The organism is Parasutterella secunda (assembly GCF_023336895.1).
GTDB classification, from domain to species: Bacteria; Pseudomonadota; Gammaproteobacteria; order Burkholderiales; family Burkholderiaceae_F; genus Aphodousia; species Aphodousia faecalis.
Genome location: NZ_JAMBLT010000001.1, coordinates 346,030 through 403,700, shown reverse-complemented (window position 1 = coordinate 403,700; position 57,671 = coordinate 346,030). Strand labels below are relative to the sequence as shown.

General features: G+C 43.5%; 53 protein-coding genes and 1 pseudogene (1 of these 54 running past the window's edge). 28 read left to right on the top strand and 26 right to left on the bottom strand.

The window, feature by feature from the left end; all coding sequences use genetic code 11:
• Positions 1 to 105: 105 nt before the first annotated feature.
• The 3 genes from rsmG to mnmE all read right to left on the bottom strand — a co-directional run bounded on the left by rsmG (position 106) and on the right by mnmE (position 4,104).
• A complete protein-coding gene (gene rsmG, locus M3080_RS01870; protein WP_249091660.1) occupies positions 106 to 768 on the bottom strand; it encodes a 16S rRNA (guanine(527)-N(7))-methyltransferase RsmG in 663 nt (220 codons plus the stop codon).
• The gene (mnmG, locus tag M3080_RS01865) at positions 756 to 2,657 is read right to left on the bottom strand and encodes a tRNA uridine-5-carboxymethylaminomethyl(34) synthesis enzyme MnmG (protein WP_249091659.1); all 1,902 of its coding nucleotides are present in this window, start codon (positions 2,655 to 2,657) and stop codon (positions 756 to 758) included. The genes rsmG and mnmG overlap by 13 nt, the downstream gene beginning before the upstream one ends.
• Before the next feature lie 61 nt (positions 2,658 to 2,718).
• The gene (mnmE, locus tag M3080_RS01860) at positions 2,719 to 4,104 is read right to left on the bottom strand and encodes a tRNA uridine-5-carboxymethylaminomethyl(34) synthesis GTPase MnmE (RefSeq protein WP_249091658.1); all 1,386 of its coding nucleotides are present in this window, start codon (positions 4,102 to 4,104) and stop codon (positions 2,719 to 2,721) included.
• A gap of 108 nt (positions 4,105 to 4,212) precedes the next feature.
• Between mnmE and M3080_RS01855 the strand changes: the two genes are divergently transcribed.
• Complete coding sequence (locus M3080_RS01855) at positions 4,213 to 4,512, top strand: hypothetical protein (protein ID WP_022472449.1); 300 nt, start codon at positions 4,213 to 4,215, stop codon at positions 4,510 to 4,512.
• A gap of 48 nt (positions 4,513 to 4,560) precedes the next feature.
• Here M3080_RS01855 and yidC read toward each other — a convergent pair whose 3' ends face one another.
• From yidC to rpmH, 4 genes are read right to left on the bottom strand one after another with little or no spacing between them, the layout of a single operon-like run.
• On the bottom strand, positions 4,561 to 6,270 hold the full coding sequence (yidC, locus tag M3080_RS01850) for a membrane protein insertase YidC (RefSeq protein WP_022472448.1): 1,710 nt from the start codon (positions 6,268 to 6,270) through the stop codon (positions 4,561 to 4,563).
• 36 nt (positions 6,271 to 6,306) lie between these two features.
• Positions 6,307 to 6,561, bottom strand: coding sequence for a membrane protein insertion efficiency factor YidD (yidD, locus tag M3080_RS01845; RefSeq protein WP_249091657.1), 255 nt, complete (start codon positions 6,559 to 6,561; stop codon positions 6,307 to 6,309).
• Positions 6,558 to 7,013 (bottom strand): ribonuclease P protein component, encoded by a 456-nt coding sequence (locus M3080_RS09385; RefSeq protein ID WP_428982287.1) that lies wholly within the window; start codon positions 7,011 to 7,013, stop codon positions 6,558 to 6,560. Before M3080_RS09385 ends, yidD begins: the two co-directional genes overlap by 4 nt.
• Before the next feature lie 29 nt (positions 7,014 to 7,042).
• A complete protein-coding gene (gene rpmH / locus M3080_RS01840) occupies positions 7,043 to 7,183 on the bottom strand; it encodes a 50S ribosomal protein L34 (protein ID WP_205049323.1) in 141 nt (46 codons plus the stop codon).
• A gap of 655 nt (positions 7,184 to 7,838) precedes the next feature.
• On the opposite strand from rpmH, the gene dnaA reads away from it, so the two are divergent.
• From dnaA to M3080_RS01800, 8 genes are all read left to right on the top strand, one after another.
• A complete protein-coding gene (gene dnaA / locus M3080_RS01835; protein ID WP_022472445.1) occupies positions 7,839 to 9,182 on the top strand; it encodes a chromosomal replication initiator protein DnaA in 1,344 nt (447 codons plus the stop codon).
• A 116-nt stretch (positions 9,183 to 9,298) separates the two neighbouring features.
• Positions 9,299 to 10,417, top strand: coding sequence for a DNA polymerase III subunit beta (dnaN, locus tag M3080_RS01830; protein ID WP_249091656.1), 1,119 nt, complete (start codon positions 9,299 to 9,301; stop codon positions 10,415 to 10,417).
• 122 nt (positions 10,418 to 10,539) lie between these two features.
• Entirely contained in the window at positions 10,540 to 13,029 is a 2,490-nt protein-coding gene (gene gyrB / locus M3080_RS01825) for a DNA topoisomerase (ATP-hydrolyzing) subunit B (protein ID WP_249091655.1), read from the top strand.
• A 49-nt stretch (positions 13,030 to 13,078) separates the two neighbouring features.
• Positions 13,079 to 14,044, top strand: a complete 966-nt coding sequence (locus M3080_RS01820; protein WP_249091653.1) for a 5'-nucleotidase — start codon at positions 13,079 to 13,081, stop codon at positions 14,042 to 14,044.
• 623 nt (positions 14,045 to 14,667) lie between these two features.
• Positions 14,668 to 15,369, top strand: coding sequence for a BON domain-containing protein (locus M3080_RS01815; protein WP_249091651.1), 702 nt, complete (start codon positions 14,668 to 14,670; stop codon positions 15,367 to 15,369).
• A gap of 27 nt (positions 15,370 to 15,396) precedes the next feature.
• Entirely contained in the window at positions 15,397 to 16,143 is a 747-nt protein-coding gene (locus M3080_RS01810; protein WP_249091649.1) for an ABC transporter permease, read from the top strand.
• Between the two features lie 11 nt (positions 16,144 to 16,154).
• Positions 16,155 to 16,850, top strand: coding sequence for an ABC transporter ATP-binding protein (locus M3080_RS01805; RefSeq protein WP_249091648.1), 696 nt, complete (start codon positions 16,155 to 16,157; stop codon positions 16,848 to 16,850).
• 11 nt (positions 16,851 to 16,861) lie between these two features.
• Positions 16,862 to 17,806, top strand: coding sequence for an ABC transporter substrate-binding protein (locus M3080_RS01800; protein ID WP_022472291.1), 945 nt, complete (start codon positions 16,862 to 16,864; stop codon positions 17,804 to 17,806).
• A 43-nt stretch (positions 17,807 to 17,849) separates the two neighbouring features.
• Here M3080_RS01800 and menA read toward each other — a convergent pair whose 3' ends face one another.
• Genes menA through M3080_RS01785 form a run of 3 tightly spaced genes read right to left on the bottom strand, consistent with a single transcriptional unit; the run spans position 17,850 to position 20,225 of the window.
• Positions 17,850 to 18,776, bottom strand: a complete 927-nt coding sequence (gene menA / locus M3080_RS01795) for a 1,4-dihydroxy-2-naphthoate octaprenyltransferase (RefSeq protein ID WP_022472290.1) — start codon at positions 18,774 to 18,776, stop codon at positions 17,850 to 17,852.
• A complete protein-coding gene (locus M3080_RS01790; RefSeq protein ID WP_022472289.1) occupies positions 18,776 to 19,042 on the bottom strand; it encodes a YbeD family protein in 267 nt (88 codons plus the stop codon). Before M3080_RS01790 ends, menA begins: the two co-directional genes overlap by 1 nt.
• 7 nt (positions 19,043 to 19,049) lie before the next feature.
• Positions 19,050 to 20,225: a D-alanyl-D-alanine carboxypeptidase family protein gene (locus tag M3080_RS01785; protein ID WP_249091647.1), complete on the bottom strand. Its 1,176-nt coding sequence runs from the start codon at positions 20,223 to 20,225 to the stop codon at positions 19,050 to 19,052.
• A gap of 138 nt (positions 20,226 to 20,363) precedes the next feature.
• On the opposite strand from M3080_RS01785, the gene M3080_RS01780 reads away from it, so the two are divergent.
• From M3080_RS01780 to M3080_RS01770, 3 genes are read left to right on the top strand one after another with little or no spacing between them, the layout of a single operon-like run.
• Positions 20,364 to 21,116 carry a biotin--[acetyl-CoA-carboxylase] ligase gene (locus tag M3080_RS01780; RefSeq protein WP_249091646.1) on the top strand — a complete coding sequence of 251 codons (753 nt, stop codon included), beginning with the start codon at positions 20,364 to 20,366 and terminating at the stop codon, positions 21,114 to 21,116.
• A complete protein-coding gene (locus tag M3080_RS01775) occupies positions 21,113 to 21,877 on the top strand; it encodes a type III pantothenate kinase (protein WP_022472286.1) in 765 nt (254 codons plus the stop codon). The genes M3080_RS01780 and M3080_RS01775 overlap by 4 nt, the downstream gene beginning before the upstream one ends.
• Positions 21,874 to 22,692, top strand: a complete 819-nt coding sequence (locus M3080_RS01770) for an SPOR domain-containing protein (protein WP_249091645.1) — start codon at positions 21,874 to 21,876, stop codon at positions 22,690 to 22,692. The genes M3080_RS01775 and M3080_RS01770 overlap by 4 nt, the downstream gene beginning before the upstream one ends.
• Here M3080_RS01770 and M3080_RS01765 read toward each other — a convergent pair.
• From M3080_RS01765 to M3080_RS09265, 4 genes are read right to left on the bottom strand one after another with little or no spacing between them, the layout of a single operon-like run.
• Positions 22,689 to 23,114 (bottom strand): HIT family protein, encoded by a 426-nt coding sequence (locus M3080_RS01765; protein WP_022472284.1) that lies wholly within the window; start codon positions 23,112 to 23,114, stop codon positions 22,689 to 22,691. The two genes, M3080_RS01770 and M3080_RS01765, sit on opposite strands and share 4 nt — an antisense overlap.
• A 13-nt stretch (positions 23,115 to 23,127) precedes the next feature.
• On the bottom strand, positions 23,128 to 23,382 hold the full coding sequence (locus M3080_RS01760) for a hypothetical protein (RefSeq protein ID WP_022472283.1): 255 nt from the start codon (positions 23,380 to 23,382) through the stop codon (positions 23,128 to 23,130).
• A gap of 11 nt (positions 23,383 to 23,393) precedes the next feature.
• The gene (locus M3080_RS01755) at positions 23,394 to 24,791 is read right to left on the bottom strand and encodes a M20/M25/M40 family metallo-hydrolase (RefSeq protein WP_249091644.1); all 1,398 of its coding nucleotides are present in this window, start codon (positions 24,789 to 24,791) and stop codon (positions 23,394 to 23,396) included.
• A 9-nt stretch (positions 24,792 to 24,800) separates the two neighbouring features.
• Entirely contained in the window at positions 24,801 to 25,913 is a 1,113-nt protein-coding gene (locus tag M3080_RS09265) for a septal ring lytic transglycosylase RlpA family protein (RefSeq protein WP_283162500.1), read from the bottom strand.
• 227 nt (positions 25,914 to 26,140) lie between these two features.
• Here M3080_RS09265 and gatC point away from each other — a divergent pair, with 227 nt between their 5' ends.
• Genes gatC through gatB form a run of 3 tightly spaced genes read left to right on the top strand, consistent with a single transcriptional unit; the run spans position 26,141 to position 29,348 of the window.
• Entirely contained in the window at positions 26,141 to 26,428 is a 288-nt protein-coding gene (gene gatC / locus M3080_RS01740) for an Asp-tRNA(Asn)/Glu-tRNA(Gln) amidotransferase subunit GatC (RefSeq protein WP_022472280.1), read from the top strand.
• Complete coding sequence (gatA, locus tag M3080_RS01735; protein ID WP_022472279.1) at positions 26,428 to 27,888, top strand: Asp-tRNA(Asn)/Glu-tRNA(Gln) amidotransferase subunit GatA; 1,461 nt, start codon at positions 26,428 to 26,430, stop codon at positions 27,886 to 27,888. Before gatC ends, gatA begins: the two co-directional genes overlap by 1 nt.
• A 14-nt stretch (positions 27,889 to 27,902) precedes the next feature.
• Positions 27,903 to 29,348, top strand: a complete 1,446-nt coding sequence (gatB, locus tag M3080_RS01730) for an Asp-tRNA(Asn)/Glu-tRNA(Gln) amidotransferase subunit GatB (protein ID WP_022472278.1) — start codon at positions 27,903 to 27,905, stop codon at positions 29,346 to 29,348.
• Between the two features lie 52 nt (positions 29,349 to 29,400).
• Here the strand turns inward: gatB and pyrE are convergent, their stop codons facing one another.
• Positions 29,401 to 30,078 (bottom strand): orotate phosphoribosyltransferase, encoded by a 678-nt coding sequence (gene pyrE, locus M3080_RS01725; protein ID WP_249091779.1) that lies wholly within the window; start codon positions 30,076 to 30,078, stop codon positions 29,401 to 29,403.
• A gap of 69 nt (positions 30,079 to 30,147) precedes the next feature.
• Here pyrE and M3080_RS01720 point away from each other — a divergent pair, with 69 nt between their 5' ends.
• Genes M3080_RS01720 through M3080_RS01710 form a run of 3 tightly spaced genes read left to right on the top strand, consistent with a single transcriptional unit; the run spans position 30,148 to position 32,992 of the window.
• On the top strand, positions 30,148 to 30,915 hold the full coding sequence (locus M3080_RS01720) for an exodeoxyribonuclease III (protein ID WP_249091643.1): 768 nt from the start codon (positions 30,148 to 30,150) through the stop codon (positions 30,913 to 30,915).
• Positions 30,916 to 30,917: 2 nt separating this feature from the next.
• Positions 30,918 to 31,607 (top strand): pseudouridine synthase, encoded by a 690-nt coding sequence (locus M3080_RS01715; protein WP_249091642.1) that lies wholly within the window; start codon positions 30,918 to 30,920, stop codon positions 31,605 to 31,607.
• 2 nt (positions 31,608 to 31,609) lie between these two features.
• Positions 31,610 to 32,992, top strand: a complete 1,383-nt coding sequence (locus M3080_RS01710; protein ID WP_249091641.1) for an AmpG family muropeptide MFS transporter — start codon at positions 31,610 to 31,612, stop codon at positions 32,990 to 32,992.
• 4 nt (positions 32,993 to 32,996) lie between these two features.
• Here M3080_RS01710 and M3080_RS01705 read toward each other — a convergent pair whose 3' ends face one another.
• Positions 32,997 to 33,668 carry a YecA/YgfB family protein gene (locus M3080_RS01705; RefSeq protein WP_249091639.1) on the bottom strand — a complete coding sequence of 224 codons (672 nt, stop codon included), beginning with the start codon at positions 33,666 to 33,668 and terminating at the stop codon, positions 32,997 to 32,999.
• Positions 33,669 to 33,734: 66 nt separating this feature from the next.
• Here M3080_RS01705 and M3080_RS01700 point away from each other — a divergent pair, with 66 nt between their 5' ends.
• The gene (locus tag M3080_RS01700; protein WP_022472272.1) at positions 33,735 to 34,061 is read left to right on the top strand and encodes a DUF1840 family protein; all 327 of its coding nucleotides are present in this window, start codon (positions 33,735 to 33,737) and stop codon (positions 34,059 to 34,061) included.
• Here M3080_RS01700 and M3080_RS01695 read toward each other — a convergent pair.
• From M3080_RS01695 to fmt, 7 genes are read right to left on the bottom strand one after another with little or no spacing between them, the layout of a single operon-like run.
• Positions 34,058 to 35,530: a TrkH family potassium uptake protein gene (locus M3080_RS01695; protein WP_249091638.1), complete on the bottom strand. Its 1,473-nt coding sequence runs from the start codon at positions 35,528 to 35,530 to the stop codon at positions 34,058 to 34,060. The two genes, M3080_RS01700 and M3080_RS01695, sit on opposite strands and share 4 nt — an antisense overlap.
• 11 nt (positions 35,531 to 35,541) lie before the next feature.
• On the bottom strand, positions 35,542 to 36,939 hold the full coding sequence (gene trkA, locus M3080_RS01690; protein ID WP_022472270.1) for a Trk system potassium transporter TrkA: 1,398 nt from the start codon (positions 36,937 to 36,939) through the stop codon (positions 35,542 to 35,544).
• Between the two features lie 41 nt (positions 36,940 to 36,980).
• Positions 36,981 to 37,628 (bottom strand): response regulator, encoded by a 648-nt coding sequence (locus tag M3080_RS01685; protein ID WP_022472269.1) that lies wholly within the window; start codon positions 37,626 to 37,628, stop codon positions 36,981 to 36,983.
• A 29-nt stretch (positions 37,629 to 37,657) separates the two neighbouring features.
• The gene (locus M3080_RS01680) at positions 37,658 to 39,811 is read right to left on the bottom strand and encodes a sensor histidine kinase (protein WP_249091637.1); all 2,154 of its coding nucleotides are present in this window, start codon (positions 39,809 to 39,811) and stop codon (positions 37,658 to 37,660) included.
• On the bottom strand, positions 39,808 to 40,401 hold the full coding sequence (locus M3080_RS01675; protein ID WP_249091636.1) for a DUF4390 domain-containing protein: 594 nt from the start codon (positions 40,399 to 40,401) through the stop codon (positions 39,808 to 39,810). Before M3080_RS01675 ends, M3080_RS01680 begins: the two co-directional genes overlap by 4 nt.
• A gap of 14 nt (positions 40,402 to 40,415) precedes the next feature.
• Complete coding sequence (rsmB, locus tag M3080_RS01670) at positions 40,416 to 41,723, bottom strand: 16S rRNA (cytosine(967)-C(5))-methyltransferase RsmB (RefSeq protein WP_249091635.1); 1,308 nt, start codon at positions 41,721 to 41,723, stop codon at positions 40,416 to 40,418.
• Positions 41,720 to 42,682 carry a methionyl-tRNA formyltransferase gene (gene fmt / locus M3080_RS01665; RefSeq protein ID WP_249091634.1) on the bottom strand — a complete coding sequence of 321 codons (963 nt, stop codon included), beginning with the start codon at positions 42,680 to 42,682 and terminating at the stop codon, positions 41,720 to 41,722. The genes rsmB and fmt overlap by 4 nt, the downstream gene beginning before the upstream one ends.
• Before the next feature lie 114 nt (positions 42,683 to 42,796).
• On the opposite strand from fmt, the gene M3080_RS01660 reads away from it, so the two are divergent.
• Complete coding sequence (locus M3080_RS01660; protein WP_022473454.1) at positions 42,797 to 43,693, top strand: alpha/beta fold hydrolase; 897 nt, start codon at positions 42,797 to 42,799, stop codon at positions 43,691 to 43,693.
• Here the strand turns inward: M3080_RS01660 and def are convergent.
• Positions 43,690 to 44,211 carry a peptide deformylase gene (gene def, locus M3080_RS01655; RefSeq protein WP_249091633.1) on the bottom strand — a complete coding sequence of 174 codons (522 nt, stop codon included), beginning with the start codon at positions 44,209 to 44,211 and terminating at the stop codon, positions 43,690 to 43,692. The two genes, M3080_RS01660 and def, sit on opposite strands and share 4 nt — an antisense overlap.
• A gap of 77 nt (positions 44,212 to 44,288) precedes the next feature.
• Between def and M3080_RS01650 the strand changes: the two genes are divergently transcribed.
• Positions 44,289 to 45,152, top strand: a complete 864-nt coding sequence (locus M3080_RS01650; RefSeq protein ID WP_249091632.1) for a DNA-processing protein DprA — start codon at positions 44,289 to 44,291, stop codon at positions 45,150 to 45,152.
• A 110-nt stretch (positions 45,153 to 45,262) separates the two neighbouring features.
• Positions 45,263 to 47,734: pseudogene (locus M3080_RS01645) on the top strand (DNA topoisomerase III); the annotation flags it as partial.
• Between the two features lie 40 nt (positions 47,735 to 47,774).
• Here the strand turns inward: M3080_RS01645 and paeA are convergent.
• On the bottom strand, positions 47,775 to 49,118 hold the full coding sequence (paeA, locus tag M3080_RS01640; RefSeq protein WP_283162499.1) for a polyamine export protein PaeA: 1,344 nt from the start codon (positions 49,116 to 49,118) through the stop codon (positions 47,775 to 47,777).
• A 227-nt stretch (positions 49,119 to 49,345) separates the two neighbouring features.
• Between paeA and M3080_RS01635 the strand changes: the two genes are divergently transcribed.
• From M3080_RS01635 to M3080_RS01610, 6 genes are all read left to right on the top strand, one after another.
• Entirely contained in the window at positions 49,346 to 50,371 is a 1,026-nt protein-coding gene (locus tag M3080_RS01635) for an amino acid ABC transporter substrate-binding protein (RefSeq protein WP_022473459.1), read from the top strand.
• Between the two features lie 54 nt (positions 50,372 to 50,425).
• Positions 50,426 to 51,610, top strand: a complete 1,185-nt coding sequence (locus M3080_RS01630) for an amino acid ABC transporter permease (RefSeq protein ID WP_249091624.1) — start codon at positions 50,426 to 50,428, stop codon at positions 51,608 to 51,610.
• Between the two features lie 9 nt (positions 51,611 to 51,619).
• The gene (locus M3080_RS01625; protein ID WP_249091623.1) at positions 51,620 to 52,696 is read left to right on the top strand and encodes an amino acid ABC transporter permease; all 1,077 of its coding nucleotides are present in this window, start codon (positions 51,620 to 51,622) and stop codon (positions 52,694 to 52,696) included.
• Entirely contained in the window at positions 52,689 to 53,174 is a 486-nt protein-coding gene (locus M3080_RS01620) for an AtaL-like protein (protein ID WP_249091622.1), read from the top strand. The genes M3080_RS01625 and M3080_RS01620 overlap by 8 nt, the downstream gene beginning before the upstream one ends.
• A gap of 46 nt (positions 53,175 to 53,220) precedes the next feature.
• Positions 53,221 to 55,497: a Tex family protein gene (locus M3080_RS01615; protein WP_428982289.1), complete on the top strand. Its 2,277-nt coding sequence runs from the start codon at positions 53,221 to 53,223 to the stop codon at positions 55,495 to 55,497.
• Between the two features lie 108 nt (positions 55,498 to 55,605).
• A complete protein-coding gene (locus M3080_RS01610; RefSeq protein WP_022473463.1) occupies positions 55,606 to 56,889 on the top strand; it encodes a M20/M25/M40 family metallo-hydrolase in 1,284 nt (427 codons plus the stop codon).
• Positions 56,890 to 56,966: 77 nt separating this feature from the next.
• On the opposite strand, the gene M3080_RS01605 is transcribed toward M3080_RS01610, so the two are convergent.
• On the bottom strand, positions 56,967 to 57,671 hold the 3' portion of the coding sequence (locus M3080_RS01605; protein ID WP_249091620.1) for a solute carrier family 23 protein. It continues 600 nt past the right edge of the window; only the last 705 of its 1,305 coding nucleotides appear in the window; its start codon lies beyond the right edge, outside the window; the stop codon is at positions 56,967 to 56,969.

Genomic DNA, 57,671 nt, shown 5'->3' with positions numbered 1-57,671 from the left:
GTTCACTTTTGTTACTTATACATCTATTTGATAATTATAATATTTTTTATAATTTGCTTATTTCTTGTGCAATATATATTTATATAAAACACAAGTAAAGCGTAATTATTCATTTCTTACAATAACAATATTGCGATTTTCATTTAGGAAAGGAACTTTAACTTCCTGTACTACGATTGAAACAACATTTTTAATCTCTTTTAATTCAGCATCAGGCTTCTGACCTTTTAACGCTAACCAATATCCATCTTCTTTTAATAAATGTTTTGAGAGGTCAATGAAATTTTTAAGAGAGGAAAAAGCTCTAGAAGAAATTACATCGAAAGGCGGATGGTTTAAATTTTCGACTCTTTCATGAAAAACTTGTACATTAGTTAGTTTTAAATTTAAAGTCACTTGTCTCAAAAAAGCAGCTTTTTTCCCCACTGTTTCAACCATTGAGACTTTACAATTCGGCAACATAATAGCAATGGGAATAGCTGGTAAACCTCCGCCAGAGCCCACATCAAGCATAGAGCCGTTTGGAGCTAAATAGTTTTTAAATACATTTACGACGGATAAAGAATCGAGAATATGATGCGTTAGCACATCATCTTTATCCGTAATCGCTGTTAGGTTGTAAGTTTTATTCCACTTGAATAAAAGCTCAGAATACTTATCCAACATCTGGAGTTGCTTATCAGATGCAGATAAATTTAATTCCTTAATCCCCTCTTTTAATCTTTTTTGATCTAAAAAAAACATCATTACACCAACTATTCCATCCATTTACGAGATTTAATAAAAATGAGAAGCAAACTTATGGCGGCCGGTGTTACTCCACTAATCCGACCGGCCTGACCTATTGTTTCTGGCCGATGAGCTTTCAATTTTTGCCGAACTTCAAAGGACAAACCTTTGACTTTATCGTAATCAAAATTAGAGGGAATCTTTGTTGTTTCATGTTCCAGAAGTTTAGATACCTCTTCTTTTTGTCTGTTAATGTATCCAGAATATTTTGCTGTAATTTCAATCTGCTCGACTTCAGACTGACTCAGATTTATATCATCGGAGACCAATTCACCATCATTTTTTCTTAAAGTTTTAAGTGTTTCATGTGAAACATTCGGACGAGATAACAAATTGAATAACGAATACTCTCGTTCTAACTTAGTACCTAATACTCGTACAGACTCTTCCTCATTAATCAAAGAGGGATACACCCAGGTACTTCTCAAACGTTGCAATTCTTTTTCAATGGCTTCTTTTTTTCTATTAAAAAACTCCCATCTCACATCATCAACAAGACCCAAATTTCTGCCGATTTGAGTTAATCTTTCATCCGCATTATCTTCTCTTAAACTCAATCTATATTCTGCTCTTGAAGTGAACATACGATACGGCTCAGTGACCCCTTTTGTAATAAGATCATCAACCATAACACCAAGATAAGCTTGATCTCTTCTAGGAACCCACGAATCTTTGTCTTTAACTTGCAAGGCAGCATTCAAACCCGCCAAAAGACCTTGAGCAGCTGCTTCTTCATAGCCCGTTGTGCCATTAATTTGTCCAGCAAAAAACAGACCATCGATACTTTTTGTTTCTAAACTCGTTTTTAGTTCTCTAGGATCATAGTAATCGTATTCAATTGCATAAGCGGGACGAATAAAATGTGCGTTTTCCAAACCTGGAATTGTGTGCATAAAAGCAATTTGAACATCAAACGGTAGACTCGAAGAAATTCCATTCGGATAATACACATGAGTATTCAAACCTTCCGGCTCTAAGAACACATGATGTGAATCTTTACTTGCAAAACGCACGACCTTATCTTCAATAGACGGACAATAACGCGGACCAATCCCCTCAATTATTCCTGAGAACATGGGTGAGCGATCAAGATTCGCGCGAATAATTTCATGCGTTTTAACATTAGTATTAGTGATCCAACACGGAACTTGCTCAGGATGAGTTTTTTGAGGTTCCAACAAAGAGAAACTAGGAATAGGATCAAAATCCCCCAACTGTTTTTCACAACGAGAAAAATCAATTGTTCGCCCATCTATTCGAGCTGGCGTACCTGTCTTTAATCGTCCTTTAGGAAGACCTAAATCAATTAATCGCTGAGCTAATTTAATACTGGCCGGATCACCAACTCTACCAGCCGGATAATGTTCAAGACCAATATGAATTAACCCATGCAAAAATGTTCCAGCCGTTATGACCACAGCTTTCGAATAAAAACGAACATTCGTTTGAGTAACGACTCCTACAGCCCTACCATTTTCAACAATTAAATCATCTACACCCTGTTGATAGACCCATAAATTTTCCTGCTTCTCAATGGTCTTTCTCATTGCAACCCGATATAACTCTCGGTCAATTTGCGCTCTAGTAGCTCTAACGGCAGGACCTTTTGAACTATTTAAAACTCGAAATTGAATCCCCGATTCATCTGTCACCTGAGCCATGGCTCCACCCATAGCATCTACTTCTTTTACCAAGTGACTTTTTCCAATCCCACCAATTGATGGATTACAAGACAGTTGCCCAATCGTCTCTACATTATGGGTCAACAACAAGGTTTTGCAACCCATTCTTGCTGATGCGAGACATGCCTCAGCTCCCGCATGACCACATCCAACAACAATTACATCAAATCGAACCGGATAATCCATTTTTTCCTCGTTTCACGTGAAACAGATTATTATTGATCTATAATTTATTTAGTAAAATCAATTACTTACCAATACAAAATCTACTAAAAATCATTCCCAATAAATCGTCAGGGGTAGTTTCACCAAGAATAAATCCTAACGATTCATTACAAAGACGTAATTCCTCCGCCAATAAATCTAATGGGGGATTTTCAAGATTGACAAATTGATTGGCTAATTTTAAGTGTTCATAAGCATCTTTAAGCGCTTCTAAATGGCGTTCTCTCGCTAAAAATGTCGATTCAGGTTTATTTTCCCAACCCACAAGAGTAAGTAATTTTTGTTTTAATTCAGGAATGCCTTCACCCGTTTTAGCAGAAATACCGATCCACTCCCCTCTCCAATTAATTTTGGCATTTAAATCACACTTATTGAAAACCTGCAGAACCGGAACACCAGCTGAAACCCTCTGCATCACTTGTTTTAGTATTTTTTGCCCTTCTTCATCGGAATTTTCATTTGTCGCATCAATTAAATGCAACACAATATCAGCGCCTTCTACGGCTTGCAGGGTTCTCTCAATACCGATTGATTCAACCTTATCGGTCGTTTCACGCACGCCAGCCGTATCAACCAGTCTTAAAGCCACCCCTTCAATAGAAATCTGATTCTCAATTTTGTCCCTAGTGGTACCCGCTACATCGGTCACAATAGCCACATCCGAACCACTCAACTGATTCATAAGGCTCGATTTCCCTACATTGGGACTACCCACCAAAACTACCGTTACCCCCTCTCGCAGGATGGAGCCTTGCTGTGACTGGTGCATTAGCTCCTCAAACTCTTTTGTAATACTCAAAAGACGTTCACGAGCCTGTGTACTTTGGATAAAGTCAATTTCTTCCTCTGGAAAATCTAAAATAGCCTCAATTAAGGCCCTAAGTTCAATGACTTTATCCCCCACCTTATGAATACAAGACGAAAAAGCTCCGCTTAATGAACGAGACGCTGCCCGAGCTGCCCCCTCTGTTGTGGCATCAATCAAATCAGCAACGGCTTCGGCCTGTGATAAATCAATTCTCCCGTTTAAAAATGCTCTCTTGGTAAATTCGCCAGGCTCTGCTAAACGTAATCCTTTGCTTTTACCGACACGTAAAATCTCTTGAAGAAGTAACTTCAAAATGACAGGGCCACCATGAGCTTGTAGCTCTAATACGGACTCTCCAGTGTAAGACTTAGGCGCGGGAAAATATAAGGCCAATCCTTCATCAATCTGGTTTCCATTGCGATCTTTAAACGGACGATAATGAGCATATCTAGCTTTAAAATGTTCAGATGGACCAAAAAAATCTTTGATAAAACCCTCAATAAAGCTATCATCTGCCGATAGTCTCACAATGCCAACACCACCCCTTCCGGAAGCGGTAGCGATTGCAACAATAGGATCTTTGTCAGAATAAATGGGCATATAAACCTCTGAAAATAAGGCTAATTATCGCACCGTACTGTTCGTCTTTATCAACTCAATGATAAATTTTGCTAAATTTTTACCATGAACAATTAATTTCCAATACCTATGTCACTTAAAGATAATGAATCCCCTTTTTTTGGCAACGCCCTGATTGGGGCCTGTTGCGCTATTGCTGCATCTGTACCCGTTTCTGCTTACGTCGCTTCTTTTATTGGTGATAGCTATGAAGTACGTGTCATGGTGTATGGGGCCATTTTGCTTTGGGTTATTTCAGGCGCTATTACTATCTTCTTCAAGACATATAAATCCGAGAAAAAACGACTTTCTTTAAGGTTCATATTATTGTGGTTCGCCTCTGTCTGGCTGTGGCCTCTACTGGTGTTTTTTGGTCAATCAAGGCAATAAAAAAGAGGCCCGTCCAGAGCCTCTTTTCATCATCAAAAGACCTTATCTTTAAGAGATTGTTCTCTTGATTCTTTCCTTCTCAATTTGCTTGTTGACGTACCATTGTTGCCAGATGGACAAGACGTTATTCGTCAACCAGTACAGAACCAAACCAGAAGCAAAGAAGAAGAACATCACACCAAAGACAACAGGCATAATCATCATAACTTTAGCCTGAGTCGGGTCAGTCGGACGCGGACTGATCTTCATCTGAATGATCATTGTAGCGACCATCAACAGCGGAAGAATCAAATACGGATCCGGGCTGGCCAAATCATTGACCCAAAGCAGCCAGCTGGCTCCACGCAATTCCACTGTGGCCAACAGCACCCAATACAAGGCCAAGAAAACGGGAATTTGAAGCAAGATCGGGAAACAACCGCCGGCAGGATTAATCTTTTCACGACGATACAATTCCATCATTGCTTGATTAAGCGCTTGCTTATCATTGCCATATTTCTCTTGAATAGCCTTCATACGCGGAGCTACATCACGCATACGAGCCATGGACTTGTAGCCAGCAGCTGAAATCGGATAGAGAATTGCCTTAACCAACACGGTCAGTAAAACAATAGCCCAACCCCAGTTACCGACCAGTCCTTGAAGGAAAGCCAACAACCAATAAATCGGCTTAGCCAAGAAAGTCAACCAACCGTAATCGACCACCAAATCAAGGTTCGGAGCAATGTACTCTAAACGGCGTTGATCTTGAGGACCGACATAAAGCGTGCTGTCAACTACTTTTTCAGCTCCAGGAGCAACTTCTCCCACCGCAACGATAGAACCGATGGCATAAAGATGCTTATCAAGCTGACGAGTATAAAGTTCACGGTTAATGTCTTGCTGAGGGACCCATGCTGTTAAGAAATAATGCTGCAACATGGCAATCCAACCTTCATTCGACTGAGAAGGAAGATCGGTGTCATTATCCGCGATGGAATCAAAATCAATCTTTTGGAACTTTTCAGCTTCTGTATAAGCAGCGGGACCCGTAAACGTATTGTAGAAAGCGCTATCGCTAGCCACTTTACCGTCGTCACGTGTCAACTGCATATAAACAGACGGAGAAATAGCCACATTGCCCTTGTTACGCACTTCGTGCTTAACGTCGATACCATAATGTCCACGATGGAACACATACGTTTTAATCAATTCAACGTTGCCTTGAGAAGCAGCGAAACTCACGTTAAGAGTATCCTGTCCTTCTTTCATATCCAACGTGTCAGTGATTAAGCGGAAAGCTGTGCGATGGTTTGGGAAGTTGCCACCAACAAGACCGGTCTCAGCCTTATAAACATGCTGCGCAGAGGTATCAAACAAAACCACATTACCAGCGTCTTGTTGTTCTTCCTCACCCAAAATTAAGCCAGGTAAGCCTCGAGTTTTCCAATCCGGCGTTTGACGTTCCTTTAATAACTCTGCACGAGCTACTGAAGCGCCATTAGCATCAAAAGTGATTTTGAAAAGATCTGTGGTCACAACTACCGGTTTGGTAATCGTTACATTGACTTCAGATGCAACCGCTTTGCTGTCAGCAGGAACCTTTACATCCCCTGCTGCTGCCGTGGTATTTGTATTTTCAACCACTTGTTCCTGAACGGCTTCAGGAGTTCCAAAGAAGGATGGATTACCGTTGCGCACCTGCCATGCATCCCAAAGCATGAAAAGTGCCAACAAGAAAATCATCCACAAAAAAGCACGTTGTAATTCGCGTCCCATATGGACTCTCTTATCTATCGTTGAAATAATGAAAAATCAGTTATGGTGTCTCCAAGGAAACCATTGAAAAGACGCCGGCACCGGGTCGTAACCATGGCCCCCAAAAGGATTGCAACGAACAATCCTCGCCACCATTAACCAACTTCCTTTTAAAACTCCAAAACGTTCAATGGCCTCTATTGAGTACTGTGAACAGGTCGGATGAAACCGACACTCCCTCCCAATCCAAGGTGATAGCACGAGTTGGTAAAACCGAATACATGCAATCAGTACGGATCTCGGGGCATTCACTTTGATTCCCTCGATGAGACAGACACTTTGGATAAAAAATACCCAAAGAGTTTTTCAATGTCGTTTCGAATTAAAATTTTTCTTGCCTTCTTACTTAAGTCTTTTTGACTGCAATCTGGCAATCTACACTTCAATCGGCAATTAATATCTAAACCATATTGTCGATCTGAAAGCGCTTGAATAAGTGTTTGACGACTCGTTCGGGCTTTTTCCCGCAACAACCGTTTCACTAATGCCCTTTCGACTGATAAATGAGCATTTTGTTTACCAACGGTAAACCCAAAGCGGACCAATCCGATTTGATCAGTCTTTAAGGCACTAATTGTGAAAAAATCCGAATAGCTTCGGATTAATTTCGTTTTGTTTGCAGACAAAACCGCCCCGAACTCCGCCGATTTTATCAAACGGATACTTCGAGGCAGCCCATTCGGTTTTTTAACCGTAGCATTCACGGCCAACTTCCGCCGTGAGATTCTCTCAATTAGAGAGCGAGAACGTGACGTCCCTTGGCGCGGCGAGCAGCCAAGACACGACGACCGCCCTTGGTACGACTGCGAACCAAGAAGCCATGCGTACGAGCACGCTTGACCTTAGACGGTTGATAAGTACGTTTGGTAGCCATGACGACAATCCTTAAAAAATATTGGATAGTAAAAATCTTACAGAGATCACTGTAGGGATCCCGAACACAGACCCCTCCCCGGCCTTTCACTTCGGCCTTGGTTGTTTCAGATCCGTGAAAAACATGGTATTACACATCAAAAACCTATGTTTTGTCAAGTTTTTTAATATCTTAGGGAATCTTTTCACTAGAACAAGTGAATCTGAATTTGTTAGTAGGAAAAACACTAGGTTTAGGTAAAAAAATTTTTTATCCAATATCTAGTGTTTTTATTGGCAGTGGTAAAAATATTTTGAGTTATCCACAGTTGACTGCCTATTATTTAAGCAACCTCAACAAAACAGAGCCTTTTTTTTATCAGTACAATGACTCAAAGCTTCCTACATCCGGGAGGCTTTTTCGTCTGAAAGTTATCTTTTTTTTATATAAAAACAATTAATAATTATTTGTTTTTATTGGAATTTGTCAATTTGACAAATTAAAAGACTATTTTTCTAGTCGCTGAATCTTTAAATCATTAGCTTCGACGGCTATTGGTGTGGCGCTCTTACTTTCTCTAGCGTCTACGAATATGTGAGGGGATACGGATGTAGTTTTCCCCGTTGTTATTCTTACTTTGTTTATAAAAAATATAAAAGTTGCTCGGAGTGTCTTTATGAATTTCTGGGAACAATGTTTAATCCAGCTGGCCAATATTATTGACCAACAAGATTTTGAGCGCTGGATTAAGACTCTCGTCTGCATTAATTGGGACGAAAAAAATCGTACCCTCATTTTAGGGCATAGAACTTTGCAAGCTATTGATACGATTGAGACTCACTTCAGTACAAGGATCTCTTCGGTTGCATCAGCTATTGCCCACGATGCCGTAACCGTTCAGTACCACCAAACAGAAGGAATGGTGGAAGCGGCGCAGGCACAATTGGATTTAGTCCCGGCAGAAAATACTCAGGAAACGCTTTCTGAGCAAGCTTACGCTTGTGGTTTGCGTTCACAACAAACATTTGAGAACTTTGTTGCCGGTTCATCTAATCAACTAGCCTACGTTGCCGCGAAAAGTGTAGGGGATAATCCTGGAAAAAATTACAACCCGCTCTTTATATATGGGGGAGTGGGGTTAGGAAAAACGCACCTTATGCACGCGGTAGGGAACCAAATGTTGAAAAACAATCCCGAGGCCCGTGTGCTTTGCGTGGGTACACAGACATTTATTAATGATTTCACCACTGCTGTTAGGGAAAATAACTACGCTCCGTTTGATCATAAATATCAAAATTTGGACGCTCTGTTTATCGATGATATTCAGTACCTTGGTGGTAAACGACAAATTCAACAAAAACTTTTTGAAGTTTTTGAAAAATTGGTCCCCCACGGCAAACAAATCATTTTTACGAGCGACACTTACGCTAGAAGCCTAAAGGATATGGACGAACGGCTAATTTCTCGTTTTACTTCCGGCTTATCGGTCGAGGTGGAACCCCCGGAATTAGAAACCAGAGTCGCAATTTTGCAGAAAAAATCCTTTGCTCAACGCTTCGACTTGCCCGATGATGTTGCCTACTTTATTGCCCGGCATCTCAAAAGTAACGTCAGAGAGTTGGAGGGGGCTCTCAACATTGTCATCGCCTTTGCTAAGTTCAACAATGAAGGACGAGTTACTGTTGATAAAGCAAGAGAAGCCTTACAAGGAATGCTCGTTGCCTCAACAGCCCAACTAACTGTTGAGCGCATTCAAGGTATGGTGGCTGAATACTTCAAGATTTCTTTAGCGGAAATGTATTCCAAAACTCGTGTTAAGAAAGTGGCCGTCCCCAGACAAATTGCAATGTACCTCTGCAAAGAATTGACTAAAAGCAGTTTGGCCGAGATAGGGGAGCGTTTTGGTAAACGTGACCATACAACGGTTTTGCACGGTGTTAAAAAAATTACCGATGCTCGAGCAAAGGACAAAGATCTGAATTACCAAATTCACGTTCTAGAACAAATGCTTAAAAATTAAGACGAATTAGGAAATTTCGTCCTCCCAAATCCTTATAAAATCCACTAAAATTGGGAGGTTAAACGGCAGGTGATTTGCCTGTTGAAGATGGTTTACTTGTTTAAAAGGATAAGGGAATGTTGATCATCAAGAGCCCGCGAGAAGCTTTCGCAACTCCGGTTCAAGCTGTCAGTGGGATTGTCGGAAAGCAACGCCAAACGCTGCCCATTTTGTCCAATATTTTGATTTCTAAGGTTGGCACACGCGTTGACTTTACTGCAACTGATTTAGACATTGAAATCAAAACTTTTGCCGACATTGGAGCAGAAGGTCCGGATATCAGTGTGACAGTGGATGCCGCTAAGTTACAGAGCTTGATTAGTGCACTTAATCACGGCTCTGAAGTGACGTTGTCTCAGCCCAGTCAGTCTGACCCGACAGTTGAGCTCAAACAGGGAAAGAGTACATTTAAGCTCAACACATTGCCGGCAGACGAGTTCCCGAATCGTCCTGAAGCTCAATTCACACAAAGCTTTGTTATCCCTGCCAATCAAATTCGTCATCTTCTCCAGTTGGTTCATTTTTCAATGGCCCAACAAGACATCCGTTATTTCTTAAACGGTATGCTGTTATCTGTAGAAGGTGATGTCATTCGTGTGGTCACCACAGATGGTCACCGTCTGGCTTACTGTGAAGGCAAATTAGAATCTGCGCTGACACAAAACATTCAATGTATTGTTCCCCGCCGCACAGTCATGGAAATGCTTCGTTTGATCCCTGATAGCGATGAGTCCATCACTATTGCTATCTCTGAAGCAGAAATTCGAATTACCTGGGGCAACATTACCTTGTCTTCAAAATTGGTGGAAGGAAAGTTCCCGGACTACAACCGTGTCATTCCGGTTAATAACACCAATATCTTTGTTATTAAGCGTGATGTCTTACTCGGTGCTTTAAAGAGAACCGCTATTTTGGCTAATGCCAAGCTTCGCGGTGTCAAGTGGGAACTTAAAAATAACACCCTGACAATTCAAAGTACCAACTCTGACCAAGAAGAAGCCAAGGATGTCTTGGACATTGAATACAACGGCATTGACATCGAAATTGGTTTCAACCTTTTGTACTTGCAAGATGTTTTAAATAACTTGCGCAGTGAAGAGGTTCAATTTGCATTGCATAGCAACACTGGTGCAATGCTTGTAACCATGCCTGATAATTCTTCGTTCAAGTATGTTGTCATGCCGATGCGCACCTAATGCGCGTGCGTAGCGTGATTTCATGTATAACACACCCGCTCTGGATACCTTCAGAGCGGGTGTCCTGACAATTAAGAGAAGCAATTTTTAGACTGTTTTTAAGTTTTTAAGAGAAAAAATTTATGAGTGAAGCTGATAAAAAACTCAATCCGAATGACTATGGTGCAGCCTCTATCGTAGTATTGGAAGGACTAGAAGCCGTTCGTAAACGTCCCGGTATGTATATTGGTGACACCGCAGACGGATCTGGTCTTCACCATCTAATTTATGAGGTTGTCGATAATTCGATTGACGAAGCATTAGCCGGCTTTGCTGATGAAATTGTCGTCACATTACACACAGATGGTTCTGTCTCCATTGAGGATAATGGTCGTGGCATTCCGACTGACATCAAGATGGACGATAAACATGAACCTAAACGCAGTGCAGCTGAAATTGCTTTAACCGAACTGCATGCAGGCGGAAAGTTTTCTGAAAATAGCTACAAAATTTCAGGCGGACTTCACGGAGTCGGCGTCTCTTGCGTTAACGCATTGTCTACATGGTTGAAGTTGACCGTTTGCCGAGAAAATAGAGCTCACTTTCTCGAATTTGAACGAGGCAAGCTGATCAATCGACAAACCGAAATTATTCAAACGGTCAATGGCCCGGTTGAAGTGTCGCCTATGATTGATTTGGGACCGACTGATAAACGCGGAACGCTGGTCCATTTTTATCCTGATAAAGAAATCTTCAGCGACATTACCTTTAGTTTTGAAAGACTCTCTGAACGCTTGAGAGAACTGTCGTTTTTAAATTCCGGCGTCAATATTCTTTTACTGGATCAAAGAACCGGAAAAGAAGAACGTTTTCATGCACAAGGCGGCGTAAGAGGCTTTGTTGAATACATCAATCAAAATAGAGTTGTTTTACATAAAACACCGTTTTATGCCTTAAAAACCGTAGAGTCTCAAGGCGTACCGGTTACGGTCGAAGTGTCAATGCAATGGAATGACACTTATAACGAACGCTTGACTGCTTATACCAATAACATTCCCCAAAAAGACGGGGGAACGCACGTCACTGGTCTTAGAAGTGCAATGACCAGAGTCATTAAGAATTACATTTCTAAGGAAGGCTTGGATAAAAAACTTAAAAATGACATTGATGGTGAAGACATGCGAGAAGGTTTGACTTGCATCCTTTCTGTCAAGGTACCGCAGCCAAAATTCAGTTCGCAAACGAAAGATAAACTGGTTTCAAGTGAAGTCAGACCCGCCGTTGAAGATGTCATTAATACGGAGTTGGCCAGTTACTTGGATGAGAATCCGGCTGAAGCTCATGCTATTTGCGAAAAAATCGTTGCTGCTTCCCGTGCGCGAGAAGCGGCTCGAAAAGCTCGCGACATGAGTAGAAAATCAGTACTGATGTCAGGGTCCCTGCCTGGAAAACTGGCTGATTGCCAAGAGAAAAATCCGGCTTTAAGCGAACTTTTCTTAGTCGAAGGTGACTCCGCAGGCGGTTCTGCCAAGACTGGTAGAAATCGTAAGAATCAAGCTATTTTGCCTTTGAGAGGCAAAATTTTGAATGTTGAAAAAGCTTCACACGAGAAGTTACTTGATAGCGAACAAGTCCGTACCTTAGCTTTGGCACTGGGATGTAGCATCGGTAAGGATTTTGATATCGAAAAATTGCGCTATCACCGCATCATTATCATGACTGATGCTGACGTGGACGGTGCACATATTTCAACATTGCTGTTGACCTTCTTCTACCGTCAAATGACGCCTTTAATCGAACGCGGTTATGTGTACATTGCTCAGCCCCCGTTGTATAAGATCACGGTCAATAAAAAAGATATTTACGTCAAAGATGACCATGAATACAACAAGGTTATCTTAGAGATTGCTCTCAAAGACGCTGAGCTTTATAGAAATGAAGAAGCGTTCCAAAAAGGAGAGAAAATCTGGGGAACTGAGCTTGAAAAGTTAGCCGACAGCTACATTCAAAGTTCTGAGGTTCTTCAACGTTTGAGTTTGGTGATTGATCGATCTGTACTCCTAGCAATCACTGCTGGTGTGAAGATTAATCTTGACACATTTGAGAACGCACAACGTTCGGCACAAGCCCTTATGGATCAAATTCGCGATAAACACTTAAAGGTGATCGCTAAACAAGACGAAGAAACTCACCGTGTTTATCTGGCTATTGAAAGAATGGTCTATGGGAATGTCCGGCACTCCAGAATGGACGCTCATTTCCTAAATACAGCGGATTACTCTTTGTTGGTAAAAACCGCTCAAGATTTACAGGGAATTGTGGCTGAAGGCGCCCGTGTAGTTCGTGGAAATAAATCCCATCCCGTTAAAAACTTTGAAGAAGCTATTCAGTGGCTGATGAATGAAGCAAGTTCTGGATTGACTCGTCAACGCTACAAAGGTTTGGGAGAAATGAACGCTGAGCAATTAGCCGAAACAACGATGCAGCCAGAAAATAGACGGTTGTTGAGAGTTCGTTTGGAGGATGCGGCCAGTTCAGATAATGTCTTCTCCATGTTGATGGGAGACAATGTTGAACCAAGAAGACGTTTCATTGAAGATAACGCGCTCTTTGTGAATAACATTGATATTTAATTCACTTGCGGGAGATTAAGTCTCCCGTTTTTTTTTAGGATAAACAACAATGCCTGATACTACACACGAAAAATTAGTTGTCGCCGTTTCCAGCCGAGCATTGTTTGATTTAGAGGCTGAGCACAAAATATTTGAAGATCAAGGTATCGAAGCTTATAGAGACTACCAAACTCAGCACGTTCAAACGCCTTTAAATCCTGGTGTTGCCTTTCCTTTTGTCAGGCGTTTATTGAGTCTAAATGAATATTTTCCAAAAGAGGAAGAACCTTTCAGAGTTATCGTTTTATCCAGAAATAGTCCCGAATCCGGCCAACGTTTCTTTAATTCTTGTAAATACTACAAACTGCCCATCCGAGGAGGGGCTTTTACCTCTGGACAGCCAACATTTCCCTACATGAAGGCTTATGGAGCATCGTTATTTTTAAGTGCCAATAGTAAAAGTGTTTTAGAAGCCACTCAAATGGGGTATCCGGCCGGTTTGGTGCTTCCTTCAAAGGCCAAAGATGATCAGGAAGATAAAGGATTACGAATTGCCTTTGATTTCGATGGGGTTGTCATTGATGACGACAGTGAAAAGCAATACAAACAATCAGGGTTAGAGGGTTTCCAAGATTATGAAAGTAAACATGTTGACTCACCTCATAACGCCGGCCCTTTAACCGAACTTTTTAAAAAGTTAGCCTACTTTCAACAATTAGACATGCAGAGAAGGGGAAAAGAAGATCCTTATTATCAGCCGGTTATTAGGATCTCGATTGTCACATCCCGAGGAGCACCAAGCGAAGAAAGACTGATTACAACACTAAAAAGCTGGGGAATGAATGCCGCAGAACTTTTTCTAATGGACGGTATGCCCAAGCAGTTTGTCCTTGAACAGCTTCGCCCTCATATTTTCTTTGATGACCAAATTCAGCACTTACAGTCTGCAGCTCATGCTGTTCCAAGTGTATTAATTCCTTTTGGTGTAACGAGAGAAAATTCTGTTAAAACATTGTTAGAAAAACAATCAGACTAATTAAAAGATTTATCCACAAAGTTATCCACAAAAAATAAAGGTCCTCAATCCCGCTAGTGTCAGGGGATTGAGGCTTTATTATCAATATTCTGAGTATTATCAAATTTACAATTTTTACTTATAAATCAAATAGATATAACATATACGCATAATTTTGCGAATTATAAATTTTTGTCCGAAATAACAAAGACTTAAATAGGTTATCCCAAATAATCCACAAAGTTATCCACAATTTTTTAGTAAGAAACAAAGGGGATTGATGACATTTGTGATGAAAAGTTATTAATAAGTCATATTTTTATTTTTAATTAATAGTCATAATAATAAGCGAAACTTTTTCGGTGGATAAGTTCTCTTTTGTTTTATTTTTCAATTAATTAGACTGTTTATTATTTGATTAATTTGTCTGTGTACATCGTATGAATAAAATGTGAGTTTTTGTGGATAACTTTTAAGCTTCTATCTTTTTTGATTGTTATCCACATTTTTAAATAAATATTCACAAAGATATCCAGGCCTTTTACACAAGAGCAATAAATCGTGATAACTTCTCAAATAATTAAATCATTCTCATTGATGCGTAATGCTACTATACTGAGTAGACACGTAAAGGTTGGATAAATATGCGTATTAAATCTATTATTTTGTCGCTATCTGCAGTTACTCTCGGTGTTACCGCTTTGAGTGGTTGTGTTCCTGTTTTGATCGGCGGTGCAGTCGGTACAACGGCCTTTGTTACGACCGATCGTCGTACAACCGGTGCTCAAATGGCCGATGAGGTGATGGAAAAGAGGATTCATTATGAAATTTCTCAAGCCATTCCAAATAATCTTCACTTGACTGTAACTTCTTACAATCGTCGTATTTTATTAACAGGTGAAGTCGGAAGTGAGAGTGACAAACTAACAGCTCAGCGCGTGGCTCAGAATAGTTTAGAAGTCAGTTCTGTTGTCAATGAATTAATGGTGGGGCCTGTGTCCTCTGTGACACAAAGAATGTCTGACTCTACATTGGCCGGTAAGGTAAGAACACAGTTGATCACCACATCAGGAGTATCTTTAAATCAAATGAAGGTAACTGTTGATCGTGGCATTGTCTATCTGATGGGCCTAGTCACTCAGGAAGAAGCACAAAAGGCTGCAGATATAGCTTCCCGTGTTCCGGGTACTAAATCAGTCGTCACAGCGTTTGAAGTGTTGAGTACACGAGAAGTCCAAGAACGTCTCAAATTATTGTCTCAGCCTCAAGCTGAAAAACCGGCCTACACGACAACGAATAACATTGTTGAAGAACCAGTTTCTTCTACGGAAGTGCGTTTGCAATAACGGTTTTTATCGTTTGCGGTTAGCGACGTGCGTTCAGTGATTCTATCTTTATGGATGCCTGTAGCGCTTTTTGCGCTATGGTGGTTTGCGTCCGCTTTTTCGTGGGTTAATCCTTATCTATTGCCCCGCCCGGAGGCTGTTTTTGCGGCGTTTATAGAGCTTTGTGAAAATGGTCTTCTTTGGGTGCATGTTCAATCCAGTCTAGGAAGAGCATTTGGGGGATATATCATTGCTGCATTAATAGCACTACCCATGGGCTATTTTTTTGCAAAGTATGAAGCTCTTCATACTCAATCCCGTTTGCTTCTTGAAAGCTTGCGGATGATTCCTCCTCTTTCCTTAATTCCTTTACTCATTTTATGGTTGGGAATAGGGGAAACCGCTAAATTAACCATCGTCCTTTTAGCCAGTTTTTTTCCTATTTATCTAAATGCTTATAGTGGATTTAAGCAATTAGATTACCGTTATGGGGAATTAGCTGAAACTTTGAATTTAAGTACTTTTGAGAAAATTCAACACATAGAGTTTCCAGGGGCTTTGCCTGCAGTTTTTACCGGGTTGCGCCTTGGATTCGGCTACAGTTGGAGAGCATTGGTCAGTGCTGAATTAATCGCCGCCTCTTCTGGGCTTGGTTATTTAATTTCTGATGCCTCCGAGATGGCTCGTACCGATCAAGTGTTTGTTGGCATTTTTATGATTGCCATCTTGGGTATTTTGGGAGATTTCCTTTTTCAGAAGGCACTCTTTAAAGTCGCTCCTTGGAGTAAAAAATGACGATAGCAAGCGTGCAAAATGTCAGTTTTCGCTACCCGGGGTATGAACATTGGATTCTTAAAGATTTTTCTTTAGAACTGTACGATCGTGAAGTGTTGGCCATTATAGGAAAAAGTGGCTGCGGTAAAAGTACTTTGATTCGTTTGATCTCTGGTTTGCTCATGCCAACAAAGGGGCAAATTCAAATTGAGAGCAATAGAAGAGTTGGGGTCGTTTTCCAAGATCATCGGTTATTGCCTTGGAAAACGGTTTTCGAAAATGTTGCGTTGCCAATTCGAAAAGAATCTCGAGAAAAACAGAGAAAAACCGTTTGTGAGGTGCTCGAGTTGGTGGGATTAAGCCACACAGAAAATTATTATCCTTCAGAATTATCAGGTGGGATGGCTCAAAGGGTTGCTCTGGCTCGTGCATTAGTGCAGTCCCCAGATATTTTATTGATGGACGAGCCTTTTGGTGCTCTAGACGCTATAACCCGAGCGCAAATACAAGTCGACTTTGAGCGAATCCAACAGCAAAAGAAAATGTCCGTTGTTTTGATTACTCATGAGGTTAATGAAGCAGTTCGTTTAGCTGATCGGGTAATGGTTTTGTCTCAAGCAAAGGTAGTGGATACGCTGAATATAGATTTACCGCATCCCCGAACAGTAACCAATATGCACGTTGTTGAATACGCAGCAAAAGTTTTGAATCTTTTAACTCATTCTTAGTGAGGCAGGAAATGACATTGAAAAAATTATTACTCGTTACCGCGATGGTCTTGACAGGATCGTTGTCAGCAGCACAAGCAGCTACATCTGAAATTAATGTTGCTTACGTGAAGTCACCTTTTAATCTTCAAAATATTGTGATGAAACAAAACCAGCTTTTGGAAAAAGAATTTCAAAAGGACGGTATTAAGATTAATTGGGTATCCATTAATTCAGGAGCTCAACAAGCTCAGGCTATGGCTGCGGGGTCGCTTGATGTAAGTGCTGTTATGAATACGGCATCATTATTGATGGCTAATGGGGCAGGCAATAAGATCTACATAGCCACTGGGGTTGCTCGTCCGACCCAAGTATTTGCCGTAGTGGGTAAACCTGGCAAGCAGATGAAAATCGAAGATTTAAAGGGAAAAAAAGTAGCGGGGCCAAAAGGAACAGCGTTACATCAAATCTTGGTGGCTGCCCTGAATTCAAAAGGCATGAATATCAAAGATGTTGAGTTTCTCCAAATGGATCCTGCCAAAGCACAAGCAGCCTTGTTGGGTGGGCATGTGGACGCCGCTCTGCTAGCAGCAGGATTGGTTATTAAGGCCAACGCTTCTGGGGCAAAGACCATTGTTACAGCAGACGGTTATGTTAATCCTTTATTGGTCATGGCTGCTAGCGAAAAGTTTGTTAAGGAAAATAAGCCCTTGCTAGAAAGAATTGTCAAAGTTCATAGACAAACCACTAAGTGGATTGGTGATAACTATGAACAGGCTATTGCCATGGGAGCAAAAGAAGAGGGCGTGAGCTTGGATGACGCAAAGAAGTTAGCACAATGGAGTCACTACTTTGATGTCATTACCGATAACGATATGAATAGCCTTAAATTAGATCAAACTTTCTTGATTGAAAATGGCATGATGCAAAATAAGGTCAATACTGATCAATTAGTCCTGCCTATGGCCCGCCAATAATCATTGAGGCAAGCGCTGAAATCTAAATAGGTTTCAGCGCTTGTTACACGAACCATTTCAAATAAGCATGAATCAAAGCACCACAGGTTAAAGTGAGTGCAAAAAAGACTTCTAATTTAACGGTCGCAAACAAGGTACCGTTTAACTCATATCCTGTTTTATTTGTGAGTTCCTGTGGTAATTTCCACGCTTTCCATAAAGAAATAAAAACTAAAAGATAGGGATAGCGAGTCCAATCCATGGCGACAATGCATAAGATTAAACCATAGGGAACAAATAACATTAATCGGTATGCAGCAACGGTAAGCGATTTCCCTAAAACAACTGCCATGGTGTAGCGATGGATAGATTCATCATGCTCACGGTCTCTGAAATTATTAACACATAAAACCGCAGAGGCAATGAGTCCAAGCGCACACCCAACGATAAGAATAGTGACCGAGATATCTTGGACCTGCAAATAATAGGTGCCAATTGCAGCTACCAATCCAAAAAAGATAAAGACAACAATTTCACCATAGGGGGTATAGGCAATCGGGCGAGGTCCTCCCATGTATAAGTAAGCGGCAGCAATAGAAGCGACTGTTACCAATAAAAAGAACCAATGCGTCAGGTAAATGAAATAAATAGTAATCGCAACGCCAATAAGAGAAGCGATCAAAATTCCGATTTCTACCTCTTTAATACTTAAGAGTCCTAATGAAGTCGCTCTTGGCAAACCTTTTCTGTTTGTTCTTTCCGCCTTTCTCTTGGTATACCCAGAGTCGTTTTCCATGTTGGTAATCGCTTGCATAACAATGGCCAGTAATGCCGTTAATGCAGCCGTAACCGGATTAATGAATCCAGTGTCAGACAAGCAAACAGCTAAAGATGCCAACACAGGAGCGACGGCCACGCCAAATGTCTTTGGACGTATGGCTAGTAACCAAGCTTTTACAGAGTGGGCAGAGACGTTCTCAACATCAGTCATTAGAGAACAACCTTGACCATCGGATGATGTGTTAATGCCATATAAATAGAATCGAGTTGTTCTCGTCCAGTGGCATGTACGACAATATGCAAAGCCTCATAACGACCTTGTTTACTCGGTCTTCTCGCTATTGTTTCCGGGTTAAACAAAGGATCAAATTCCTTAACTAACTCCCCGATGGTACTGGCAAATTGGGGATCAGCAAATCCCATAACCTTAATGGGGAAATCACAAGGAAATTCAAGCAATTCTTTTTCTTGTTTCATAATAGCTCTATTGTAATCCGACCAGTGCTTTTAGGCGTTGATATTGCCGACGCCAGAAGTTTGATTTTTGAACATCATGCAATGCAACTAATTCACTTTTAGCCACTATTTTCTTGTTGAAGTATACGGTTATTTCGCCTATGCGTTCTCCTTCTTTTATCGGAGCAACCAGAGGATCCAGACGAGATACTGTCGCCGAAAAACCCTTCATTCCTTTTTGAAGAATAGCGTCACGCGGAAGCGTAACATAAACGTTTTCTTTCACACCTACACGGACTTTTCCATCATCGGTTAATTCAACCGGCAAACGGTCAATCGTTTCGAGAGCAGGGTAAAGCAGTAAAGTTTTATAGTTATCAGCACCCCAATTGACCAGTTTCATTGTGTCATCGGTATTTTGTCGGTCGCTTTCAGCTCCTAACGTTACAGCTAACAATTCACGCGAAAATCGTGTATCTGCCTCAACATAATCACGTGAGTAATAGATAACACTATCCCATGATTTCATCTGAAAATGTGAACGGTGTAAGCCGCGAATGGACTCGGTTCGCCACAAAAAACTGTTGCTGTTATTGTGGTTCAATACACCATTATTGAGACTTTTAATCGTCCAAATATCACTGAGTTCCGGACAATCGTTTAACAGGGCGTTGGCCAAAATCAGTGTGTCGCGAGCGGTAGAGTATTGATTTTTATCGTTGGTGCCAATTAAAGAAGTGTAATGAGTGTTTTTCATGCCTAGCTTTTTGGCATTTTCATTCATTTTCTCAACGAAGCGATCAATCGTTTGGTAAATCCCCTCGGCTAGCGCTACCGCCGCATCATTAGCCCCCATGACTGCAATGGCTTTTTCAAGATCCGATACTGTGACGGATTGGTTGGGCTCTAAATAAAAACGAGCGGCATTTAATGGAGGAATAGACAGTGCATCGTTATTTACGGTAATAGAAGAGGTGCGGCTGATGATTTTTTCATTTATCGCTTTTTCTGCTGTATACAGCACCATCAGTAAAACGGTATTTCCCGGATTGGTACGGACATCTGCATTTTTATTAGCCAGCGTAGTGTGCGTTAACCGATCGACGAGAATCCAGGATTGAGATTTCAATTGTGGTGCCGCCGCATTCGCTACACTCACGAAACCCAATAAAATACAGAGGAAAGAAAAAAACAGTCTTATCATTCGCTAAACGTCAGTGAATTCTTAAATGGAGTCAACCGTCGATATTTTAAATGTAAGCGGGTAATTTTAAAGGCTTTTTAAATCTTTTGTTACGCTCATTAGCAGTTTTTTCATTGACTTATTAAAGGATCAACAACCATGGAAAATACTTTAAGTATTCAATATGAATGTGTGCCGGAGACGGGGTCAACGAATACAGATCTGCTAAACAGAGCAAAGAAAGAAATTTTGTCCGCTATTGTTGTTCGCCGAGCAATCAATCAAACAAATGCGAGAGGAACCAGGGGACGACACTGGGATGGAGGTGATCATTGCCTGATGTTCTCTGTAGCCGTGCCGATTGGACGAGATTTGCGTGAGATTAGTGGTGTGACGCTGGCAATTGGTACAGAAGTAGCTGAAAGTTTGCGAAAACAAGGAGTCAAGGCTGAGGTAAAGTGGCCCAATGACATCCTTTTAAACGGAAAAAAGTTAGCAGGCATTCTTGTAGAAACAACCAAAAGTCCGGATCACCGTTTTGTGCTGGTTGTCGGGATTGGATTGAATTTAAAGGACGGCTTAAGAAATGATGGGTACGGCCGCGCTTGTCTTGCTGATGCACTGCCTTTATCTGACATTGAAAAGACTGAGTTTTGGTTAAAGCTTTTATCTTCAGCAGTCGTTTTTGCCATCAATAACGTTCGTTCTGAAGGATTAAAACGAACACAAGCGCTCTGGGATACAATTGCAGCTTATAAAAACCAAACCGTGAGTGTCCTTGAAGAAGGTTGTGAACCTTACGATGCTCTTGTGTTGGGAATTGATGAGACAGGTCATTTGCTGGTCCGTACCAATCAGGAAATAAAGGTCTTGCAATCGGGCAGCATCAGTATTCGGTCTAAGAAGAAATGAATTTATTAATTGATCTTGGCAACACGGCGCTCAAGTGGGCGACAACGGATGATCCGGAATCTCCCCATACCATTGTGCATGGTGGAACACATAACTTTTCAGAGAAGTTATTGTCTTCATTGGAAAAAATTCCTTATAAGCATGTCTATGGTTGCTCTGTGGCTTCCAGGGACCTGACGTTATCTGTAACTCGTCTGATTGAGTCTTTGGGTTCAAAAGTTACTTGGTTAAAAGCTCAAGAGCGCTATGACGGTCCATTTTCTTTAATTAATTCCTATAAAACAGCAACACAATTAGGGTCAGACCGTTGGCACGCAGCTATTGGTGCCATTTATTTTTTGCCAAACAGGCCCCTTTTAGTTGTTCATGTTGGGACGGCAACAACTGTGGATTGCGTCTTCCCTAAAGGTGAAGCAATGGTCTTTGCGGGTGGAAGAATTGCTCCTGGTGTTGTTTTAATGAGAGACAGTCTTGTTACAGGCACCGCTACGTTACCGAAAGCAGATGGAGAGTATGAGGATTTTCCAACCGATACCATGACCGGAATTGTGACCGGTATTGTGGATTCTCAATTAGGATTAATCGAGAGGGGAATGAGAGTAATGCAGCAACACGGCTTTGAACCGACTTTGGTTTTGGCAGGTGGTGCTGTCAGTCGTTTTGCACCCTATCTACAAAAAGAATTTCCTAATAGCATTATCAAACACAATTTAGTGCTGAGGGGTTTAGCACTACGTGCCAATGGCGAGTTTGTAAGATGAGAGCATTGGCAATAATCCTGTGTCTACTGTGTGTGGTCATCTATGCTTGGGATGGTCTTAAGGATTGGGTAATAGAACCGCAGGAAGTTTCCGCTCATTACACTGATCGTGCTCAGCAGGAGGTTTTTCCTGAGGCAATGGGCAACATTGAGCCCGTTCAAAATCTGCAAGATTACATTGAGCAATATCAGAAGAAAGCTCAAAAAATATCGGCTCCTGTGCTCCTAGAGAAGCCGGATCAAGAGAAAGAAAAAGATTTGATCGAAGATTCAGCCGCACAGAAAAATTTTGATTCTTTGTCTCAAAATCTACCAATTGAAAAAGTCGGATCTGAGGTTGTTTTAACCGATCAACTACCGGTTTGCTACAAAATGGGTCCCCTTTCCAGACGTGTCTTGCCTGCCATCAACCGCTCAATCGAATCCGCTAAGCTTTTGGAAGTGGTCCGTGTTGAGTCCGTTTTATCTGCCGACTCACATGTTGTTTTTATTATTCCGACTACTACCCAAAAAGGGGCGGCAGCATTAGCTGATCAGGTGAGAAAAAAGGGTTATCGTTCAGCAAGCGTTATTCATTCTGGGCCTCTATTAAATGCTGTTCAATTAGGCAGTTTTTCAACACAAGAACAAGCACAGCAATTTCTTGAAAGCGCAAAGGCTCGGCTTAAAATGAACGACCTTCGTATGACTCGAATAATTGGCAGCCCAACCGACAAAGTGAATTTGATTTTTGCAGCGCTGTCAGATGAACAAATTAATGCGCTGAAAGGACTTGCCAAAAAACATGGGCAAGTCCTCAGTGAGTGTGGCTCTTAAAATAGTCTGTTCAGACGATTTTGAATTTCAACTGCGGCGTTGTTAGCTTTAGTTTTTAGCTGTTGTACTTTCTCCTCAGCCACTTCTCTTTGTTTCAACCCCCAAATTGACTCAGGAAAATGAGAATCGTCCCGATATCGGGCAATGATGTGCCAGTGTAAATGAGGAACCATATTGCCAAATTGTGCCCAATTGATTTTATCGGGCTGCATTTGTTCTCGGACTACTTTTTCCACAGTTAAGAGAACTTTTTCCAGCAACTGCCGCTCATCATCGGTCAGATCCGACATTTCAGCAATATGTTTATTCCAAATGACTCTGAAGTAGCCAGGAAATAGAGGATCATCCACCTGAATGACTCTTAACTCTTTATTTTTCCAAACAACATTTTCCTTTTGCGGATGACATAAAACACAATCCATCGTAATCTCCACATTAATGAATCGGTCGATAATATGAACCTGATTTCACAGGTTCTCCGGCAACTAACTCAACTCCGCCAGCACCGTCATCGATTATTTGAAAATCCCATTTTTTACGACCGCTTGAATCTTCAAGCCAGGCAGCCAAAGGCCAATCCAGTTCATCTAAATTGCCGTTGATAAAATCTGTTGCTTCCAACACGGTGGCAAAGTTTTCAACAAATTCACCGTAATCAACAATAACCTCTGTTACAACGTCCCGTCTCATTGCCTTTTCTCCTAAGGACAGCGATGCAGAGCTTCGGCAATTACTGCGGATAGCTTTTGGGTGTACTCAATATCAAGGGACTCGTCAGGGGCGTGAGCATTCGATTGGGGTCCCAAAACACCGGTTAAAACAAAGGCACCAGAGGGGAAGAGTTCTTCAAAAGTATTAATAATGGGAATAGATCCTCCTTGACCTAAGAAGACAGCTTCTTTGCCGAAAATTTTTTTTGCTGCGTCATCAAAAATGTTTTCTATTTCTTCTGAATTACCCTTGGCTGACCAGCCCGGGTGGTTCTCTGGGTATTGCCAAGTCACCTGACAGCCATAAGGAATATTGGTTGTCAAAGTCTGTGCAATATCATTTTGAGCCTTTTCAAAATCAATATCTGGAGGCAAGCGCATGGACAGTCTGAAGGCAACAGAACTCGGAATTACATTTCCGGCATCTTCTATTTTCGGCATGCCGTCAACTCCGATTATCGTCAAAGCAGGTTTCCACGTTTCTTGAATGAGGATTTCATGGTTAGTGGTGCACTTTGTTTTGACGGCCGGCAATAACGGAGCGTGATTCCAAGAAAGATCGCCCAACACATCACTTGCTTTTTTCAATTGCTCAAGGCGTCTTTTAGGAATATCCGTATAACACGAGGAAATTTTCACAAATCCGGTTACTGGGTCGTGAAGACGGGCCACTAAAGCCTGTGCAATTGAAAAAGGATCGGGAACCATGCCGGAGTAGGTACCGGAGTGCACTCCGTAATGCATACTTTGTACCCGTAATGTTCCGGAAATTACTCCTCGGACAGATGTGCTGAGCCAAACATGATTGTAGTCACCGCAATGATTATCCAAAATAATGAAAAATTTAGGCTCTCCAAACCGGTGTTTGAGCTTACGTAAAAAATACGGTAAATCGTTTGATCCCGATTCTTCTTGTGTTTCAAAAATACCGATAACTCTCGGGTGAGCTAGCTTGAGTTTTTCTAAGGCATAGACTGAAGTCACCATTGAAAAAAGGCTGTAACCGTCATCAGCCGCTCCTCTGCCGTATAACTTTCCGTTTTTGACAACAGGCGTCCAAGGACCTAACCCTTCACTCCAGCCACCAGCTTCTGGTTGTTTATCTAAATGCCCATAAAAGACAACGCTTTCGGCAGAGTTGTCCCTTGTAGCGGGAATATCTACAAATAAACACGGCGTTCTGCCTTCCTCTCTGATAATTTCAGTTTGGGCTTGCGGTAAGCATTCCTGTATCCACTTTTGTCCCAACTCACAACATTGTTCTAAAAAACCATGTTCCTGCCACAATCTGTCGTAGGCCGTTGATTTAGCCGGAATTTTTATGTATTCCATTAAAGCGGGTTGGGCTTTTAAATTCCAGAACTCGTTGACTGTCTTTTGCAATTGCATTTTGCTCTCCTATTGCAGTTGTACTGGCACTAGCTTTTTGCCCAAAATTTCACCTAGTGATTGTGCTTCCAAAGAGGCGGCGTCTTTGGAGGAAAATTCACCGATAACCACTCGATACAAACTGCCGTCTTGATGAACGTTGACGCTTCGTCCTATTTTTTGTTGAACCGTTTGAGCATAGTTTCTAGCATTGCTCTCAGAACCAAATGCTCCGGCTTGAATACTCCAATGATTGGAGGCGGTTGCTCCGATCGCAGCGGAAGATAAATTAACTTCAGTGCTTACCATGTCGTGTTTTGCAGCTTCCGTTAAATTGACGGCACCTTGCAAGTCATTGGGAACATCGTCCAACGTAAAGGATGTGGTTGAAGAGGGTTCAATCACAATGGTATTAGGAGGTGGAAGCTGCTGAACTTGTGTTTGTTTATGTTCTTCCTGCTTTTGTTTAACGGTCTTAACAACCGTGGCTGCGGTACCGATGACGCTAGCAATAGCAGCAATGTCAGCACTGTTTTCGGTGATTTTTGAATCATCAATCAGTTGAATAATTCCACCTGCGGTGGCCGGAATTCGTCCGTTTTTAATATCAGCCATGCGGATTCGCTCCACTTTGACAGGAGCGGTTCCATTTTTTACGTATCCCAGTTTGCTAGCCGCGGCGTACGACAAGTCAATGATGCGGTTGTCGACAAACGGTCCACGGTCATTCACTCTCACAATGACACTTTTCCCGTTATTCAAGTTGGTTACTTTGGCATAACTGGGAAGTTCCATGGTTTTGTGAGCTGCGGTCATGGCGTACATGTTGTATGTCTCGCCGGTCGAAGTTTTTCTTCCATGAAATTTTTTCCCATACCAAGAAGCGGTGCCACGCTGAGTCATGGGTTTATCACCAGTGATTGGCACGTACCGCTTTCCGCCGACGGTATAGGGTTTATTTGCTCCGCTATGCGGTTTTTCATATTTTGGGGTGGCATCAGGGAGATTGCTGAAATTGGAATCAGCAAAAAATCCGGAAGGAGGGCCATCATCTTGAAAATATCCGCCGCCTCCGGAACAAGCTGACAGTAAAACAGCAGAGGCGATAATGGTAAATCCTGATAATAAACGGTGCTTTAACATGACTGTTGAGTATTGAAATTGTGAAATGATTATTGCCCAAGTTTTTCGTAAAAGCAAAGCAGCGAAACATCGTGAAACTTTTCTTGTCAATGTCATGAACTGAAAAGAAGGGGAGTTATGAGCCAAGGCTTCATATTGAATTCCTAAATACATTAAAAAATCATTAGAATTCACAGGTTAGCGTGGCCCTATTGAGGGCTTTATGAACTGTTTTATTGGATTAATCTATGACACTGGCTCTTGAAGATATTCGCCGAATCGCCAACCTCAGTCATTTGGAACTAAATGACGAGGAGGCTGTGCGCATGCAGGGCGAATTAAACAATATTTTCAAAATGATTGAACGCATTCAGGCTGTAGATACCGATGGGGTTGAACCGATGCCGCACCCACATGATGGTTCTCAGCGTCTTCGTGAGGACATTGTGCGAGAGGTCAATGATCGGGAAAACAATATGAAGAATGCTCCCGAACAAGCAGATGGTCATTTCTTGGTACCGCAGGTGATTGAATAATGTCGAACGAACTTTTTCATGCTTCAGTGGTTGAGCTCAGTGAAAAGCTCGCCAAAAAAGAAATTTCAGCCGTGGAATTGGCCAAAGTTTATTTGGATCGTATTGAACAAAACAAAGATCTGAATGCTTTTTTGGATGTTAGAGCAGAGGCTACGCTGCAACAGGCTAAGCAAGCGGACGCCAGGATTGCATCTGGTGATGCGACTCGTTTAACGGGTATTCCTATCGCGCATAAAGATCTTTTTGTGACAAAAGAGTGGGCCACGACCGCTGCCAGTAAGATGCTTGATGGGTACATGAGCCCGTTTAATGCGACCGTTGTTGAAAATCTGAATCGAGCCGGCATGGTTTGCCTCGGTAAACTCAATTGTGATGAATTTGCAATGGGCGGCGGTAACGAAAATTCTGCCTATGGCAAGGTTTTGAATCCTTGGAATAAAAACTGTGTTCCTGGAGGATCGTCTGGCGGCTCTTCGAGTGCTGTGGCTGCAAGTTTAGCTCCGGTGACTACTGGTACGGACACGGGAGGCTCTATTCGTGAACCGGCGGTTTTCACCGGTGTGACAGGGTTAAAACCAACCTATGGACGTCCGAGTCGTTGGGGTGTTATTGCTTTTGCCTCAAGCCTTGATACCCCGGGGTTATTGGCTCGTTCTGCAGAGGATTGCGCTTGGGTCATGAACGAGATGATCGAGTTTGATCCCAAAGACTCTACTTGTGTAGATCTGCCTAAAGAAGATTTCACCCGCTACCTGAATATGAGTATGGATGGGGTGAAGATCGGTGTGCCTCGCAGTTGGTTTGCGAAGGGCTTGGACGATGAATTAGCTGGCAGTATCGAAGAGGTGATTAAGACCTACGAACGAATGGGAGCCAAAATCGTTGATATCGAGTTGCCGACGGTTGATTTAGGCGTACCTGTTTATTACGTGGTGGCCTGCGCTGAAGCGTCTTCTAACCTTAGCCGCTACGATGGCGTGCGCTACGGTTACCGAGCCAAGCACTACACCGATATTCAAGACATGATTAAGCGCAGTCGTTCAGAAGCGTTGGGTGCTGAACCTCAGCGTCGAATCATGATCGGAACATACGTTCTTTCTCATGGCTACTATGACGCCTACTACATTAAGGCTCAACGTGTGCGTCGTCTGATTGCCAATGAGCTCAACGCAGTTTGTAAGGATGTCGATGCTATTATCAGCCCGGCGGCAACCGGTCCTGCTTACCGTTTCGGAGAAAAGAGTGACCCGGTTCAAGCTTACTTGAGTGACCTTTATACAGTGCCGATTTCTTTGGCTGGGTTACCGGGCATGGGACTGCCTTGTGGAATTCACTCCAACGGTTTGCCGTTGGGTTTCCAATTGGTCAGTGCCCGCTTCAATGAAGCTAAGCTTTTGGGTATTGCTCATCGTTATCAGTGCGAGACGGATTGGCACAAACGCATTCCGGCCGGTTACTAAAAAGGAAGACAGTTATGCAATGGGAAGTTGTGATCGGTCTTGAAACTCACGTTCAGCTTTCGACCAAAACGAAAATCTTTTCAGCCGCTTCAACAGATTTTGGTGCGGAACCCAACACACATGCTTGTGTTGTGGATTTAGCCTTACCGGGAACCCTACCTGTTTTAAATAGGGGAGCTGTTGAAAAAGCTATGAAGTTCGGTTTAGCGATTGGAGCTAAGGTTGCTTCCCGCTCCATCTTTGACCGAAAAAACTATTTTTACCCTGATTTGCCCAAGGGTTATCAGATCAGTCAGTTTGAGTGGCCAATTGTCATCGGCGGTCAAGTATCTTTCATGGTTACACCCAAGAAGGGTGAACCGTATATGAAAACACTCAATTTGACGCGAGCTCACCTTGAAGAAGATGCCGGTAAGAGTGTGCATGGTTTGGAGGTCGGACAAAGTGGTATCGACTTAAATCGTGCTGGGACTCCCTTGTTGGAAATCGTGACGGAGCCTGAACTGCGTTCTGCAGAGGAAGCCGTGGCTTATGCAAGAACTTTGCATGCGCTGGTTGTTTGGCTTGGCATCAGTCACGGAGATATGCAAAACGGTAATTTCCGTTGTGACGCCAATGTCAGTGTTCGCCCTGTTGGACAAAAAGAGTTCGGCACGCGTTGTGAGATTAAGAACCTGAATTCATTCCGATTCTTGCAGGAAGCTATTGAATATGAGGTTCGCCGTCAGATTGAACTAATTGAAGACGGCGGAAAAGTTGTTCAAGCCACAAGACTCTACAATCCAGATACCGGTGAAACGCGTGAAATGCGTTCCAAAGAAGATTCAATGGACTATCGTTACTTCCCGGATCCGGATTTGCTCCCGTTGGATATTTCCGACGATTGGCTTGAGCAGGTTCGCTCTGAGATGCCGGAATTGCCCGAACAAATGCGCGCTCGTTTGATCGGAGAATTCGGCTTGTCTGAATACGACGCTTCCATCTTAACTTCTTCGAAGGCATTAGCTGACTATTACTTGTCAGTGGCAGATAAAGTTAGTGATAAGAAGATTGCAGCCAATTGGGTGATGGGAGAAGTATCAGCTGCATTGAATCAGTCAGAAATGACTGTTGAGACTTTACCGGTTACCCCGGAGAAGCTTTCTCAATTGATTACCCGTGTGTTGGACAATACCGTCAATAATAAGGGAGCTAAGAAGATCTTTGCCGCTATTATGGATGGTAGCGAGGAAAGTGTGGATGCTCTGATTGATCGGTTGGGCTTGAAGCAAATTTCGGATACTGGAGCAATCGAAAAGATTGTTGACGAAGTTATTGCTAATAATCCCAAGAATGTTGAAGAGTTCCGCGCCGGTAAAGAAAAGGCTCTCAACGGTTTGGTCGGACAGGTGATGAAGGCCAGTAAAGGTAAGGCTAACCCCGCTCAGGTCAATCAACTGTTGCGTAAAAAATTAGCCTAATAAAAAAAAGCCTCTTGGTTATCAGCCAAGAGGCTTTTTTCAAAATTGTTTGTTAGGCACCGTAACGATCCCGGTAGTCTTGGACCGCTTTTTTATAGGCCCTGGCCTGTTGAGCCATGGGGGTATCTTCGTCCATAAAGGCCAATAAGTCTTTCAGATTGATGATAGAAATAACGGGCATATGGAATGTGTTAATCACATCCTGAACCGCTGAAACTTCTGTCATTTGTTCTGCATTTCCACCTTTTTCCATGCGATCAAGCGCAATCAGAACGCCGCTGGCTTGAGCACCGGCCGCTTGAATTAATTTGACGGATTCACGAACGGATGTTCCGGCGGAAATAACGTCATCAATAACGATGACTTTGCCCTTAAGAGGAGCACCGATGATCATGCCGCCTTCCCCGTGATCCTTTGCTTCTTTGCGGTTAAAGGCATAGGGGATGTCACATCCCATCTCTGATAACTTTACGGCAACGGCCGCAGCCAAGGGGATGCCTTTGTATGCTGGGCCAAAGATCATATCAAACTCAATTTTGCCTTCCTTGCGAGCGGTAAGAAGAGTTTGAGCGTAAAACTCAGCTAATTTTCCCAATGTTTTACCGGTATTAAAAAGCCCAAGATTGAAAAAATAAGGCGAGAGACGACCGGCTTTGGTTTTGAATTCACCGAAACGAAGCACATTCGTATCAAGAGCAAATTCAATAAATTGATGTTGTAAAGACATAATAGAAGTCCGACAAAAATTCTAACGATTAAGGATAATTACCCCAACGTTCAAATTTTAATGAGAAAAAACATGTTACGCATAATCACCTTCAATGCAAATGGCTTGAGATCGGCGGCAAAGAAAAATTTTTGGCAATGGTTCGATCAACAACAAGCCGATGTATTGTGTGTGCAAGAACTCAAAGGACAAACCTCGGATTTTAGTTCGGAGGTGTTGCATGATCAGGGCTATCATCTCTATATGCATACAGCACAGAAAAGAGGGTATTCCGGCGTAGCGCTTTATTGCAAACAGGAGCCTATCTCGGTTCAGATTGGATTTGGAAATGAAGAATTTGATGCTGAAGGCCGCTATGTCTGTGCAGAGTTTGATCATTACAAAATTGTTTCGGTCTACTTTCCCTCAGGCACAAGTTCTTCTGAACGACAGTTGGCTAAATATCGTTTCTTAGACGCGTTTTGGACGCATCTCCAAGAATTGAAAAACAGTGAAAAAGACATCGTATTTTGCGGTGATGTCAATATCGCTCACAAAGAGATCGATCTTAAGAACTGGAAAGGCAACTTAACTCATTCGGGTTTCTTGCCCGAAGAAAGACAATGGCTGACGAATCTTTTTTCAGAAGGCTGGGTAGATGTGTTTCGATTGTTGGAACCAACAAAAGAACAATACACATGGTGGAGTCAGAGAGGACAGGCTCGTGCCAAGAATGTTGGTTGGCGAATCGATTATCAAATCGCAACAAGTGCTCTGGCTCAAAAAGCTCGTCATACGTCGGTTTATAGTGAAGAGAAATTTTCTGACCACGCGCCTCTGATCGTTGACTATGAGGTGTGAGAATGCGGCTCGAACAGATTCTTTTTACGCAAGGTTTTGGCACACGTCATGAATGCAAGGGACTCATCGTAAACGGTCACGTAACGATTAATCAAACGGTTGTTGAGGATCCCAAAAGTGATTTTGACGTCAATGGTCTGATTTTTAGTGTGGATGGAGTGAATTGGCCTTACGTTGAAAAAGCGATTATTGCAATGAATAAACCAGCCGGTTATGAATGCTCGCGAAAGCCATTGCATCACCCTTCCGTTTTATCACTGCTGCCTGCTCCTTTAAGAAATCGGGGAGTGCAACCGGTTGGACGTTTAGATGAAGATACTACTGGTCTTTTAATACTGACAGATGACGGTGCCTTGATTCATCGCTTGACACACCCTAAAAAGCATGTCTCCAAGATCTATCGGGTGACAGCTAAACATGCGATGACTCAAGAGATGTTCAGGCGTCTATTAGAAGGGGTTATGCTCGATGGTGAGCGTGAGAAAGTAGCTGCGGATGATCTGGTTCAAATTGATGATCATGTTTTTGAAATGCAAATAACTCAAGGGAAGTACCATCAGGTTAAACGTATGGTGGCGGCCGTGGGCAATCGTGTCAGCGCCCTTCATCGAGTAGCTTTGGGTAACTATCATTTGCCAGATGATCTCACAGCTTCGAAATGGCGCTTTATTCGACGAGAGGAACTGATTTAAAGATGTTTTTACTCTCTAAAGCCTCGCAACATCCTTGGTTGGCAGCTTTACGTGTATACACCAAAGCACCGGCCCTGAGGATGTTTTTTCTGGGCTTTTCCTCTGGTTTGCCATTGCTTTTGGTTTTAGGAACGCTGTCGTTTTGGTTAAGAGAAGCTGGAATCGAACTCAGTACAATCGGTATGGTCACTTGGGTGGGATTGGCTTACGGATTTAAATGGCTGTGGGCGCCCCTCGTCGATAAGCTCCGTATCCCTTTTTTGACTACTTTAATGGGGCGAAGACGCTCCTGGCTTTTATTCTCCCAATGTGTGGTTTTATGCAGTCTATTGGCAATGGGCTTTACAGATCCACAGAAGAATCTGTCGTTAATGATTGGTTTTACAGCGCTGACAGCCTTTGCTTCAGCTACCCAAGATATTGCTTTGGACGCCTACCGTATTGAAAGTGCTGACTTATCGGAGCAAGCTGCATTAGCGGCAACTTATCAAACTGGCTATCGACTGGCCATGATATGGGCCGGAGCAGGAGCCCTAGCCTTAGCGGCCTTTTTTACAACTGTGGAAAGTGGTTACGACCCGCAGGCCTGGAAGGCTGCCTACTGTGTAATGGCTTTGAGTATGGCTGTCGGTGTTGTGACGGTTGTATTGTCTCCGGAACCAACAAACAATGTAAGAGAAACAACCTCAGAGCAGACCGTTAAACATCGCTTGGAATGTCGACAGAAGCATCCTCATTGGTCTGAACGGATGGTTAATCTGTACGTGTGGTTTTATGAAGCAGCTTGTATGCCGTTTATGGATTTTTTCATTCGTTTCCGTTGGCACGCTGTTATTGTTTTGTGCTTGATTGCAACGTACAGGATCTCAGATGTTGTAATGGGTGTAATGGCCAATCCTTTTTATCAGGATTTGGGATTTACAAAAGAAGAGGTCGCCGCGGTTTCTAAAGTGTTTGGTGTTGTGATGACGTTGGTAGGCGCATTTCTGGGCGGACTTATCAGTGCCCGTGTGGGCGTCATGAAAACTTTATTTTTAGGCGGATTGCTCTCAGCTTTGACCAATTTACTCTTTTCATGGTTGGCAACCCAAGGGCATCATCTCCCCTATTTAGTATTAACAGTAAGCGCTGATAACCTGGCGGCGGGAATCGCATCAGTGGCTTTTTTGGCCTACCTGTCGGGTTTGACCAACGTAGCCTACACCGCCACACAGTATGCTTTATTCAGTTCAATCATGTTGTTGTTGCCGAAGTTTTTAGCTGGCTTTTCCGGTTTTGTTGTAGAAAGTGTCGGCTATAACTTATTTTTTATCGGAACCGCTGTTATCGGTATCCCTGTCTTAATATTGGTCGTTTGGGCCGGTCGAATAAACAATAAAAGGTAAGTTATTATCGATGTTTTGATCGACGATATGGTTTTTCGGTTTTGTGAGTTCTTTTTTCAGAAAAGCCTCGGGTAATGGCCGCTATTTGTTTGATGCAAACGGCAATATCTTCAATCGCATCATCGAGATTTTCTAAGGGTGATTCAGATAAAAGTTCATCTCTTACGGAGGCAAAATCTCCGATTTCCTCATCAGGCAGGTGACGCCATATGCCAACAAGACAGGAGCTGATTGTTGAGTCCTCTGAGTCCAATAGACCACTCCAATTTTGCGCGGCAGCTAAAAAACCAGAAGCAAACGGTTGCAGGGCAATAATTTCGTCTTCGCCTTCTAAAGGCTGACCATTTTCATCTTCCGGTTCGAAAACGATCGGATCGATAGGTTTTAATTGACTAAGACGCTGATTTATTTCACGATAGCGTCTGTAAACGAGTTCTTCGAGCCGAGTCTGTCGTTTTTCATCCAACTTAGAGGCTTTAGCCGATGGCGCGGAGAAAATCATGGGCATCCACACTGCAGGGCTTACTTCTTTTGGTAAAAGACAAAGAGCGGTTAGGAAACCATCGGCTTGAGAAGCATCCATTGGCATGCTCTCTTCGTCGAGTTGAGCAAGCAATTCGTCAAGCTCAACAAATTCTTCTTCTTTTAAGGGGGATGAAAACGCAGGACGTGTCATGTGGATCACTTAGAATAATGAGTTTAGAAGCATTATAGTGAAGCTAATTTCCTAGAGGAGAGTGAGATGGCGGTTGTTGTTTTCCGTTCTAAAGTTAGTGGCGAAGTCATCATGATGCGAAATCATGTTGAACCAGTGTTTAAAGAAGCTGGGATTATTTTCCACGAAAGAGGAGCCTTTTTAGCGCAAGATCTGCCTTCAATCATTGCCTCATTGGAACAGGTTATCGAATCCATTGCTCAGTCAGAAGTGCCGGAAGACGAGGATGAAGCCAAAGAAAAGCCCGCAATGTTAGCTTCTGTTGCCATCAAAACACGGTTTTATGCACTTTTGAAACTATTAAGAAAGGCGTCCGATAAGGGGGTCAACGTTCACTGGGAACCGCTCACCTAACTTCGCCAGAAAGACCTCGTAAAGATCACAAAAACAGTGAAAAGTTCCAAACGGCCGACAAACATACAAAATGATCCCACCCACAGATGCATGGGATTACACGATGCGTAATTGCCGGCGGGGCCTACTGAGCCAAGGCCAGGGCCGGTGTTGGCAATGCAGGCGAGAACAGTTGAGAAGGCTTCAGTTAAATTGACGCCGGAAAACATAATCAGCAGGGTGCACATAAGAACGACGGAGACATGTAGTGCAAAAAAGGCCGATACGTTAGCGGCTAAGTTATTAGAGATGGTGTGTTTCCCCAATCTTAACGGCAGAAAATCTCGCGGTCGAAGTAATGTGTGAAGACAGAGAATGGCTTGCTTTACAAAAATGAGCATGCGAATCATTTTGACACCGCCGCCCGTTGATCCGGAACAAGAAGCAAAAAGACTGCCAATTAAGAGTAAAAATCCCAACGATGATGGCCAGAGTTCATAGTTTTCGGTTGTATAGCCTGTCGTTGAGAAAAGGGAAGCCACATTGAATACGGCGTGTCGTAGTGTAATTTGCCACGTTGGATAGACGTGATTAAAAGTTAATACGCCAAAAACAATTGAAATACCGATCAATAAAACAAAAAGCCAAGAACGTGCTTCAATATCAGTGAAATAGGCGGAAATTGAACGTTGCCTCCAAGCGGTGAAATGCAAAGAGAAGTTAAAGCCGGAAAAAACAATGAAAGCGACGGCAACCATTTCAATGGCCGGAGAATTAAAGTAGCCAATGCTTTGATCGTAAGGCGTAATTCCGCTTAGGCTCATGGTTGTAAACATGAACATAACCGCATCATCCCAATTCATACCGGCCCAGTGATACGCCGTTACACAAGCGGCCGACGCAAGGATGTAGATGCCGTAGAGAGCCTTAGCTGTATCTGCAATACGGGGTGTGAGTCGATCGTCTTTGAATAGATTGGAATTTTCGACTTTAAATAACTGAGCTCCGCCGACACCCAACAGAGGCAAAATGGCGACAGCTAAGACGATGATCCCCATGCCTCCCAACCAAGAGAGCAAACAACGCCAATAGTTAAGAGAAAGGGGTAAATCAGCTAGATTGGTTAGAGCTGTTGCTCCTGTTGTGGTCAGACAGGAAACAGCTTCAAAAAATAACCGGTAATAGGGGACTTCAGGTAACAACAAAACCAATGGAATGGAGCCGAAGACGGCGGCTGTGAACCACGAGAGCGTCACCAGTAAAAATCCGTCTCTGGGTTCGAGTTCACGCTTAAAGCGCTTGGTCGAAAAAAGAAACAGCAAGCCGACAAATAAACTGATGGCAGCAGAAGTAAAAAACTCCGACAGGACGTTTTCTCCATCCCGATAGGCAATAGCAATGGGCAGCAGTTGCGCGGCCGCTAATATGATGAGCAGAGGCCCTAATGCATTGAGTACTGGGAAGAGGAGGCGTTTTAACGTTCGGAGCATGGTGAACTCTCTTAGAAGAAGCCAACGTCCACTTCAAATAAGTGTTCAATGCGTTGGATCACTTTTTTGTTTGGAACAAACAAAATCAAGTGATCATCGTCCATAACGGTAAGATCGGGTTCGGCCATGAGCACGTTGGCATCATCTCCTTCTCCCCGAACAATTGCTCCCACAGAGACACCTTTCGGAAAGGCAATTTCTTTTAATGCTTTGCCGACAACCTTTGAACTCTTTTTGGTGCCGTGGGCAATAATTTCCAAAGCTTCAGCCTTGTCTTGGTAGAGCTCTTGAGCATTAACAACATCGCCGTAACGAATATGTCTTAACAATTCACCGAGTGAGGCCTGGGTAGGTGACACTGTAACATCAACCTCGGTTCCGCGTACCAAGTCAGAATAGACTTGATTTTCCAATAAAACAATGCTGCGCTTTGCTCCCAGACGCTTAGCCAGTAGCGCAGCCATGATATTGGTTTCGTCATTGTTCGATAACGCAACCACGACATCGGCCTGATCAATCCCTTCTTGCATCAAGGTCAATGTATCATCATGCTTGACAAGAGATACGGAGACTCTGTTGCTGGTGAGACGATGCGAGAGGTCTTCAGCAATTTCTTTTTTCCCTTCAAAAATTTTGACTCTTCTTTTTGAGCGGGTGGGCTCGAGTTTGTCGGTTAACAGCGCCGATAACTCTCCTCCATTGATCAGTACGATTGTCTCGGCTTTTTCGAAAGGATGAAAAGCTTCAATCACTGTTTCAGCACAGTCACTAGAAACCAAAACAGTGATCTCATCATCCGCTTCAATGACAGTGTCATTTCGACATTCCAGCCTTCTATTGCGGCGATATATGGAGATAAAACGCATCTTCGCCTGAGGCAATAAACGAAAAGCTTCTTCCAGAGTTTTTCCGGTAAGAGGAGCGTTTTCGATGGAATTGACTGTAAAGAGGGTTAACTTGTCATCGGCAAAGTTAAGAACCTGCTGGGCAGCAGGGAAGGTAATGAGCTTTGAAAATTGTGTAACGAGAGCTAGTTCAGGCCAAATAACACTAGTGGCCCGAAAACCTTCATCACCTAAAATTCTGGGGTAATGTCTGAGTTCGCTGTCTCTGACTCGTGCAATGCGCATAGGAATGTTAAAAATTTGCGCTGCCAAAGTACAGGCCACGAGGTTTGTTTCGTCGTTGGCAGTCACGGCGATCAGTAAGTCAGCATCCATTGCGCCGGCACTGCTTAATACTGACGGTGAACTGGCGTCTCCGACAATACCTCTGAGGTCGAACCGTTCCTGCATCAAAGCAATGCGCTCGGCAGATTCATCAACGATCGTAATATCGTTGGCATCACTGACCAGTGTTTCAGCAACGGATCGGCCAACGCGGCCGGCTCCCAAAATCAAAATTTTCATAAGTTATGGTTACAAGCTTAGTCTGCATCCCCAGGAAAAAATCAAGACTCTTCCTTTGTCCACTCAATGCCCAATTGTCGTAACTTTCTGTAGAGATGCGTACGTTCAAGTTGAGCTTTGGCAGCAACGCGGGTCATACTGTAATTTTCTTGTTCGAGAAGGTGTGCGAAATAAGCACGTTCAAATTGGTCCCTTGCTTCTCTTAGGGGAAGTGAAAAATCAACTAACTCTCCAAGAGTGTGAGAGAGCGTTTTTTCTTTGGCAGCCTTTTTCTCAGCGGAGTCCGAAGCAGCCTGTTTTAAAGCGGCTGTTCTTTCCATCGTTTGCTTTGCGGCCAACGCAGCCCTTAAGGCTTCCGTCAACGTTTTTATGGAAGTGGGTTTCTCTAAAAAAGAATAAGCTCCGAACTTCGTAGCTTCTACAGCCATGTCGATGTTGGCATGTCCCGACATCATGATGACCGGGCAAGGAAGAGGTCCTTGAGAAGCCCATTCTTTAAGCAACGACATGCCATCGGTATCTGGCATCCAGATATCGAGCAAAATCACATCGGGGGAACATGAGCGCAATGCTCGTCGGGCTTCGGCACTATTGGCAGCAACAGTAACGGTATAACCCTCATCGGAGAGAATTTCACTAAAAAGTTCTCTGATTCCGACTTCGTCATCTACAACAAGAATGTTTGCCATTTAAATAAATAAGAGTCTGAGAAAAAAGGTCAGGCTAAATTGACAAAACCAATTGTAACTATAGCACCATTTGATTTCTGCTCATTGGAATCGGATCCATTAGCCAACGTGATCCAACCTCCATGTTCTTCAATAATTTTTTTCACCATGGGTAAACCTAAGCCGGTACCAGTGTCTTTGGTGGTGATGTACGGCTCAAAAGCGTGTTCCAGTATTTGCTCGCTAAAGCCTGGACCATTATCCCGAATTGTGAGGATAACAGTTTTCTCCTTACCATCACGTTCTAAATGCGTGGATAGGTAAATTTTGCATTCGGCTTCATTTTTAGAGGCTTCTTTGGCGTTTGATAAAAGATTGTGCAGAACTTGTAGTAACTGGGCGCGGTCCGCCAAAATTTCAGGAATATTATCCTCTAAAGATAACGACACGAAACCCCCAGCCTGTCGATAAAGTAATGCAACATCATCGAGTACGGCGTTTAAATTTAAAGGCCTTAAAGTGGGTTTGGGAAGTTTTGCGTAATCCCGGAAGTCATTGACCATCTGCTTTATGGAAGAAACCTGCTCAACGATCGTGTTGGTATAGCGATTTAACAAAATGATGTCTTCTTCGGGCAAATGTTTGGAAAGTTTTATTTGCATGCGTTCGGCAGCCAACTGTATGGGGGTCAATGGGTTTTTGATTTCATGAGCCATACGTCGAGCAACCTCACCCCAAGCAATAACTCGTTGGGCGGCAACAGCTTGTGTCATATCATCAATCACGATCAGGTAACCGGGACCGTCATTAAGGGGAACGGACGAAGTCCGAAGCATCAGCGTGAGCGGTTCTTTTTTGCTGTCTACCGATAGCGAAGCGTTTTCCTGCTTAACCGTCCGTGAGTTTTCTGAAAGCATCGGTAATATCAGATTCGCAAGATCGGGATTTGCCTCTTGGAGCGAAACGCCAATTTGTAAAACACTATTGCCTAGGATTCGAACGGCTCCCATATTGGCAGAACGCAAACGTTTTAGATGATCCAGTACGATGATGCCTGTGGAGAGATTTTCCAAAATTCTTTCCCGGAAAATATTGGATTGTTCCAACCTCTCTCTTCTGCTTTCTAATGTGTCCATCGCATCATTAACACGTCGAACCATCACATTGAAAGCACGTGTTAACTCATTAATTTCATCGGCTCCGGTGAACTCTTTAATGGGTTGGAAGTGGCCACCGGTTACTCGACGTGTACCTTCCGCCAGTTGCCGAATCGGCGCAGTCATTCGGCTGGCGAAGGAAAATGCCGCTAAAACAGCGCAGAGAACAGCTAGGATCAACGTTAAAATCAACGACCAGTGGTAGATAGTTTGCAACCCACTTCTTGAGAAAATAATCTGTTGATAGTCTCGAAGGCCATTTGTGACGGCGTTAATGTTATGGGCAACGGATTCCGGAATTTCTATACTAACCTGCAGAAAAAGTTCATCGGAAGATGAGTGATTATTAATGGGGACAATTGTTCTGATTCTGAGCAGGTTTCGTTGAAGATCAGTTGAATCGGCGTCCTCCTCCAGATTAGAAAAATAGCCCTGTTGCCGTACAGTCTGAAGATCCCTTATTGATATAGCAAGATTAATAGAACCCAAAGGAGAAGTTTGAGTAATGATTTGCCCGTTGCCGTCAATTAAAAACAAAATGGCCGAATTCGTCAGATCGCTCATACGCATCAACTCATCACTCATCTCCTCAAATGAAATGGTGCTGAGCCTATCCGCAATGGTGCGGGTGGTGACAAGTTGATCATTTTGGATTCTCAATAAAGAATTTTGTGCAAGAGCTACGCCAGAATCCAAAGCGGTTTCCACTCTTGAATCAACACCAGAGTCAAAAGCTTGCGAGATTAGGTGTGTGGAAATGGTGTAAATCAGCAATGACGGTAAAAGGGCGACCAGAGAAATGGTGCAGACAAGCGATGCCAACATTCGTGAGCCGAATTGTTTTTGGCGAAACCGCTTAATGAGTCTGGAAATTAATGAGATAACGGCAACCAATAAGCCGAAAACAACCAAAGCATTGATGACCAAAAGCAAGGGGAAATAAGGTTCAAGCTTGTGGGAGGTAGAACCGGCGGAGGTTAGTAAGAACAATAAAACCACCACTATGGCGAGACCGATACTCGCACCGTATCTTAGGCGATATTTCATTGCTCGTTATCCTTCTGGGGATTCGTGACACTTTGGTCAAAATCAACCGTATGCCAATCAGAAGTCAGATCCCAATCGTTTTCTCCAATTGTCACTTGCATCGGCAGGGGGAGTTGTTCGGTGTCTAATCTGACCTGGACTTCGGCTACACAATCCTCAGGACTATCAATAAAAGGATTCTCGGATACACGCCATCCGTGCAGTGATTTAAGAATGGTCAGAGTTTCAGACAGAGAATCAAAAGATTGGGAGAGACCACCCCGAGACAAGCGATATTGTCGTGTCAGTGGACTGTATGAAAGGCGGGTCATTAATGAGGCCTCAATAATTGGCTTATTGACCCAATACCAACGTTGATGTTCAATAGAAAACTCTGTGATGAAATACAGAGGAATTCCCCTATTTAGTGCGTCTTGAACACTTCTAGGAAGATCAAATTCAACGTTAACGTCCAAGTACAACCCCTCGGGAGGAGAGGTGCGGGAGGATAAGGACGATGACATAATCGTAATGTCATTGGCCCAGGCTGGCACGACAACGCCCAACCCTAAAATAAGGGGCAGCATCAGATTGATAACGTGTCGAACCATTTGCATCTCTTTCCTCACCCTCTTTTTGTGAGTAGTGCATAGAAGAACCCGTCATGGTTGGTTGGCAAGTTCTTATCGGCCTCTTGCTCTGTTGGGAGAAGTCTTAATACTCCATCTGGCGCTAGAGGCGTTCCTTTTAAATGAGCTTCGGGGTGTTTTTCTAAGAAACACTTAATTTGTTCAGGCCCTTCTTCTGGAAAAACAGAACAAACGATATACAACAAATCTTTGCCAGATGGCAGTCTCTTCCAGAGAGTTTCCAAAATTTTCCTCTGTCTTTGAGCCAGAAGTGCAACGTCCTCCGGTCTCCTAGACCAGACAATGTCAGGATGTCTGCGAACGATGCCAGAAGCTGTACACGGAGCATCCAACACAATTGCATCGAAATCGCCAAGTTTTTCAACGCAAGACTCATCGCTGGCATCTCCAACAACAATTTTAGCGTTGAGATTAAGCCGTGAAAGAGTGTCCTTAATTCGGGGGGCTCTTTTCGGATCAATTTCCATTGCCGTGAGGTCGAGCTTATAGGTTTCGAGCAACTGAGCGCTTTTTCCGCCCGGAGCAGCACAGGCGTCTAACACTCGATCTCCGTCTTTGAGTGTCAACAATTCAGTTACCAGCTGACTGCCGGCATCTTGAATGGAACATAGTCCCTCGAAAAATCCTGGAATCTTGTTAACAGGGCAAGCTGGCTCAATAACGACAGCCCAAGGACCTACCTGTTTACCAGTCAATCCATTTTGTTCTAATTTCAGTAGAAAATCACTCACTGAGATTTGGGATCGATTGACGCGGACTGTTAAAGGTGGTTGTTTATTTTGAGTACTCAGAATTCCTCTCCATTGGTTCGGATATGCTTTTCTTACCTTGGATATCCACCAACCAGGAGCATTGAATTGAGCCGAAAGATTTGTTTTGAAACCAGTCGTCAGTTGAGAGCGACTGCGTAAAAAATTTCTCAGAACCGCATTAATAAATCCGCTGCTCCAAGCTGTCTCAGCGTTCATCTTAGCGGCATCGACAGCCTGATTGACGACTGTAAATGCCTTTTCTTTTCCTTCAAGAAGTAACGCCAGCGCGATGTACAGTAAAGCTTTTGTATTTTCTTGGGGCGGCTTTTTAACGAGTTTGCCTAAGAGCAGTTCTACTTTTGCCCGATGTCTTACGGTCGTATAGAGCAGACTCTGTACTACCCCTTTCATTTCGTTTGGCTGTCCGGCAAGACACACTTCAAGCGCCTTTTCCAATGAGCAGGACTCGAACAGCATTTTCTGCCATCCGATGGCACTAATAGCGATGGCTTTACTGAGCGAAGTACTCATTTAAAGTACTCCCCAGCTGATATTGCATAGCCTTGCAGGAAACTTTGTGCAGGCATTTTGGGTTTTCCGGGACGTTGTAGAACGGTTGCACGAATGGCTCCACTTCCGCAGGCAACAGTAACACCATTCTTATCAGCTTCAACGACTTCGCCCGGTTGTCCGCTGATCTCGGGACACAACTGGGCTTGCCAGAATTTAATCAACGTTCCGTTATGCTCGGCAAAAGAAGACGGGAAAGGAGAAAAGGCTCTAATCTTTCTTTCGATTTCTGAAGCCGGCAGCGAAAAGTTCAAACGCCCCTCATCTTTAGTAACTTTATGAGCATAAGTCACGCCCTTCTCAGGTTGAGGCGTTATTGAGATGTCTTGAGGGGCTGACAATAATTGCACCAACATATCCGCTCCCAATTCAGCGACAGTTTCTGTAAGAGAAGCAGTCGTTTCGTCTCCTTTTAAGGGGAAGCTCTTTTGCAAAAGCATGGGGCCCGTATCTAGTCCGGCCTCCATTTTCATGAGTGTTACACCAAAAGAAGAGTCTCCGGCCTCTATAGCCCGCGTAATGGGAGCGGCTCCTCGCCAACGAGGCAAAAGACTGGCGTGAATGTTGATGCATTTAACGGAATTATCCGGACCGATTCCCTTAGGGATATCCAACACGGATTGCGGCAACAGCATACCGTAGGCAGCAACAATCATTACGTCAGCGTTAGCGGCGAGCAAAAGCTCATGCATCGCCGAAGCTTCCAGAGGGTCTTTTTTATGCGATAAAGTTCTGGGAGTTTGAACGGGAATACCCTGTGAGGCAGCCAAAGCTTTGACTGCTGACGGGGTAAGTTTCATGCCTCTGCCGCTGGGGCGGTCAGGCTGCGACAATACCAGGCAGACATCATGACCGGCCTTAATTAAGGCATCAAGAGCTTGTGCGGCAAAAGGGGGTGTTCCTGCAAATACGATTCTCATGTTTTTAATTTTAGTGTTTTCAATTTAGGGTGCGCTCTATTTAGAGGCTTTTTTCTTCGCCTATTTAAAACTTGTTGGTAAAGCGATACACTTTTTAGACGCACGAGGAAAGCTATGCATACGTTTAAAACAATTGACAATATCCGTATCGCCTATGACGTTTACGGCGATGATTCAGCCCCTGTGATTTTACTGATAATGGGCTTGGGAATGCCTTCTTGTGCTTGGCCACGACGGTTAATTGAGCAATTGGTTAGACAGGGATTCCGTGTTGTTGTTTTTGATAACAGAGATAGCGGTTCTTCTACCAAAATTGATCGACCTATAGGCTTTTTTACAGTCTTTGGGGCGATTGTAAAAACGCTTTTAAAACGTTCGATTAACGGTTGTTATTCCCTTGAGGACATGGCGGCAGATTCCATCGCTGTTCTCGATAAGTTGAATATTAAACGAGCCCATATCCTGGGAATTTCCATGGGAGCGATGATTGCTCAGGTGGTTGCCTATTTGTATCCGCAGAGAGTGGCTTCCTTGATTTCAGTTATGAGTGCTTCCGGTAATCCTCGCACAGGCTTGGGAAAACTGGGGGCTATCAGGGGATTGCTTAGTAAGCCGTCAGACAACTCAGCGCACGCAATGCAGGCTTATCTTCGAAAAATATTCAAAGCTATTGGCTCGCCTGGGCAGAGCTATTCCGATGAACAAATTAAGGAAGTAGCCGAAGAAATGGTGAAAAATGGTTTTGATGTGACTTGGAGTTACCGTCAATTACTAGCGATTCTGGCATCGGGAGATCGCTCTAAAAATCTCAGGCGTATCATGGCGCCGGCTTTGGTCATTCATGGTCAAGAAGATCCGTTGTTGCCATTGGCGGCCGGAGAGGAAGTTGCGCGCCTGATTCCAAATTCCAGAATGATGGTTGTCAAAGCAATGGGACATGACTTGCCGGATGCGATGATTGACCAAATCGTTCCGGCAATAGCCAAGCACTGCCACCGTTATAAAAATTAATCGTTCTTATCTCGCTTTTCTTGTTGACGGCGTTTTTTGAGTTTGGAGCATGCACGATCGTACTTCAGGCGACTGAGATGATCGATAAATACAGTACCGTCCAAGTGGTCAAGCTCATGCTGGATGCAGATGGCGAGCAGCCCCTCGGCATGAATTTCTTGAGATTGACCGTCTAAATCCGTGTATTGAACTGTTATTGCAGTGCTGCGAGTGACTTTTTCCCAAATGCCGGGAAGAGAAAGGCATCCCTCCTCGCCGGTTTCTTTTTCATCGCCATATTCGGTAATGACTGGGTTAATTAATGTCAGCAGATTATTTTTTTCTTCACTGACATCGATAACGACCATACGAATGGGTTCACCAACTTGCGGAGCCGCCAATCCGACTCCGGGAGCTTTGTACATCGTTTCTCCCATGTCTGCAGCAAGACGGCGAATAGTATCGTTGACCTCACTGACAGGTTGACACTTCATCGCCAAAACAGGATTGGGGAATTGCACAATCGGTAAAATAGCCACAAGCGGTCTCCAAAAAGAGATTTAGCAGAAGTTGGAAATTCTAACGCAATTAATAAGATTTCGAGGATAGGGCAGGTATGTCTCTGGAAAGTCAACGAAAATGGTTGCATTTGGCTTTAGTGCCGGAGATGGATTTTGAGAACTTTTATAGGCTGTTAAAAACATTTGGTTTGCCAGAGAATATTTTTTCCCAAACTTTTTCGGCTTTATCCTCTGTGGTTCCACAATCGATTGCTCTTTCAATTCGCGGTTCATTGAGTGAGTCGCGAGAGCAAAGACTAACGGAAATTCTTAAACTGCTTGATACTATTCCCACTGCAAGACTAGTGGTCCCGAGTGATGAAGATTATCCTCAAAAGTTTTTATCAATCGCTCGGCCTCCATTGGTGACGTTATCCGTTGGTCAGTTAGCTTTATTGAATCGTCCGACGGTTGGTTTTGTGGGCAGTTCTCACCCGAGCAAAGAAGGGCAAGCCATTGCTAAGTCGTGGGCTCAAGCCATTCTGAATAATCCGGTCAGTTTGATTCAGGGCGACAGTGAAGGAATTGAAAATATTGCACTAAAGTCAGCAATCCAAAAAGATGCTCAGTCGCTAGTGATCGTTACAAAAAATATTCTTTCAGATCCTCTGTGTGAAAAGAAACTTCGTTTTGCCTCTGAAAATGGACTGCTTCTTAGCTCACTGGAGAATGAGGATAATCCCTGGGCTTCTCGTCAAAAATTGATGATTGCTTGTATTGAACATTTTGTCGTCATTGAGGCCGGTATTCGCTCTAAAGTGTTGTCATTGGTTAGAGAAGCCGCCGATGAAGGTAGAGACGTGATGGCTGTTCCGGGGTCGATTCATTCACCGTTATCCAAGGGATGTCATAAGTTGATCCGTGAAGGGGCAAAACTGGTTGAATCGGTGGACGATATAGTTGTAGAAATGCGTAATTAACATTCCGAAAGCAAACAAATGATAGAAAGTTGTTAATTTTTTCTCTTTTAGTGCTACTCTAAAAAAGCAATTTGAGGAATGGCCTCAGAAATTTTGTTTTAAGAATTCAAATGACCGAAAAAGTTTTAGTTATTGCAGAAAAACCATCCGTTGCATCAGATATTGCCAAGGCTCTTGGCGGACTGAAGCGGGAAAAAGACTATTTTGAGGGAGAACACTACGTAGTCAGTTCTGCCGTTGGCCACCTTTTGGAATTAGTAGTTCCCGAAAAATACGATGTAAAAAGAGGAAAGTGGACTTTTGCCAATTTGCCGGTTTTACCACCGGTTTTTGATTTAAAACCAATTAAAAAGACGGAAGATCGCTTAAAGTTACTCAAACGTCTGTTAAAACGTTCAGATATTACGACCGTTATTAATGCTTGCGATGCGGGACGAGAAGGTGAATTAATTTTCCGCTATATCATCCAAGCCAGTAAGTGTAAAAAAACAATTAAACGCCTGTGGTTGCAGTCAATGACCCCGGCGGCTATCAGAGAAGCATTTGATCATTTAAGAACAGATGAGGAAATGCAGCACTTGTCAGATGCTGCACGTTCTCGTTCCGAGGCTGACTGGCTGGTTGGAATCAACGGTACTCGAGCGATGACGGCCTTCAATAGTAAAGATGGCGGTTTTTTCCTTACGACAGTTGGTCGAGTTCAGACCCCTACTTTGGCCATTGTGGTTGAAAGAGAAGAAAAAATTAACTCTTTTGTCAGTCAAAAGTATTGGGAAGTTCATGCTCAAATCAAAGCCAAGGCTGGTCATTATGATGCTGTTTGGTTTGATCCTGCGTTTAAGAAAAGTGAGGATCGTCCTCATGAGAAGGCCGAGCGTATATGGCAACAGGATCAAGCGCAGGCAATCTGTCAGAAGCTAAATCAGTCTTATGGTCAGGTTCAGGACAGCTCAAAAAGAACAACGCAACTTTCGCCCCTTCTTTTTGACCTGACCAGTTTGCAGCGTGAAGCCAATAACCGTTTTGGTTTTTCTGCGAAAACAACGTTATCTCTGGCACAGGCTTTATACGAAAAGCACAAAGTTCTTACTTATCCGAGAACGGATGCACGGGCGCTGCCGGAAGACTATCTTGGTACGGTGCGTGAAACACTCGGCGTGCTTTCAGATTTGCCTCAGTATGCCAATAGTGTGAGTGAAATTCTCTCAAATAAATGGGTTAAACCCAGTAAAAGAATTTTTGATAATTCAAAGATTTCAGATCACTTTGCCATTATTCCGACGCTTCAGGCTCCAAAAAAATTATCGGAAGCTGAAGAAAAAATTTACGATTTGGTCGTCAAACGCTTCTTAGCTGTCTTTTTCCCGGCGGCTGAGTATGACGTGACAACACGGATAACGACTGTTAAAAATGAGAAACTGAAAACAGAAGGAAAGATTCTGGTTAAAGCCGGCTGGCTTGCAGTGTATGGGCGAGAAGTAGAGGCAGAGGCGACCTTGCCTGCCGTTTCGGAAAAAGAACAAGTGTTAGTAGAACAATCTACTGTAGAAGAGAAAGCAACAAAAGCTCCTCCGCGATACACGGAAGCGACCTTGCTCTCAGCAATGGAAGGCGCTGGTAAATTGGTAGAGGAAGATGAACTACGGGAAGCTATGGCAGGAAAGGGGCTTGGAACCCCGGCGACCCGTGCTGCCATCATTGAGGGGTTATTGCTTCAAAATTACTTAAGAAGAGAAGGCAGAGAACTAATTCCCACCTTCAAAGCCAGACAATTATTTGCTCTCCTTAAGGGATTGGGAGTCTCAGAACTTTCTGAACCCGAATTGACGGGGGAATGGGAATATAAATTGGCACAGATTGAACAGGGTAAATTATCTCGAGATATTTTCATGAAAGAAATTCGAGATATGACCGTTGAGATCGTTGACTCGGCCAAACGCTACGAGGGCGATACTGTACCGATCGAAAACCCTGCTCATCTTAGTAATCCCTGTCCGAAGTGTGGGGGTGAGATTGTTGAAAATTACCGTCGATTTGCTTGTACAAAGTGTGATTTCAGTCTTCCAAAACATCCGGGTGGGAGGACTTTTGAAGTTTCAGAAGTAGAAGCTTTGCTCAAGGATGGGGAAATCGGTCCTCTTGATGGTTTTATCAGCAAAATGGGACGTCCATTTTCTTCCAAGCTTCGTTTAAATGATGAATTCAAGTTGGAATTTGATTTCGGTAATGATGCAAAAGAAAGCGACGAACCCGTAGATGTTTCAAAATTATCTGTGGTTGGAAAATGTCCGAAGTGCGGCTCAAATGTCTATGACAGTCCTAAAGGTTATGTCTGCGAAAAAACTTTAGAAAAGGCCTGTGACTTCAGAATTGGTAAGACCATTCTGCAGCAACCGATTTCTGCCGAAGAAGCTGCAAAAATACTGACTGAAGGAAAAAGTAGTGAATTGCAGGGATTTGTTTCGAATCGAACGAAGCGTAATTTTTCCGCTTACCTAGTTTTGGGGAAAGACGGAACGGTCGGTTTCGAGTTTGCTCAGCAAAAAAGCAAAACCAGCAGACGAAAAACAACTGCAAAGAAATAAACTAAAACTGCCGCAAAAGCGGCAGTTTTTCTAGAAATTAAATCGTTTTCGTAGCAGTTAATGGATCTTGAGGACTATTTTTAACTGATTCAGGTTTAATGAGCGATACCAGTACCTGATCGACTTTGTTGTTATCGGTGTCGATAACTTCAAAGCGATAACCGCCATAAACAACCTTGTCTGTTCGTTTAGGGATTTTTCGTAACATATACATCATAAATCCCGCAACCGTTTCGTAGGTGGAGTCTTCCGGCAAACTATCGACATTGAGCAATCGCTCCAAGTCGTCTACCGGGGTGGAGCCATCTACAAGCCAAGAGCCGTCTTCACGTTCGACAATCTGAGACTCTTCTTCGGTTGTTACCAAGTCTCCCATCACAGTACTCATCACATCATTTAACGTGATGATTCCGACAACTAATGCATATTCGTTGATGATAACGGCAATATCACTGTTGGTTCGTTTGAATGTGTCAAGAATCTCAGAAAGGGTTAGTGAGTCTGGAACCAATTGAACAGGGTGCACCAAACCATCATCTTTCAAAGACAATGGGTGATCACTCATGATTCGGCCCAAAAGGGCTTTAGAGTCAATGACACCGACAACGTTATCGAGGTTTTCGTTACAAACAATGTATTGATTATGCGGAGAGTTGACAACCTTTCTGCAGATTTCTTCTTCAGAGTCGCTGAGTAAAAAATAAATGATATTTTCACGAGAGGTCATTGAACTGGGAACCGTTCGACTTTCCAGCTCGAAAATATTTTCAATGGCATTTTTTTCTTCGTCAGCAATAACTCCGGCGGCGGTACCGGCATCAACTGTCGCGATGATATCCTCAGATGTAATTTTGTCCTTGGTTCGTTCCGGCAGACCGAGTCGGCGAATAATGACATTGGCCAGCCCGTTGAAAAACCAAACAAAGGGTCTCAATATTTTGATGAGAAAACTCATTGGCCCGATAACAGCCGTTGCAATGGATTCGGGGGCAACCAAAGCCAGTCTTTTGGGGATTAAGTCAGCAAATAAAATAAATAGGGTTGTTGACGTGATGAAGCCGCACCAAAATCCAACATTGTGCGCTAAAGCCGGTTCATGGATAAACAAAGAAACTAAAGAGGTGAAATTGGGGGTAAAGAGTCTTTCACCCAAAATACCGCCGGCCAGTGACAGCGCATTAACGCATATTTGAATAACCGTAAAAAAATGCCCCGGGTGTTCTTGAAGAGCGAGAACTCGGGATGCTTTTTTATGGCCTTCGTCGGATAGGGCACGTAAACGGATCTTTTTGGCGGCAGCCAAAGAAATTTCAGAAATAGAAAAAAAACTGCTGGTGATTATCAGAGCAATTAAACAGAGGAATAGTACAGTAAAGGACATAAAAGACAGAAAAAGTGAATGGGCTCTAAGTATAGCAAAAATAAGGAGTTTTTCCTAAAATGGAAGGAAATAGTCACACTTTAATATTGTTGTTTTAGTCAATTTGGGTAACAATACGATAATCCCGAAAGGGTTAGTTATGATTCTGCAATCTTGAGAGCGTGGAAGACGGTTTTTTGTTTTGCAGAAAACGGCATTACCGAAGAAACAAAACTGTGAGGAATTTTATGAATAAGACTTTGATTGCCTTATCTGTTGCCTGCTTAGGCATGACCTTAAGCGCTCAATCGATGGCAGCTTCCAGTACTCTTGAGACAGTTAAGGCCAGAGGACAATTAATTTGCGGCGTCAACACAGCGGCACCGGGTTTTGCTTCTGTCGACAGTAAGGGAAACTGGACTGGTCTTGATGTGGATGTTTGCCGTGCGGTTGCTGCCGCTACCTTGGGCGATGCTAGCAAAGTGAAATTTGTTCCGTTGAGTTCACCCCAGCGCTTTACAGCTTTGCAAGCGGGTGAAATTGATATGTTGGCTCGTAACACGTCTTGGACGATGAACCGCGATACGACGACTGGGGCTCTTTTTACGGCTGTGACCTACTATGACGGTCAAGGTTTTATGGTGCCGAAGCGTTTGAATGTGAAAAGCGCTAAACAGCTCAATGGAGCAACGATTTGTGTGCAATCCGGTACTTCTAGCGAAAAGAGCTTGGCCGATTTCTTTACAACGAACAACATGAAGTTTAAGACGGTGGTTTTTGATACGACTGAAGCCACTCAAGCCGCCTTCTTCTCCGGTCGTTGCCAGGCTTATACAACTGATATGAGTGACTTGGCTGGGGCGCGTACAAATTCTGCCAATCCCGCCGACTACGATATTTTGCCTGAAGTCATTTCCAAGGAACCGTTGGCTCCGGCTGTCCGCCGCGGTGACGATGAATGGTATTCCATCGTGCGCTGGTCGATTTTTGCCATGATCAATGCTGAAGAATTAGGTTTAACGAAAGCCAACATTGATCAAATGAAAACGACCGATAAGCGACCGGATGTCCAACGTTTGGTGGGGGCTTCCGAAGATATGGGTAAAATGCTTGGGTTAGATAAAGACTGGAGCTACCGAATTATCAAACAAGTGGGTAATTACGGCGAAAGCTTTGAGGCTAACTTAGGTCCCAACTCGAAATTGGGATTGCCCAGAGGAAACAACAATCTGTGGACTCAAGGTGGTTTGTTGTACGCCCCGCCAATCCGCTAATAATCAGCGATAAAGAATTAATGGCGGTTGTCTCCAACCGCCATTTTGGTAAAGATGCAGGCAAATAACGAAAATCAGGCTTCTGTTGTAAAAGGCGATGCCGCGTGGCGAAAGCGTGAAAGTTATCGTCGCCGTCGGGAGTGGTTCTGGCAGTGCATTGTTTTTGCAGCTGTCATAGGCTTGCTTTACCTTTTTGGTCAAAACATTTTTGAAAATCTACAAGCTAGAGACATCCGTTCGGGTTTTGCTTTTTTATCAGACAGAGCCAGCTTTGAAATTGGTGAATCGATGATAGCCGTATCATCGAACGACAGCTTCGCCCGAATGTTTTTGGCGGGGATGCTCAATACGGTGCGAGTCGCTGTCTTGGCAATCATTACCGCTACTGTCTTAGGTGTCATTGTGGGACTAATGAGGCTGTCGCAACATCCTCTGGTTCGTTTTTTAGGAATGGCTCACGTAGAGGTTTATCGCAATATTCCTCTGCTGATTCAGCTTTTCGCCATTTATTTGGTTATTACAGAATTTTTACCGGATTCCTTCGATCCCATTCATTTCGGTTCCTGGGCCATGCTGTCGAAAGCGGGATTGCAGTTTTCGGTTCCGGAACACTTGTGGCAAGTTAATACCGCCAGCTTATTGTTCGGTTTGATCGCTTTTTTTATTTTGAAGCGTTATTGGCGCAAACGTTTAACGAGTCTTGTTGCAACCTGCAATGCGATTGTGTCGGCAGTGTTGCTGGCATTGGTTTTATGGTTGGCGGCCGGAGCAGTGTTAGGGTGGAGTCAGCCCCATCAGGAAGGTTTTTTGGTAACGGGGGGTGCCAGCGCGACTCCTGAATTTATTGCTTTGTGGGTGGGATTGACGACATTTACTTCGGCTTCTATCGCAGAAATTGTTAGAGCCGGTGTTTTAGCCGTCCCCTCCAACCAATGGAGCGCTTCTTCAGCGCTAGGAATGACGAGGTTACAAACCGTCAGTTATGTAATTTTGCCGCAGTCTCTTCGTTTGGTGATCCCCCCAATGGCCAGCCAGTATATGAATTTGACAAAGAATTCTTCTTTGGCTGTCATTATTGGTTATCCCGATATCGTTAGTGTTGGAAATACATCCATTGTGATTATGGGGCAGGCTTTAGAGGCTATCGTGATTATCATGATGGTTTATTTGTTACTGAATCTCATTATTGCTGTGATTATGAATCGTGTGAATGCCGGCGTAATCGCCGCTCCACGTTAAAAAGGAGGCATGAAGTCAATGGTGAATGCTTCCTTATATCGGACATTGAGAAGAGATTATTTTGGATCGCCCGTTCGTTCTGTTTTGACGGTTCTTATTGCCGGTGTTCTTATTTGGTGTGCGGCTCTGTTTTGGGATTGGGGCGTTTTGAGTGCGGTTACACAGCCGGATCTTGCTCTATGTCGCTCAAGCGATGGCGCCTGCTGGGGATTTGTTGCTGAAAAGTGGCGTCTAATTTTGTTTGGCCGCTATCCCTATGAAGAACAGTGGCGACCGGCTCTGGCGACGGCATTGATTGTTTTAATGTTAGTGGCTACCTCATTGCCAGTTCTTTGGACAAAGAAGGGCTTCAAGATACTCTCGCTCGGTTGGCTGGTTGCTTTTGTTGTCTTTTTTGTTTTGATGGCTGGCGGTCTTTTTGGCCTTGTCTCGGTGGACTCTGATGCCTGGGGTGGTTTACCGTTGACTGTCATACTGACATTAATTGGAATGACTTTCTCTGCCCCGATAGGCATTTTGTTGGCTATTGGGAGGCGCTCTTCCCTACCTGTCGTGCAGGTTTTATCAACAAGTTATATTGAACTTGTACGAGGCGTTCCGCTTATTACGGTGTTATTTGTCGCTACCTACATTTTCCCTTTGTTGTTACCCTCTGGTTGGGTGATTGATGGTTTTTGGCGTATTGCGTTTGGTATTGTTTTGTTTCAGGCGGCTTACATGGCCGAGACGGTAAGAGGGGGGCTGCAAACAATCGCAAAGGGACAGTTTGATGCTGCGGCTTCCTTGGGATTTAAGTCTTGGCAGGTTTATCTTTACATCATTTTGCCTCAAGCATTAGTGGCAGTTATTCCTGCGCTGGTCAATAGTTTATTGTCAACTTTTATGGATACGTCTTTGGTTACGGTTGTCTCCATGTATGATTTGACCGGTGCGCTACGTTTGGCCTTGGGTGATCCCCAATGGAGACAATTCTTTGTTGAAGGCTATCTCTTTGTGGCAGCAATTTACTTCTTTGCAAGCTTAATAATGTCTCGTTACAGCATTTGGCTTGAGCATCGAATTAAGGAAGGCAGTCGTCATGATTAAAGTGCATGAACACACGGTTGAAGTGGTCAATAAAAATGATCCGCTGTTCGAACAATTGACGATGTCCAATCTACTTCGCCATCTTGAACGCTATGCGAAAGAACCTCACAAGTACTTTGAACCACTTGAACGCTCAGAAGTACAGGAGTCATTTGAAAATGGAGAGCATGTTTTACACAGAATTCTGCATTTTGGGCAGATGATCGTAAGAGATAAGGTGGTTTTTACCGATTCTCAAACGATGGTAACGGAAGTAGAGCACACGGAAGATTATCCTGATAGTCGTTTTACGGTCAAAATTGAAACATCAGAAAATAATGACTCCATCCGTTTGCGTTTCCTTTATGAAGAAGATACTGATGAAGCGCCGGCGGAAGATATTTTTCTATCTTTAAGACGAAAAGCATACGAGCAAAAAGATAAAGATATGGTTGAGCAAATTAGGCAGCATGCTCGAGATTTATCAGCCTTATCCTAAGTTTTCTTTATTTCCCATTCTTTTTTAGAAAGATTTATCCATGACTTTGACTCAAGAAGCCAATAATCGGATTGTTTTAACTTTATCAAATGAAATTCACGCTAAAGATACGCAGGTAGAGGCAGCCGTTAATCTGCTTGATACGGGAGCGACGGTTCCTTTCATTGCGCGTTACCGGAAAGAGGTAACGGGAGGCTTGGACGATTCCCAACTTCGTCTGTTACAGGAGCGGTTGGTCTATCTGCGCGATATGGAAGAGCGTCGCGCTGTTGTGATGGAATCCATCGCCGCACAGGGGAAATTGACAGAGGAGTTAAAACAGGCGCTTTTGCAAGCTGAAACAAAGCAACGCATTGAAGATTTGTATCTTCCCTATAAGCCAAAGCGTCGGACTCGAGCACAAATTGCTAAAGAGGCCGGGCTTGAGCCGCTAGCCAATAGTCTTTTTGAGAACCCGACACTTACTCCTGAGACAGAAGCAGCCCGATTCCTCAATGAAGAAAAAGGCATTAAGAGTATTAAGGATGCTTTAAACGGCGCGCGTGATATTTTGGCTGAACGTTTTAGTGAAGATGCTGAACTTTTGGCCCAGTTGCGTTCTTTCCTCACTAAGCATGGCTTCGTTGTTTCTGAACTTATAGAGGGAAAGGAAACAGAAGGCGCAAAATTTAAGGACTATTTTGATTTTGACGAAGAGTTAACGGCCATTCCCTCCCATCGAGCGCTTGCTCTTTTCCGGGGACGTCAAGAAGGTGTTCTGTCAGTCAAAATTGCATTGAGTGAAGAGGAGGAAGCTCAAAAACCTCATCCTTGTCAGAGTCTTATTGCTGAATACTTTGGGATAAAAGATTTAGGGCGGGCAGCGGATTCGTGGTTGCAGGAAGTTTGTCGTTGGACATGGCGCGTTAAAGTCAACCTAACCTTGGAGACAGAGCTATTTGAGTCTATTCGGGAAAGGGCTGAAGAAGAAGCTATTCGAGTGTTCGGTATTAACTTGAAAGATTTACTTTTAGCGGCTCCCGCGGGACAAAAAGGTGTGATCGGTTTGGATCCTGGTTTACGAACTGGCGTTAAAGTGGCGGTTATTTCTGCCACGGGCAGTGTATTGGAAACGGGCGTGATTTACCCTCACGAACCAAAAAAGGAATGGGATCGATCAATTGAGATTTTGGCCGCATTAGCCAAACGTCATGGTTCTAAGCTTATCAGTATTGGAAACGGTACAGCTAGCCGCGAGACAGATCGCTTAGCCGCAGATTTAATTGCTCGCTATCCGGAATTGGGTTTAATAAAAGTGGTTGTCAGTGAAGCGGGTGCTAGCGTTTATTCAGCAAGTGAATTGGCGGCCAAAGAATTCCCCGATATGGATGTCAGTTATCGTGGAGCGGTTTCCATTGCCAGAAGACTTCAGGATCCATTGGCAGAGTTGGTGAAAATTGATCCCAAAGCGATCGGAGTTGGACAGTATCAACATGATGTCAATCAGATTCATTTGGCACAAAAGTTAGACGCTGTCGTTGAAGATTGTGTGAATGCCGTGGGTGTAGATCTCAACACAGCTAGTGTTCCGCTTCTAGCAAGAGTTTCTGGCTTAACAAAAACCGTTGCTCAGTCCATTGTGACGTATCGCGATGCACACGGTGCTTTTAAGAACAGAAAAGATTTAATGAACGTGCCTCGTTTGGGTGAGAAAACTTTTGAACAAGCGGCAGGCTTCCTTCGTATCAGCGGAGGAGACAATCCGTTAGATACTTCTGCTGTTCATCCGGAGGCTTATCCTGTTGTTGAGAAAATTTTGGCTAAAACCGGCTGTGATATAAGCACATTGATTGGTAACCATGAGGTTTTAAAGGGATTAAAAGCCTCAGAATTTACCGATGACCGGTTCGGCATTCCGACTGTGAAGGATATTTTGTCTGAATTGGAAAAGCCGGGACGAGATCCTCGCCCAGAATTTAAAACCGCTGTGTTCCGTGAAGGTGTCGAAACAATCGCTGACTTAAGAGTGAATATGGAATTGGAAGGCGTTGTCTCTAATGTGGCCGCTTTTGGAGCATTCGTGGACATCGGCGTACATCAAGACGGATTGGTGCATGTCTCCGAATTAGCAGATCATTTTGTAAAAGATCCCAGAGAAGTCGTAAAGGTTGGACAAATCGTTAAGGTAAGAGTGATTGATGTGGATATCGCTCGAAACCGTATCTCGTTGTCAATGAAAAGTGGGAAGCAAAAAGATTATCGGGTTAAACCAACGCAATCTTTGCCTCAACGAAATAAACCGATGGGAGCAATGGCTAGTGCTTTTGCAAAATTAAAACGCTGATAAGAGATTGAGAAAAATAAGGCGTTGTACTTAGCCGAAACTGCTAAAATTAAAAGAATGCGAAAACGAAAGTTTTCGGTTTTCTCTCTAACTGATAAGGAGTTGAATATGGACAACCCTAAGGACGCCAAGCCTTTGGAAATGCCCCCTGTTTTAGCACACGTTCAGGCCGCTGTGGATAAATTGGCTGCCTGCGAAACGATTAAGGCTGCTATTGAGGCCGTTAAGCGTGATGACGAAAAAACGCTTGCTGATCAAATTGCTATTACTGAGGTTGAAGCCCCTCCTTTCCATGAAGAAGTTCGTGCCAAAGACTTTGTTCGTCGTTTGGAAGAACTGGGCTTGAAGGCATCTATTGATGAAGAAGGCAACGTGGTTGCCCGTCGAGCCGGTAAAGGTAATGGTCCGACGCTTGTTTTAGCTGCTCACTTGGATACGGTGTTCCCTGCTGGAACAAATCCCAAGGTTCGTCAAGAAGGCAATCGTTATTTAGCTCCTGGTATCAGTGATGATGCTCGCGGTTTGGCCGCTATCTTGCAAGTTTTGCGTACGTTGCAGGAATTTAAGATTCAAACCATCGGCGATATCCTCTTTGTTGGCAGTGTCGGTGAAGAAGGTAACGGCGATTTGCGTGGCTCGAAGTATCTCTTCAACAAGAGCGGTATTCACATTGACGGCTTTATTTCCGTTGATGGTGTGAATGTCAATCGCGTTTTGTGCGGTGCAACGGGTTCTAAGCGTTATCGCGTTCATTTTGATGGTCCTGGCGGACACTCTTGGAACGCTTTCGGTACGCCGAGCGCCATTCATGCTATCGGTCGTGCCATCGCTAAGATTGCTGATTTGCAAACGGTTAGCGATCCGAAGACGACTTTCACCTGCGGAACGATCAAGGGTGGTACAACGGTTAATTCCATCGCTGCTCACGTGGAAATGGAATTGGATATGCGTAGTGCCGGTGCCAAGGAATTGGACGAACTTGAAGCCCGCATTCTGCCGATTTTTGAACAGGCCGCTAAGGATGAAAATGCCCGCTGGGGTTATAAGGATGAAGATGGCGTGAAGCTTACGCTTGAGCCGATCGGTCATCGTCCCGGTGGCGGTCAGAAGGATGAGGTCAGCGTTTTGCAGGCTGCCCGCGGTGCCATGGCTGCATTGGGTATTCCGCTTTATTCTTATGCCTTTGCCTCTACCGATCACAATGTGGCGGTTAATAAGGGTATTCCGGCCACGACGTTGGGTGGCGGCGGAAAAGAAGGCTTTAACCATAATGTTAAAGAATGGTACGAGCCGGTTGATGCTTACCAAGGTCCTCAGTTAGCTATGTTGACGAGCTTGGTCTTGGTTGGCGTCGAAGGGGTCAGCGAACCTGTACTCGAAAAACGCGCTTAACTCCATGAAAAAAGGCGGAATCTTTTGGACTCCGCCTTCAGTAATATGTCCCGCCTAATTTAGGCGGGATTTTTTGTTTAGCGTTCGATTAGGGGTTCTCCGTCACGAGCGCTACCCTGATTCATTAGGGCATTTAACAAGATGGCACCAAAAGTGGCCGTACCGATACCACCCAGTGTAAAACCGGCGATATTAATCGTGAAGTCGCCTGCACCTAAAATTAAGGTCACAGCAGCAACAATCAAATTGCGGTTATTGCCAAAATCAACCTGATTGACAACCCAAATTCGAGCACCAGCGACGGCAATCAGACCGAAAACAACGATAGAAACACCACCCAGCAACGGTTGGGGAATAGTCTGAATAATCGCCCCGAATTTTGGTGAAAAACCTAAGACAATCGCAAAGCAAGCCGCAACAACAAAAATCAGAGTCGAATAGACGCGTGTAGCAGCCATCACGCCGATATTTTCGCCGTATGTTGTCACACCAGTGCCACCAAAACTAGCCGCAAACATCGTTGCAAGACCGTCTCCTAAAAAAGCTCGGCCCATATAGGGATCTAAATTTCTGCCGGTCATAGCGGTTACAGCTTTGACGTGGCCTAAATTTTCTCCAATCAGAATAATGACGACAGGAGTAATCAAGAGGATGGCGTTGAAATCAAAGCTTGGGCTGGAGAAATGTGGCAAACCGAACCAAGCCGCGTTGGCAATGACAGAAAAATCGATGGCTGGTCCAAAATGCAAAATATTCGCTAGGACAAAGTAAATAACATAGCT

Coding starts and splice junctions, on each gene's coding strand:
- gatB (WP_022472278.1), top strand. CDS start 27,903: ATGCAATGGGAAGTTGTGATCGGTCTTGAAACTCACGTTCAGCTTTCG.
- M3080_RS01630 (WP_249091624.1), top strand. CDS start 50,426: ATGCAGGCAAATAACGAAAATCAGGCTTCTGTTGTAAAAGGCGATGCC.
- mnmE (WP_249091658.1), bottom strand. CDS start 4,104: ATGCCCATTTATTCTGACAAAGATCCTATTGTTGCAATCGCTACCGCT.
- dnaN (WP_249091656.1), top strand. CDS start 9,299: ATGTTGATCATCAAGAGCCCGCGAGAAGCTTTCGCAACTCCGGTTCAA.
- M3080_RS01710 (WP_249091641.1), top strand. CDS start 31,610: ATGTTTTTACTCTCTAAAGCCTCGCAACATCCTTGGTTGGCAGCTTTA.
- gatA (WP_022472279.1), top strand. CDS start 26,428: ATGTCGAACGAACTTTTTCATGCTTCAGTGGTTGAGCTCAGTGAAAAG.
- M3080_RS01685 (WP_022472269.1), bottom strand. CDS start 37,628: ATGGCAAACATTCTTGTTGTAGATGACGAAGTCGGAATCAGAGAACTT.
- M3080_RS01770 (WP_249091645.1), top strand. CDS start 21,874: ATGAGAGCATTGGCAATAATCCTGTGTCTACTGTGTGTGGTCATCTAT.
- gatC (WP_022472280.1), top strand. CDS start 26,141: ATGACACTGGCTCTTGAAGATATTCGCCGAATCGCCAACCTCAGTCAT.
- M3080_RS01765 (WP_022472284.1), bottom strand. CDS start 23,114: ATGGATTGTGTTTTATGTCATCCGCAAAAGGAAAATGTTGTTTGGAAA.
- M3080_RS01610 (WP_022473463.1), top strand. CDS start 55,606: ATGGACAACCCTAAGGACGCCAAGCCTTTGGAAATGCCCCCTGTTTTA.
- yidC (WP_022472448.1), bottom strand. CDS start 6,270: ATGGGACGCGAATTACAACGTGCTTTTTTGTGGATGATTTTCTTGTTG.
- mnmG (WP_249091659.1), bottom strand. CDS start 2,657: ATGGATTATCCGGTTCGATTTGATGTAATTGTTGTTGGATGTGGTCAT.
- M3080_RS01675 (WP_249091636.1), bottom strand. CDS start 40,401: ATGGTTCGACACGTTATCAATCTGATGCTGCCCCTTATTTTAGGGTTG.
- M3080_RS01700 (WP_022472272.1), top strand. CDS start 33,735: ATGGCGGTTGTTGTTTTCCGTTCTAAAGTTAGTGGCGAAGTCATCATG.
- menA (WP_022472290.1), bottom strand. CDS start 18,776: ATGACTGATGTTGAGAACGTCTCTGCCCACTCTGTAAAAGCTTGGTTA.
- M3080_RS01815 (WP_249091651.1), top strand. CDS start 14,668: ATGCGTATTAAATCTATTATTTTGTCGCTATCTGCAGTTACTCTCGGT.
- M3080_RS01620 (WP_249091622.1), top strand. CDS start 52,689: ATGATTAAAGTGCATGAACACACGGTTGAAGTGGTCAATAAAAATGAT.
- M3080_RS01780 (WP_249091646.1), top strand. CDS start 20,364: ATGGAAAATACTTTAAGTATTCAATATGAATGTGTGCCGGAGACGGGG.
- dnaA (WP_022472445.1), top strand. CDS start 7,839: ATGAATTTCTGGGAACAATGTTTAATCCAGCTGGCCAATATTATTGAC.
- M3080_RS01680 (WP_249091637.1), bottom strand. CDS start 39,811: ATGAAATATCGCCTAAGATACGGTGCGAGTATCGGTCTCGCCATAGTG.
- rsmB (WP_249091635.1), bottom strand. CDS start 41,723: ATGAGTACTTCGCTCAGTAAAGCCATCGCTATTAGTGCCATCGGATGG.
- M3080_RS01800 (WP_022472291.1), top strand. CDS start 16,862: ATGACATTGAAAAAATTATTACTCGTTACCGCGATGGTCTTGACAGGA.
- rpmH (WP_205049323.1), bottom strand. CDS start 7,183: ATGGCTACCAAACGTACTTATCAACCGTCTAAGGTCAAGCGTGCTCGT.
- M3080_RS09265 (WP_283162500.1), bottom strand. CDS start 25,913: ATGTTAAAGCACCGTTTATTATCAGGATTTACCATTATCGCCTCTGCT.
- M3080_RS01775 (WP_022472286.1), top strand. CDS start 21,113: ATGAATTTATTAATTGATCTTGGCAACACGGCGCTCAAGTGGGCGACA.
- M3080_RS01855 (WP_022472449.1), top strand. CDS start 4,213: ATGTCACTTAAAGATAATGAATCCCCTTTTTTTGGCAACGCCCTGATT.
- fmt (WP_249091634.1), bottom strand. CDS start 42,682: ATGAGAATCGTATTTGCAGGAACACCCCCTTTTGCCGCACAAGCTCTT.
- M3080_RS01755 (WP_249091644.1), bottom strand. CDS start 24,791: ATGCAATTGCAAAAGACAGTCAACGAGTTCTGGAATTTAAAAGCCCAA.
- M3080_RS01785 (WP_249091647.1), bottom strand. CDS start 20,225: ATGATAAGACTGTTTTTTTCTTTCCTCTGTATTTTATTGGGTTTCGTG.
- M3080_RS01790 (WP_022472289.1), bottom strand. CDS start 19,042: ATGAAACAAGAAAAAGAATTGCTTGAATTTCCTTGTGATTTCCCCATT.
- M3080_RS01625 (WP_249091623.1), top strand. CDS start 51,620: ATGAAGTCAATGGTGAATGCTTCCTTATATCGGACATTGAGAAGAGAT.
- trkA (WP_022472270.1), bottom strand. CDS start 36,939: ATGAAAATTTTGATTTTGGGAGCCGGCCGCGTTGGCCGATCCGTTGCT.
- M3080_RS01650 (WP_249091632.1), top strand. CDS start 44,289: ATGTCTCTGGAAAGTCAACGAAAATGGTTGCATTTGGCTTTAGTGCCG.
- rsmG (WP_249091660.1), bottom strand. CDS start 768: ATGGATGGAATAGTTGGTGTAATGATGTTTTTTTTAGATCAAAAAAGA.
- M3080_RS01705 (WP_249091639.1), bottom strand. CDS start 33,668: ATGACACGTCCTGCGTTTTCATCCCCCTTAAAAGAAGAAGAATTTGTT.
- M3080_RS01695 (WP_249091638.1), bottom strand. CDS start 35,530: ATGCTCCGAACGTTAAAACGCCTCCTCTTCCCAGTACTCAATGCATTA.
- M3080_RS01715 (WP_249091642.1), top strand. CDS start 30,918: ATGCGGCTCGAACAGATTCTTTTTACGCAAGGTTTTGGCACACGTCAT.
- paeA (WP_283162499.1), bottom strand. CDS start 49,118: ATGTCCTTTACTGTACTATTCCTCTGTTTAATTGCTCTGATAATCACC.
- M3080_RS01635 (WP_022473459.1), top strand. CDS start 49,346: ATGAATAAGACTTTGATTGCCTTATCTGTTGCCTGCTTAGGCATGACC.
- M3080_RS01760 (WP_022472283.1), bottom strand. CDS start 23,382: ATGAGACGGGACGTTGTAACAGAGGTTATTGTTGATTACGGTGAATTT.
- gyrB (WP_249091655.1), top strand. CDS start 10,540: ATGAGTGAAGCTGATAAAAAACTCAATCCGAATGACTATGGTGCAGCC.
- M3080_RS01660 (WP_022473454.1), top strand. CDS start 42,797: ATGCATACGTTTAAAACAATTGACAATATCCGTATCGCCTATGACGTT.
- M3080_RS01820 (WP_249091653.1), top strand. CDS start 13,079: ATGCCTGATACTACACACGAAAAATTAGTTGTCGCCGTTTCCAGCCGA.
- M3080_RS01720 (WP_249091643.1), top strand. CDS start 30,148: ATGTTACGCATAATCACCTTCAATGCAAATGGCTTGAGATCGGCGGCA.